The sequence below is a fragment of the Candidatus Kuenenia sp. genome (genome assembly GCF_027493735.1).
In the GTDB taxonomy this organism is placed as follows: domain Bacteria; phylum Planctomycetota; class Brocadiia; order Brocadiales; family Brocadiaceae; genus Kuenenia; species Kuenenia stuttgartiensis_A.
This window is the reverse complement of the sequence record NZ_JAOSKF010000006.1, coordinates 1-57671: the sequence shown is the minus strand read 5'-3', so window position 1 is coordinate 57671 and position 57671 is coordinate 1. Positions and strand designations below refer to the sequence as shown.

Annotated in this window: 53 protein-coding genes (1 of these 53 running past the window's edge); 25 read left to right on the top strand and 28 right to left on the bottom strand. The window is 40.2% G+C overall.

Annotation, left to right across the window (positions count from 1 at the left end; translation table 11 throughout):
• Window positions 1–775, bottom strand: partial view of a ParB/RepB/Spo0J family partition protein gene (locus M5U24_RS04640; protein ID WP_169703195.1) — the 5' portion only. 92 nt of this gene lie to the left of the window's left edge; 775 of the gene's 867 nt are visible here — the first part of the coding sequence; the start codon lies at window positions 773–775; its stop codon lies off the left edge, out of view.
• A 147-nt stretch (window positions 776–922) separates the two neighbouring features.
• On the opposite strand from M5U24_RS04640, the gene M5U24_RS04635 reads away from it, so the two are divergent.
• Entirely contained in the window at window positions 923–1726 is an 804-nt protein-coding gene (locus M5U24_RS04635; RefSeq protein ID WP_099324865.1) for an ABC transporter permease subunit, read from the top strand.
• A 134-nt stretch (window positions 1727–1860) separates the two neighbouring features.
• On the opposite strand, the gene serA is transcribed toward M5U24_RS04635, so the two are convergent.
• Entirely contained in the window at window positions 1861–3441 is a 1581-nt protein-coding gene (serA, locus tag M5U24_RS04630) for a phosphoglycerate dehydrogenase (RefSeq protein WP_099324864.1), read from the bottom strand.
• Window positions 3442–3730: 289 nt separating this feature from the next.
• On the opposite strand from serA, the gene M5U24_RS04625 reads away from it, so the two are divergent.
• Together M5U24_RS04625 and M5U24_RS04620 are read left to right on the top strand one after the other, a co-directional pair.
• On the top strand, window positions 3731–4804 hold the full coding sequence (locus M5U24_RS04625; RefSeq protein ID WP_099324863.1) for a hypothetical protein: 1074 nt from the start codon (window positions 3731–3733) through the stop codon (window positions 4802–4804).
• Window position 4805: 1 nt separating this feature from the next.
• Window positions 4806–5597: a formylglycine-generating enzyme family protein gene (locus tag M5U24_RS04620; protein WP_099324862.1), complete on the top strand. Its 792-nt coding sequence runs from the start codon at window positions 4806–4808 to the stop codon at window positions 5595–5597.
• 414 nt (window positions 5598–6011) lie between these two features.
• Here M5U24_RS04620 and M5U24_RS04615 read toward each other — a convergent pair whose 3' ends face one another.
• Together M5U24_RS04615 and M5U24_RS04610 are read right to left on the bottom strand one after the other, a co-directional pair.
• The gene (locus M5U24_RS04615; protein ID WP_099324861.1) at window positions 6012–7247 is read right to left on the bottom strand and encodes an SPFH domain-containing protein; all 1236 of its coding nucleotides are present in this window, start codon (window positions 7245–7247) and stop codon (window positions 6012–6014) included.
• An 85-nt stretch (window positions 7248–7332) separates the two neighbouring features.
• Complete coding sequence (locus M5U24_RS04610) at window positions 7333–8517, bottom strand: SPFH domain-containing protein (protein WP_099324860.1); 1185 nt, start codon at window positions 8515–8517, stop codon at window positions 7333–7335.
• Window positions 8518–9533: 1016 nt separating this feature from the next.
• Here M5U24_RS04610 and M5U24_RS04605 point away from each other — a divergent pair.
• The 4 genes from M5U24_RS04605 (at window position 9534) to M5U24_RS04590 (ending at window position 14048) form a co-directional block, all read left to right on the top strand.
• The gene (locus M5U24_RS04605; RefSeq protein WP_099324859.1) at window positions 9534–11204 is read left to right on the top strand and encodes an alginate export family protein; all 1671 of its coding nucleotides are present in this window, start codon (window positions 9534–9536) and stop codon (window positions 11202–11204) included.
• A gap of 184 nt (window positions 11205–11388) precedes the next feature.
• Window positions 11389–12285: a DUF3782 domain-containing protein gene (locus M5U24_RS04600; protein ID WP_298201717.1), complete on the top strand. Its 897-nt coding sequence runs from the start codon at window positions 11389–11391 to the stop codon at window positions 12283–12285.
• Between the two features lie 16 nt (window positions 12286–12301).
• Window positions 12302–13789 (top strand): anthranilate synthase component I, encoded by a 1488-nt coding sequence (trpE, locus tag M5U24_RS04595; protein ID WP_099324857.1) that lies wholly within the window; start codon window positions 12302–12304, stop codon window positions 13787–13789.
• A 100-nt stretch (window positions 13790–13889) separates the two neighbouring features.
• Window positions 13890–14048 carry a hypothetical protein gene (locus tag M5U24_RS04590; protein WP_157820469.1) on the top strand — a complete coding sequence of 53 codons (159 nt, stop codon included), beginning with the start codon at window positions 13890–13892 and terminating at the stop codon, window positions 14046–14048.
• Window positions 14049–14236: 188 nt separating this feature from the next.
• Here M5U24_RS04590 and M5U24_RS04585 read toward each other — a convergent pair whose 3' ends face one another.
• The 6 genes from M5U24_RS04585 to M5U24_RS04560 form a co-directional block, all read right to left on the bottom strand.
• The gene (locus M5U24_RS04585) at window positions 14237–14752 is read right to left on the bottom strand and encodes an adenine phosphoribosyltransferase (protein ID WP_099324856.1); all 516 of its coding nucleotides are present in this window, start codon (window positions 14750–14752) and stop codon (window positions 14237–14239) included.
• Window positions 14752–15588: a sigma-70 family RNA polymerase sigma factor gene (locus M5U24_RS04580; RefSeq protein ID WP_261341096.1), complete on the bottom strand. Its 837-nt coding sequence runs from the start codon at window positions 15586–15588 to the stop codon at window positions 14752–14754. Before M5U24_RS04580 ends, M5U24_RS04585 begins: the two co-directional genes overlap by 1 nt.
• The gene (locus M5U24_RS04575; protein ID WP_099324854.1) at window positions 15589–17343 is read right to left on the bottom strand and encodes a 30S ribosomal protein S1; all 1755 of its coding nucleotides are present in this window, start codon (window positions 17341–17343) and stop codon (window positions 15589–15591) included.
• Window positions 17344–17399: 56 nt separating this feature from the next.
• Complete coding sequence (gene cmk, locus M5U24_RS04570; protein ID WP_099324853.1) at window positions 17400–18071, bottom strand: (d)CMP kinase; 672 nt, start codon at window positions 18069–18071, stop codon at window positions 17400–17402.
• Window positions 18072–18462: 391 nt separating this feature from the next.
• Window positions 18463–19458, bottom strand: coding sequence for an ABC transporter substrate binding protein (locus M5U24_RS04565; protein WP_157820468.1), 996 nt, complete (start codon window positions 19456–19458; stop codon window positions 18463–18465).
• Entirely contained in the window at window positions 19455–20330 is an 876-nt protein-coding gene (locus M5U24_RS04560; protein WP_157820467.1) for a PhnD/SsuA/transferrin family substrate-binding protein, read from the bottom strand. Before M5U24_RS04560 ends, M5U24_RS04565 begins: the two co-directional genes overlap by 4 nt.
• 327 nt (window positions 20331–20657) lie before the next feature.
• Here M5U24_RS04560 and M5U24_RS04555 point away from each other — a divergent pair, with 327 nt between their 5' ends.
• From M5U24_RS04555 to M5U24_RS04515, 9 genes are all read left to right on the top strand, one after another.
• Window positions 20658–22802: a TonB-dependent receptor gene (locus M5U24_RS04555; protein ID WP_169703196.1), complete on the top strand. Its 2145-nt coding sequence runs from the start codon at window positions 20658–20660 to the stop codon at window positions 22800–22802.
• 437 nt (window positions 22803–23239) lie between these two features.
• Window positions 23240–23671: a hypothetical protein gene (locus M5U24_RS04550; RefSeq protein WP_099324848.1), complete on the top strand. Its 432-nt coding sequence runs from the start codon at window positions 23240–23242 to the stop codon at window positions 23669–23671.
• Window positions 23672–23792: 121 nt separating this feature from the next.
• Complete coding sequence (locus M5U24_RS04545) at window positions 23793–24197, top strand: hypothetical protein (RefSeq protein ID WP_099324847.1); 405 nt, start codon at window positions 23793–23795, stop codon at window positions 24195–24197.
• A gap of 109 nt (window positions 24198–24306) precedes the next feature.
• Window positions 24307–24537: a hypothetical protein gene (locus M5U24_RS04540; RefSeq protein WP_099324846.1), complete on the top strand. Its 231-nt coding sequence runs from the start codon at window positions 24307–24309 to the stop codon at window positions 24535–24537.
• Window positions 24527–24829 carry a hypothetical protein gene (locus M5U24_RS04535; protein ID WP_298201712.1) on the top strand — a complete coding sequence of 101 codons (303 nt, stop codon included), beginning with the start codon at window positions 24527–24529 and terminating at the stop codon, window positions 24827–24829. Before M5U24_RS04540 ends, M5U24_RS04535 begins: the two co-directional genes overlap by 11 nt.
• A 280-nt stretch (window positions 24830–25109) precedes the next feature.
• Window positions 25110–26012 (top strand): restriction endonuclease, encoded by a 903-nt coding sequence (locus tag M5U24_RS04530; protein WP_298201710.1) that lies wholly within the window; start codon window positions 25110–25112, stop codon window positions 26010–26012.
• An 83-nt stretch (window positions 26013–26095) separates the two neighbouring features.
• Window positions 26096–26599, top strand: coding sequence for a hypothetical protein (locus tag M5U24_RS04525; RefSeq protein ID WP_099324844.1), 504 nt, complete (start codon window positions 26096–26098; stop codon window positions 26597–26599).
• A gap of 305 nt (window positions 26600–26904) precedes the next feature.
• Window positions 26905–27153 (top strand): DUF433 domain-containing protein, encoded by a 249-nt coding sequence (locus M5U24_RS04520; protein WP_197705380.1) that lies wholly within the window; start codon window positions 26905–26907, stop codon window positions 27151–27153.
• Complete coding sequence (locus tag M5U24_RS04515; protein ID WP_099324843.1) at window positions 27153–27509, top strand: DUF5615 family PIN-like protein; 357 nt, start codon at window positions 27153–27155, stop codon at window positions 27507–27509. The genes M5U24_RS04520 and M5U24_RS04515 overlap by 1 nt, the downstream gene beginning before the upstream one ends.
• 203 nt (window positions 27510–27712) lie before the next feature.
• Here the strand turns inward: M5U24_RS04515 and tyrS are convergent, their stop codons facing one another.
• From tyrS to M5U24_RS04480, 7 genes are all read right to left on the bottom strand, one after another.
• Window positions 27713–28831, bottom strand: coding sequence for a tyrosine--tRNA ligase (gene tyrS / locus M5U24_RS04510; protein ID WP_298201708.1), 1119 nt, complete (start codon window positions 28829–28831; stop codon window positions 27713–27715).
• A 180-nt stretch (window positions 28832–29011) separates the two neighbouring features.
• Complete coding sequence (locus M5U24_RS04505) at window positions 29012–29791, bottom strand: CPBP family intramembrane glutamic endopeptidase (protein WP_157820465.1); 780 nt, start codon at window positions 29789–29791, stop codon at window positions 29012–29014.
• A complete protein-coding gene (locus M5U24_RS04500; protein ID WP_099324840.1) occupies window positions 29784–30182 on the bottom strand; it encodes a secondary thiamine-phosphate synthase enzyme YjbQ in 399 nt (132 codons plus the stop codon). Before M5U24_RS04500 ends, M5U24_RS04505 begins: the two co-directional genes overlap by 8 nt.
• Window positions 30183–30501: 319 nt before the next feature.
• On the bottom strand, window positions 30502–31641 hold the full coding sequence (locus M5U24_RS04495) for a sigma-54 dependent transcriptional regulator (RefSeq protein WP_298201705.1): 1140 nt from the start codon (window positions 31639–31641) through the stop codon (window positions 30502–30504).
• Window positions 31628–31849, bottom strand: coding sequence for a response regulator (locus M5U24_RS04490; RefSeq protein ID WP_298201703.1), 222 nt, complete (start codon window positions 31847–31849; stop codon window positions 31628–31630). The genes M5U24_RS04495 and M5U24_RS04490 overlap by 14 nt, the downstream gene beginning before the upstream one ends.
• A 42-nt stretch (window positions 31850–31891) precedes the next feature.
• Window positions 31892–33430: a histidine kinase dimerization/phospho-acceptor domain-containing protein gene (locus M5U24_RS04485; RefSeq protein ID WP_298201702.1), complete on the bottom strand. Its 1539-nt coding sequence runs from the start codon at window positions 33428–33430 to the stop codon at window positions 31892–31894.
• 183 nt (window positions 33431–33613) lie between these two features.
• Complete coding sequence (locus tag M5U24_RS04480) at window positions 33614–34756, bottom strand: porin (protein ID WP_164994473.1); 1143 nt, start codon at window positions 34754–34756, stop codon at window positions 33614–33616.
• 532 nt (window positions 34757–35288) lie between these two features.
• On the opposite strand from M5U24_RS04480, the gene mazG reads away from it, so the two are divergent.
• The 4 genes from mazG to M5U24_RS04460 all read left to right on the top strand — a co-directional run bounded on the left by mazG (window position 35289) and on the right by M5U24_RS04460 (window position 37732).
• Window positions 35289–36098, top strand: coding sequence for a nucleoside triphosphate pyrophosphohydrolase (mazG, locus tag M5U24_RS04475; protein WP_099327014.1), 810 nt, complete (start codon window positions 35289–35291; stop codon window positions 36096–36098).
• Window positions 36079–36534, top strand: coding sequence for a hypothetical protein (locus M5U24_RS04470; protein WP_197705379.1), 456 nt, complete (start codon window positions 36079–36081; stop codon window positions 36532–36534). The genes mazG and M5U24_RS04470 overlap by 20 nt, the downstream gene beginning before the upstream one ends.
• Before the next feature lie 49 nt (window positions 36535–36583).
• A complete protein-coding gene (locus M5U24_RS04465) occupies window positions 36584–36934 on the top strand; it encodes a solute carrier family 23 protein (protein ID WP_261341095.1) in 351 nt (116 codons plus the stop codon).
• Window positions 36935–37117: 183 nt separating this feature from the next.
• Complete coding sequence (locus M5U24_RS04460; RefSeq protein WP_099324835.1) at window positions 37118–37732, top strand: 3'-5' exonuclease; 615 nt, start codon at window positions 37118–37120, stop codon at window positions 37730–37732.
• Between the two features lie 177 nt (window positions 37733–37909).
• On the opposite strand, the gene M5U24_RS04455 is transcribed toward M5U24_RS04460, so the two are convergent.
• Complete coding sequence (locus tag M5U24_RS04455) at window positions 37910–39046, bottom strand: sodium:proton antiporter (RefSeq protein WP_099324834.1); 1137 nt, start codon at window positions 39044–39046, stop codon at window positions 37910–37912.
• A 40-nt stretch (window positions 39047–39086) separates the two neighbouring features.
• Window positions 39087–39647: an isochorismatase family cysteine hydrolase gene (locus M5U24_RS04450; RefSeq protein ID WP_099324833.1), complete on the bottom strand. Its 561-nt coding sequence runs from the start codon at window positions 39645–39647 to the stop codon at window positions 39087–39089.
• A gap of 209 nt (window positions 39648–39856) precedes the next feature.
• On the opposite strand from M5U24_RS04450, the gene miaB reads away from it, so the two are divergent.
• The gene (gene miaB, locus M5U24_RS04445) at window positions 39857–41200 is read left to right on the top strand and encodes a tRNA (N6-isopentenyl adenosine(37)-C2)-methylthiotransferase MiaB (protein ID WP_099324832.1); all 1344 of its coding nucleotides are present in this window, start codon (window positions 39857–39859) and stop codon (window positions 41198–41200) included.
• Between the two features lie 475 nt (window positions 41201–41675).
• On the opposite strand, the gene argJ is transcribed toward miaB, so the two are convergent.
• From argJ to trpD, 3 genes are all read right to left on the bottom strand, one after another.
• Window positions 41676–42911, bottom strand: a complete 1236-nt coding sequence (argJ, locus tag M5U24_RS04440) for a bifunctional glutamate N-acetyltransferase/amino-acid acetyltransferase ArgJ (protein WP_099324830.1) — start codon at window positions 42909–42911, stop codon at window positions 41676–41678.
• A gap of 69 nt (window positions 42912–42980) precedes the next feature.
• Window positions 42981–43523, bottom strand: a complete 543-nt coding sequence (locus M5U24_RS04435) for an arginine decarboxylase, pyruvoyl-dependent (protein WP_169703198.1) — start codon at window positions 43521–43523, stop codon at window positions 42981–42983.
• Between the two features lie 184 nt (window positions 43524–43707).
• A complete protein-coding gene (gene trpD, locus M5U24_RS04430) occupies window positions 43708–44724 on the bottom strand; it encodes an anthranilate phosphoribosyltransferase (RefSeq protein WP_099327012.1) in 1017 nt (338 codons plus the stop codon).
• 291 nt (window positions 44725–45015) lie between these two features.
• Between trpD and rpsU the strand changes: the two genes are divergently transcribed.
• Window positions 45016–45264 carry a 30S ribosomal protein S21 gene (gene rpsU / locus M5U24_RS04425; protein ID WP_099324829.1) on the top strand — a complete coding sequence of 83 codons (249 nt, stop codon included), beginning with the start codon at window positions 45016–45018 and terminating at the stop codon, window positions 45262–45264.
• A 12-nt stretch (window positions 45265–45276) separates the two neighbouring features.
• Here rpsU and rsfS read toward each other — a convergent pair whose 3' ends face one another.
• The 6 genes from rsfS to M5U24_RS04395 all read right to left on the bottom strand — a co-directional run bounded on the left by rsfS (window position 45277) and on the right by M5U24_RS04395 (window position 51843).
• The gene (rsfS, locus tag M5U24_RS04420; protein WP_197705413.1) at window positions 45277–45591 is read right to left on the bottom strand and encodes a ribosome silencing factor; all 315 of its coding nucleotides are present in this window, start codon (window positions 45589–45591) and stop codon (window positions 45277–45279) included.
• 77 nt (window positions 45592–45668) lie between these two features.
• Window positions 45669–45911 (bottom strand): zinc ribbon domain-containing protein, encoded by a 243-nt coding sequence (locus M5U24_RS04415; protein ID WP_099324827.1) that lies wholly within the window; start codon window positions 45909–45911, stop codon window positions 45669–45671.
• A 446-nt stretch (window positions 45912–46357) separates the two neighbouring features.
• Window positions 46358–48760 (bottom strand): sodium-translocating pyrophosphatase, encoded by a 2403-nt coding sequence (locus tag M5U24_RS04410; RefSeq protein ID WP_197705377.1) that lies wholly within the window; start codon window positions 48758–48760, stop codon window positions 46358–46360.
• 88 nt (window positions 48761–48848) lie between these two features.
• A complete protein-coding gene (locus M5U24_RS04405) occupies window positions 48849–49583 on the bottom strand; it encodes a hypothetical protein (RefSeq protein WP_157820464.1) in 735 nt (244 codons plus the stop codon).
• A 109-nt stretch (window positions 49584–49692) separates the two neighbouring features.
• Entirely contained in the window at window positions 49693–50973 is a 1281-nt protein-coding gene (locus M5U24_RS04400; protein WP_099324825.1) for a hypothetical protein, read from the bottom strand.
• Between the two features lie 21 nt (window positions 50974–50994).
• Window positions 50995–51843 carry an ABC transporter ATP-binding protein gene (locus M5U24_RS04395; protein ID WP_099324824.1) on the bottom strand — a complete coding sequence of 283 codons (849 nt, stop codon included), beginning with the start codon at window positions 51841–51843 and terminating at the stop codon, window positions 50995–50997.
• A 374-nt stretch (window positions 51844–52217) separates the two neighbouring features.
• Here M5U24_RS04395 and M5U24_RS04390 point away from each other — a divergent pair, with 374 nt between their 5' ends.
• From M5U24_RS04390 to M5U24_RS04380, 3 genes are all read left to right on the top strand, one after another.
• Entirely contained in the window at window positions 52218–52988 is a 771-nt protein-coding gene (locus M5U24_RS04390; protein ID WP_099324823.1) for a DUF4159 domain-containing protein, read from the top strand.
• A gap of 254 nt (window positions 52989–53242) precedes the next feature.
• Complete coding sequence (locus tag M5U24_RS04385) at window positions 53243–57253, top strand: PA14 domain-containing protein (RefSeq protein WP_298201695.1); 4011 nt, start codon at window positions 53243–53245, stop codon at window positions 57251–57253.
• A 216-nt stretch (window positions 57254–57469) separates the two neighbouring features.
• The coding region (locus M5U24_RS04380; RefSeq protein ID WP_298201693.1) for a hypothetical protein at window positions 57470–57671 on the top strand (202 nt) is incomplete at its 3' end.

The following is a 57671-nucleotide window of genomic DNA, read 5'->3' as shown; positions in this document are numbered from 1 at the left end:
GTATCTTTACTTTTGCCCCAAAATGCTTTCGAAAGCGATCCTCAATGTCGGCAATATGCGGCGTGGGTAATTTTCTCTCGGGTCGTTTCTCTGGCTTGCGAAGATTTTTTTCTCCGGCAACCATGGATTCAACATCCCTTACGGAGAGACCTTCCTTAATGATGATGGTGCAGTATTTTATCTGCATTTCTTTTTCATGAAGAGAAAGCAACGCCCGGGCATGCCCCATGGAGATTGTTCCACGTGAAACATGTCCCTGGATTTCATCGGGAAGTTCGAGAAGCCGGAGATAATTTGCTACTGAACTGCGGTCTTTTCCCATTGCATGGGCGACTTGTTCCTGCGTGAATCCGAATTTTTTTACCAACTCACGGAACCCAAGGGCCTTTTCGATCGGATTAAGGTCTTCTCTTTGGATGTTTTCTATTAAAGCGATTTCGAGGAGGCTTTCATCATCAGTCTTGCGTACAATTGCGGGTACTTTTTTCATGCCGAGTTCCTTTGCCGCCCTCCAACGCCGTTCCCCTGCAATAAGCATATAGCCGTGGGCAGTGGGTGTCACGATGATAGGCTGCAAAATACCGTGTTTTTTGATAGATGCCATAAGATCATGCATTTCTGCTTCCTTAAAAAGGTTGCGGGGTTGCATGCTATTCGGTTTTATGTCGTTGGGATTCAATTGTATGATTACGCCCTCTTCCTGTTGGGATTCTATACCAATGACGCCTCCCAGGAGAGATTGCAGCCCTTTGCTAAGTCCTTCGTTTTTGGCCATGGGTTTCGTCCTTTTTTTTGAATGTTTTTCCATTGAAATATTTTTCTGTAGGTGTTGGGATCCGGCCGATTGTCCGTCCTGAAATGTTTCACGTGAAACATTTTTAATAGAGTCTATGGGTTTTCTGGTTAAATTCAAGGGTTTTTTATGAATGGCGCTCTGTTTTGTCTCGCAATTAATACATCAAGGGATGTTTTTCGGCAGCCCTTATTTTATGTAATTACCGGCGTTGGCATGTTTTTAACGTTTTTGTCCCTTTTTTTTACTCTGTTTGCCTTTGGTGAAGAGATCCGGCTGATGAAAGACATGGGCATTTCTACCATTACGGTGTGTTGTCTCGTATTGGTTTCCATGTCTGCGGCAAATGCTCTATCAAAAGAGAGAGAAAGTGGCACTATTTTGACGCTGTTGGCAAAACCAGTGCGTAGTCGTGATGTTGTCCTCGGAAAGTTTTTTGGTATATTGATAGTGGCGACCGTGGAATATTTAATATTAGGGGCTTTTTTAGTTGCTTCCCTGTCTTTGAAAAATCTGATAGATCTTGGCGTGGCACTTTTCCCCTCCATTATACACTTCGTGAGCACTACCTTTCTCCCGCTTTTCTATACATTTTTACAGATAGAAATAATGTGTGCAATAGCAATCGCGGGGTCTGTTTATTTGTCAGTGTCGGCTAATTTGAGTTGTTGTGTGTTTGTCTATATTGTTGGAAACCTGCTAGGTCTTGTTCAAAACCTTTTCAATGCGAATGAGCGCCATTTCTTGTGGCTGTTTGCATTTTTGTACACAATTTTCCCGAATCTGGAAGGGGTGAGTGCTATAAGCATGGGTTATCCTTCGGAAGGGATTGACGTTCGTTATATTTTGCTTATGGTCGTTTATGCCATTGCGTATACAACGCTTATTATTCACATAGCATTTGAAATGTTTGAAAGAAAAGAATGTTGCTGATCTGCATGAAATGATGCATCTTTAACAAGAAAGAAATGTGCCGCTGCCGAAATTTTTCTCCCTCGTAGAGTTGGTGACACGTACAAGCAGGCTTTGTCCGTGTCACCCTTATTATTCATTTTTCTAAAACTTTTTTAGAGTTGTACCAAAAATGCCGCATCAATGTGGTTTAGTTGTTTAATTTCATTTAGACAATCTTGCGGCGGCACCGCATCTATATTTAGAATACTGATGGTGTTTCCCCCTACTTCTTTCCTGCCGAAGGTCATATGTGCGATGTTTATGTTTTTGTTGCCAAGAAGAGAGCCGACCTGTCCAATGAAACCCGGCTTATCCCTGCCAAACAGAACGAGTATCTGTTCATTGAGAATGGCCTCAACTCCATAACCATTAATGTCTACCAGCCTTGGTTCGTTTTTGCCAAATACGGTTCCGGAAATACAGGTTTCTCCGTTTGAAGTAGTAATTTTTGCGGCAACAAGACTGCTAAAATCACAGGCATTGCTGCTGGTCGTGACATTTACCTTGATGCCACGTTCTGCGAGCAAGGTCGGAGCGCTTACAAGATTTACGCCTTCTTCAAGGCTCGGCTTGAGCAACCCTACTATAAGGCTATCGGTAACGATTCGAATATTTTTATGAGAAATCTCTCCCGTATAAACAATATCTAATGTCTGAATGCCCGCATTATTTATTTGTGTTAAAAAAGATCCCATTTTTTCTGCAAGGGCAAGATAGGACTTCAGGCTGGCATACTCTTCCGGACTATAGGGAGAAAGGTTCACGGCGTTTTTATATCCTTTTCCGGTAAGGGCTGCGGCCATCTGTTCCGCTGCCTCAATCGCAACCGCATATTGCGCTTCTTCGGTGGATGCTCCTAAATGTGGCGTCGCAATGACCTCTTCCAGTTGTAGTAACTTATTATCCTTTGGAGGTTCTTCTTCAAATACGTCCAGGGCCGCGCCGGCAACCTGTCCTGTTTTAATGGCGTTATAAAGATCTTCTTCGCAAATAACGCCGCCTCTTGCGCAATTTATTATTTGGACGCCTTTCTTCATGAGTGAAAATTCTTTGCTTGTTATAAGGTTCTTCGTTTCTTTGTTAAGCGTAACGTGAATCGTGATATAGTCTGCCTGTGCCAAAAGATCTCTAAGGTTTTTTACAATATGTATGTTATACTGTGATGAAATTTCAGTGGTTATAAAAGGATCATAGCCAATTACTTTCATCTCTAAGGCAGCCGCCCGTTTTGCCACTTGTCTGCCCACCCTGCCTAGTCCTATGATGCCAAATGTTTTTCCGGTGAGCTGCTGACCTGTAAATTTCTTTTTCTCCCACTTCCCTTCCTTCACCGACGCACATGCCTGGGGAACGAAACGCGAGAGAGAACAAAGCAAGGCAATGGTATGTTCTGCCGTTGAAATGATATTGCCTGCGGGGGTATTCATGACGACAATGCCTTTTTTTGTAGCGGCAGGAACATCTATATTGTCGACGCCCACGCCCGCACGGCAAATGGCTTTCAGCTTTTCACTTTTTTCGAGCACAGGAGCGGTGAGTTTTGTATTGCTTCTCACGATAACGCCATCGCACATTTTTATAACAGCATCTAATTCAGGCGGTTTTAAACCGGTTTTCTTTAAAACTTCAACCCCGGCATTTTGTAGTATTTCGTTACATACGTCAGGAAGATCGTCTGCGATTAAGACTAACATGACACTGCCTTTCCAAAAAAATAACAATGTTTTTGCGAATATGTAAATATAAGACGTTACGTTGTGTTTTATCAGGGCAAATGCAATAATAACGGGAATATGATAACCTTTTAATCCTATGAAATCAAATTTAAACTTTCATGCATAGAAAAATGCAATAGTTTAAAAATAAGACCCGCATTCGCACCATTTAGTAGTAAAGGGGATAATATTTGCGGTAAGACGGGGTTTTTGTTAAACTCTACACGGTGTTTTTATTCAGAAATCAATTCAAGTTGGAGTACGATTCATGAAGCACTGGGTTTATATTGCTGTTTTGCTGGTATTTATATATTTACCTGTGGTTTTATTTGTGCAAAAAAGTGCTATAGGACAAACAAGCGGACAGGAAGTTTTTGATAAGCTGACGGATTTTCAAAAATCACTGAGGGACTGGATGCGCAATATTGATAACCTTAGCGCACAGTTCTCTGAACTGAATAAAGACGTAAAGGAGACCATCGCTCCCCTGAAAGAATCCAGCAAAATCATAAAAGATCTTGAAGGAAAAATGAATAAAATTGTTTCAAGACTGGAAAAGGTGGAACAAGTGACCTCTATTGAAGATGTGAAAAATACACTTGATTCTTTTGGCAAAACATTTGATGTCTTTAAAAAACTGTTTTCTGATTTAAAGAAAAGAGTTGAAGACCAGGAGGTGAAAACAACTGTTCTTGAAAAAAAATATCAAGAAGCCGAAACACCATTAGCCCCTTTTAAAAAGGCGCTTGAAGACATAAATAAACTGGTTACCGATAAATTTGCAGAGCAGGAAAAAATCCTTGCCGCCGCAGAGGTAAATATAAAAACACGTACAGAGGCGCTGGATCAACAAATAAAAATTTTTGAAGAGTTTGACCGAAGGGTGAAAAATTTGGAGAGACGGGGAGTTGTTTCTTCTGGTACTGCTACGGCGGCGGTCGTGGTGGCATCTCCGGAAGTCAAGGTGACGCCGGTGGCTGAAGCCGTAGGTACGGAAACGGTTGTGGCCGCAAAGGAAGAACCGGTTGCGCGCGAGCCGTCTCCCGAAGAAGAAGGTTTTAATGAGGCAGGAGAGGGGTTTTATGTGAGGAATGTAAAACTGCTTCCTTTTGGATCTTCCGCACAAATCGAGGGGGAGATAAAAAATTTGTCCGGAAAAGATCAAAGTATTGCTAATTTTGAAATAAAGGTATACGACAAAAAGGATTTGGTTTTGTTCATGCAGGATTTTTCAATAAGATCTTTTAAGAATGAAGCTATCAGAAAGTTTAACGAAATTATTACCGGTTATTCGCCGGTAGATATTGCAAGGTACGAGGTGTTGGCGAAGAGGAGATACTGATATGTGGATTGTCAAAAGATGGATTGTTTTGTTCGCTTTTGTTATGGTATTTTTTTTAAAAGGATTACTTGCTGCGGAAGAAGGCGAACAGTATCCGGGTATGGTTTATGTCCCTGCGGGTGAGTTCTATATGGGGGAAGATAAATATTACGATTGGACGTTTATGTTGGCATTTAACATATATGATGGGCCGGAGCATATTGTGTATCTGGACAGCTATTACATTGATAAATATGAGGTAACAAACGAACAGTATGCAAAATTTATAGAAGAAACAGGGCATCGTATTCCGTACTGCTGGTTTGATGAAAGGTTTAATACTCCGGACAAGCCTGTTGTTGGCGTCAGATGGGAGGATGCGGTTGCTTACGCAGAGTGGGCCGGCAAACGTTTGCCTACAGAGGCAGAGTGGGAAAAAGCAGCGCGTGGCAGTGACAGGCGTTTGTGGCCTTGGGGGAATGAGATATTTGATGCGGAAAGATGCAATGTTTGGGAAACAAAGAAAATGCAGACATCTCCTGTCGGAAGTTATAAACAGGGCAAAAGCCCCTACGGTTGCTATGATATGTCGGGTAATGTCTGGGAATGGTGTACTGATTGGTATGATCAAAATTACTATTATTCTTTTCCTCGTGAAAACCCAAAGGGTCCGGAATCTGGGCAACAAAAAGTTATTCGTGGAGGTAGCTGGCATTATTTCGGACACTTCGCCCGATGTGCAGCAAGGTATCGTGTCCTTCCCCATGCAGAAACACCACAGATTGGTTTTCGCTGCGCAAAATCCGTAGAGTAATTACAAAAACTTGAACTATTATATAGTAGATCGCAAAGCGTAACGGTTCACAGTATTTAAGTTATTGCTAAATTGGTACTTAATAAATTATAAATTTATTACAAAAAAATTTGAATTGCTAAAGTACTTATTTTCAGCGTATTAAATAATAGTGGGAAAATACCCGCAAAAAATTTGTATTAATCATACTTATACGATAAAAGTAAATGCATTACGCATATATTTATTATCAAACAAATAAGGTTTTTCGAAAAATTTATACACCCTCGGCTTTTATAGGGGAGATTAGAAATCCCCTCTATCAAGAGGAGATTTAGGAGTTGTTTGATAGTATGCTTAGTCAAATAAATCTATTTTTCAGAAAGTCATTTTATCGCCAAATTTCTAAAATCAGATTTGATTGGCTATATTAAGCTAATTTCCAAACTTTAGAGTCGCATTTTCTCTACTTTTTTCAAAGTCTTTCAACCATTGCTCACTCTTTGGGTCTAACTTGCCCACACCTTCTTTTGTCATTTTCAACAGTTGCTTTATTTCTTCAAATGTTGTCGTGTCTACTTGAATTTTGCCCCTTTCATCTGAAACTCCAAGCCGTGTTGCCATCTCATCAACATTTAGCAAATTCAGATCCATGGTAGAAACATTTATATCTGCAAGATTGAAATTTCTTGCTGCCTCCATTGCAACTATAATGTCACCGCCAAATCCTTTAATGGCCTCTCGTCTCAATTTTTCCCCTTCAGCCCTAGCCAATTTAATCAACAATTCCCCCTCCGCTTTTCGCTGCTGTTTGTATTTGTCCCCCTCTGCCCTTTTTTCAATAAGATATTTGTCCGCCTCTGCAAGATATTCAATTACCATTTTTGTAGTCTCAGCATCCAAAACGGTAACCTCTCGTTCTTTATCGGCGGAGATTTTCTGTGCTACGGCTTCCGTGTCAGCCTCGATTGTTTGAGTAATACCTCTTTGTTCCGCGGCCAATGCTTTTGACTGATTCAATACGTAGTCTAATTCCGCAACCTTGATATTCTTAATTTTGCGGTCTAGCTGCTGGTCAAACCGGAATTCTAAAATCAAAACATCTATAATTTCTATGTATCGTGACTCTAAGCGCTCCCTGAGTCTTGTTCTGCATTCTTCCGCTCTTTTGCGTTTTTCTTCAGGGTTGTATAAATCTCTTTCCACCATTTTTCCAAAGACACTACGTGCAACGTCTCTTGTTTCATTCTCGACGATTATCTTGTACCTCTCCCCGACACCAAGATCTTGTCGGAGTTTCCAGGCAGAACCTCTTTTTATTTGGTATTTAATAACCAAATCAACCTCCACATCGTAGTCATCTGCGGTTCTTATCGCAACGTGCTTTCTCTCATCGTGCCCTAATCCCGAATTTTCCTTTGCCATTTCCAGTGTTTGCACTGTGATATCATAGAGGTCCCACTGGTCTATTGTCGAAATCGCCCTGTGCCAGCCAGGTCCATAATCCTTTTGCACAATACCCCTGCTTACACCCCAAACACGGGTTCTCACTCCCACCTGATCAGCGCCAACCTTTATGACGAAGAATTTAATACTGACGATAGAGATCGCAATAACCGCAAGTACCGCAATAGGAATGATATATTTTGCCGTCAATTTTCCCAGGTGCATTTTTGCCTCTACATTCTAAAAATGAGTCGTTAAATTATGATATCAATACGCAGTAAAAAGTGTCTATTGACCGTTACAGCGGCCATTAATCTGATTTTTGAGGACCTGGTTGCATCGGGCTAACCATCGGCGCGTCTGGAGGTTCCGGGCGTGAGTAATCAATCTTGGGAGCGTCTTCGATATACTTGAAACGTTGTATCGATTGCGGTACTTCGATCCCGCTTCTGACAATCGGAACACCGCGTACAATGGCATTTTTCAGACGTTTTGCATATTCAAGTCTGACCAGATTGCGGCTTCCGTTTCCTTCAAAAGCGTCCCTTAACGCGGCAAGTCCTTCGGCCTCTGACTTCACCGTTACAAGTACGGCATGCGCTTCCTGTGACAAGCGCTCAAAATCGGCTTCTGCCTCAAATGTTGCTTTTATTAAATAAGCTTCCGCCTCTTGTTTCTTGGCCTCTGCAGTACCTCTTGCATCCATGATTCTTTTATCACAATCACCCCTGAATCTGGCCACACGCACCTCTTTCTTTTTTGTCTCTTCGACGATTACCCTCCTCTGGTTTTCCATTGCCGCCTTTGCCCTGGTTTTTTGTTCTTCCACTTCTTTGTCAGCCAATCGTCTCTCTTGTATTTTTTCGGCGTATTCTCTATAGTAGCGATAATCTGTGAGGTTTATCGAAGTAAGAAAAAAACCATGCGGCTCTAAAAAAGTATTAATTTCGAGTCGTGCTTTGTCTGCTTTTGCATCGCGTTTTGAAGCGCTTGGGAATTCATCTATACCTAGCTCTCCGTAACAGTAATAACAAATGGTGCGTGCATAATCATAAACCCATTTTTGTTTGTAAACATCGCCAATGCCGGTGTTTTGAATTATGTGTGAAGCGTACTCCGGATTCAGGATATATTGTATCTGTAAATCCAACACAACTTCACCACCGTCAATAGTTTTTATTATAAGAGGGTTTCCCTGTGGTTGCTTTTCATTGATCTCAGCGGCCGTCATCTTCAATACCAGCTCACGCTTGTCTAATATATAAATATCCTGAATAAAAGGGTAATAAACAATCGCACCTGCACGATTAATTTGCTTTATGCTGCCAGTTAAATTGTTTACGATTACGGCTACTTCGTCTGGCGCAAGTTCTTTCCAGCTTAGCTCTTTGCCGCCGTAAATACCTCCAGCGATAAAAGCCAGAACAAGTACCGATACAAAAGTCTTCCTGTAGAGGTGGAATTTTTTACTTTTTGGTTTGAAGTCTTTGTCCATAGTAAAGAGTACCTTTTTAACGAAAAGCTATTTAATTTATTGTTGTTAAGCTATTTAAGCGAATGTTGCATTGATTTGCTGCAAAGTGTATAATTATAAGGGCAGGTCTTTGGGAGTCAACAAAAAATTTAAAAAAAAGGACTTTCTGAAAAGCGCGTTAAGTGGTTCTTTGGTTAAGAGTAAAATCGTAATTCGGAAAGTGTATTTCACTTTGCAACGGCTTATTTAGGTTTGAAAAGACCATCTCCGCTTGTACAAGTATTCAATAAATTGCTTTGTAGTGATGGGCATGTTGCCCTATCGCCTGTCTCTTTAATATTACAGTGTATTATAAAGGCGTTTTTCGTAAAATGTAACATTTGGCTTGCGATTTGTGACGTATAATGAATCTTTGGATTTTTGATGTACTGACAAATTCTGGCGTCCCGATTGAACTAAGCAAATTAAGAGGCTGTCATCCAAAAACGGGTCGAACGTTAAAGGGGTTATGTTCGGATATGTGGCTTCAAATGTTCTCTCTTGCTTGCTATATACAAGTCGTTTGATTTTGATGTGAGGTATTCCCTTTTTATTATAAGCATTAAAGTATTTGTGGTAAGAAATGGTCTGCGCTTGTTATTGTAATCGGTAAGATTGAGGTATCTTATGTGTCCTTTACTTCACCAGAAATAGCAACCGGAGGGGATGTGTAATGCTTTATTACTGCCAAATGTAATTGCAGTTTCATGAATGGTCCGCCAGTATTCAGGTGCGATATGTATACTATGTGCAAAAAATTGTTTGACAATTTGAGAATTGAGGCTACAATGGTTTCCGTCAAGGTTATCTTTATCGCTTAGCCATGTAGCTGTTTGTTCGGCTAAATTTTTTAGAGAGTATAACAAATCTAGGAGGAGGAGAAAGGAGGCGTTATATTATAAGGTTACGTTAACATACGGGTTTTAAATTTTGTTTGTGTATTTAGTTGTGATTCTGTTTTAGTTTGAGGTCTGTTTATTAATGATTGGGAGGTGTATATGAGAAATAAATTTTTGAAGACGTGTTTTAGTGGCGTAGCTGCTGCTGTCTTCTGTTTTGCGGCTGCTCCCTTTGCGCATGGGGCTGGTTCTTCCTCGCTGGAAGACATGGAAAGAGAATTGAATGCCTTGAGGGCCTCTGTTTCTAACTTGACGGAACAAATAGAAACAGTAAGGGGTGGCCAAGCTGTTTCGTCTGCTCCTTTGGGCGAAAGCGAAAAAGGAGAATTAGAGGCGTTAAGGAGCGAAGTAAACTTCTTAAAAGGAGAGTTTCAGACCGCAGCACAGGCAGAAGAGCTAAAAGCGGAGGATATTGCAGGAAATGTTTATTCAGAATTTGCAAAGAAGGTAACACTGGGTGGGTCGATCAGGACCAGGGCGGAATATGCTAATGGTTACTACAGTTTTCCAGGGGATGTGACATTACCTGGTTTTAACCCTCCTACCATACCAGTTGGTGGTGCTGCTACAGGGACAAGACCCAAATCGTCTATAGATGATGATTACGTGTTAAACCAGACTAGGCTATGGGCAGATGCGGATGTAAACGAGCATCTCAGGATATTTATCCAGCTTCAGGATTCCAGGGCTTTTGGTGTGGAAGGTACGACTGTTGGATTTGCCACTGATGGGGCAAATAACCGTATCGATATCCACCAGGGTTATTTTGACCTAAAGAATCTTTTCGACCTTCCGTTAACGGTAAGAGTGGGACGCCAGGAAATTATCTGGGGCGATCACAGGGTTATCGGTAACTTAGTCTGGTCTAATCAGGGGCGTGTATTTGATGGCGGCAGGGTTATGTGGGATACGGATGCTATCCATGCAGAAGCCTTCGCAATGAGAGTAGATGAGGATGGTTACCTTTCCTACGCCGTGGATGGCAGCGGGAATTCTGATGAAAATGTATATGCTGGTATGTTATCGTTTAAAAAGCTCTTGCCGGGTGCTTTGATTGAGCTTATGTATATACAAAAGAATAATCAGGACGAAACCGCTGCTGTTAGTGCTCATACAGGGGCTGGGAAGGGAAACACCATTATTCATGATTTCGGCGTAAGGATTGACGGTAAATTGCCAAACATGGATGCCGTAGATTATACATTGGAATCCCACGGTCAGACCGGTGATGTCGGTGATCTTGACCATGAGGCATGGGCATTTGCAGGCAGGGTTGGATATACCTTTAAGGATGTGGCATGGACTCCTCGCATAGGGTTTGAATATGCCTTTGCTTCGGGTGACGATGATCCAACAGATGGGGATCACGAGACCTTTGATAATCTCTATCCCACAAACCACATGCAGGGCAACTACGGTTTTATCGATTTGGTTTCATGGCAGAATATGCATGACTTCAGGCCTAGTTTAAAGGTTAACCCAACCGATAAATTAATGATGCAGGTGGATTATCACTACTTCCTGCTGGCCGAGGAAGAAGATGGTTGGTATAACGCAGCTGCCGGTCTTGTTGCTGCACGTCCAGCCGGCGGTTATTCTAACGATGACAATCTGGCGCAGGAGGTTGATTTTACGGTAAGCTATCAATTGTATAAAAATGTAGGTATCCTTGCTGGATATTCATGGTTCGGCGCTGAGGACTGGATCGAGAAGAACGCCGGTGATTTTGATACACATTGGGGCTATTTACAAACAACTGTTACATTCTAATACTGTAGTGTTTGCTTGAATATTTGTATTGATGAAATAGGTTGGAAATGGGTGTTGCTGAGGCAACACCCATTTTTTTTGCATGGAAAAAGGTCAAAAATCCGTTAAACTTTTATTTAACCGTTACTACAACTTTAAATTTTCTGTAAGTCAAATGAGTTAACTAATATTTTGAGTATTTATTATGAAAACCAAAGAAATCCGCGAGATAATCCTCAAAGAACTGCCGGATATTATTAAACATGACAAAGAGATACAAGATTTTATCTTGCATATTTCTAAAGAATGTTTTGCTGGCAAAGATACGACAGAAGACCGGTTTGACAAGATACTGAGAGAGCTTGCAGAAGACAGAGAGACACAAAACAGGAAATGGTTGGAGGATACCAATCGGTGGTGGGAGCAGGCTGAGAAGTGGGAAGAGCAAGATAAACGCTGGCAGGAACAGACTGAGCAGCGGAAGGAACAAGATAAACGCTGGTGGGAGCAGGCTGAGAAGTGGGAAGAGCAAGATAAGCGCTGGCAGGAACAGATAGAGAAGTGGAAAAAACAAGATCAGCGCTGGCAGGAGCAGGCTGAACGGTGGGACAAACAGGAAAGTAAATGGGAAGAAAACCAGAAGGTTATTCGCGATATCATGGAATCTATCAAAAAGATGGACCGGAAATATGACAGCACTATCGGCGCATTAGGCGCCCGGTGGGGATTAAGGACTGAACAATCATTCAGGAATGCCTTGAAGGGAATATTGAGAGAGGTTTCCGGATTAGATGTAATTAATGTCATTGAATATGATGAGGAAGGGATAATTTTTGGACGTCCTGAACAGATAGAATTAGATTTAGTGATAAAAAACGGGCATTTTATGATATGTGAGATAAAGTCATCTATTAGCAAATCAGATATGTATATATTTCAGAAAAAAGTAGATTTCTATCAGAAAAAACATAACAGAAAGGCCCGGAAGCTTATTGTGATCTCGCCAATGGTAGATAAAAAGGCTATGGAATTTGCAAAAGACTCAGGTATATTAGTTTACAGTTATGTTGAAGATATAGAGTCGGAGATTTTTTCTGTTTAACTAGAATTTTTAATACATGAATAATTACTATCCTTCCCTGGAAGAGTTTAAACAACTTGCCTCGGCCAACAATATTGTGCCGGTATACAGACAACTGTTTGCGGACGCACTTACCCCTGTTTCTGCATTTCAAAAATTATCAGATTCTAAACATGCCTTTTTACTTGAAAGTGCTGCCGGCGGAGAAAAAATTTCGAGATATTCCATCCTTGGGTCTGACCCATTTCTTGAATTTACTTCGATGGGTACGAATGTAGAAATTTTGAGGAAAAATGGAAATAATGAAAAAATTCAAACAACAGACCCCCTGGCTATTCTTGAAGGAGAGATGAGTAGGTTACGTCCTGTAAAAATAAAAGAACTTCCTGATTTCTTTTGCTGTGCAGTGGGATACATCGGTTACGATGTGATTCGTTATTATGAAACCTTGCCCGATATGCCTAAAGATGATCTTTTTCTGGCAGATATCAGGATTTTATTTTATGACACAATTATTGTTTTTGACCATTTGACAAAAACAATAAAGATTGTCTGTTCTGCATATGTAGATAATAACGAGTTGGAAGATTTGTATAAAGAATCTATCAAGAGAATTGATTGTGTTATTGAAAAGCTGAGAACGCCTGTCATGTCGTTAAGCGATGATATAACGACTGATAAAGAAACGAGCCGGTCTTTTTGTTCAAATTTTGAAAGAAAAGATTTTTTATCTGTAGTTGACCGATGCAAAGAATACATTCGTGCAGGAGATATTTTTCAAGTGGTAATTTCACAGAGATTTAAGACTGAGACCGAGGCGGAACCTTTTAATATTTACAGGGTGTTGCGGGTAATCAATCCTTCTCCATATATGTTTTATTTTAAAATGGATGATTTATATTTTATAGGGTCTTCTCCCGAAGTAATGGTAAAGGTAGATGGTAAAAAAGTTATCGTACGGCCTATTGCAGGTACCAGAAAAAGAGGACTGTCTGATGATGAAGATGAGAAGCTTGCTGGTGAATTAATTGAAGATCCCAAAGAAAGAGCGGAGCATATAATGCTTCTTGATTTAGGAAGGAATGATGTTGGGAGAGTTTCCCGTTACAATACTGTTCGCATCGAAGAAAAAATGGTCATCGAGAAATATTCACATGTAATGCACATTACCTCGAGTATTTGCGGCGAACTAGACGATAGTAAAAGTGCATTTGATGCTTTAAGGACATGCTTGCCGGCGGGGACACTTTCCGGCGCTCCGAAGATTAGGGCAATGCAGATTATCGACGAACTGGAACCTACTAAAAGAGGGCCGTATGGTGGCGCTGTAGGGTATTTTGATTTCTTCGGTAATATAAATACATGCATTACAATCCGAACGATAGTGTTAAAGAATAAACATGCGTATATTCAGGCTGGAGCAGGAATCGTTGCAGATTCAATACCGGAAAAGGAGTTTGATGAAACGGTAAATAAGGCAAAGGGGATGATGCTGGCGATTGAAATAGCGGAAAATATGAAGTAAGGCGTGGTGTGCTTAATAAAAAACATTTGTTCATTTCGTGGAGGTATTGCAGGTAATAGTTTAGATGTGTTTGGTGACACTTAGCACGGAGACCGTTAGAATGGATTTTTCAAGGATTTTGCAGATAGCAGGAATTATTGTGGCATTACATGCACTTTATTTTGGAATAGTAAAAGATTCTATGAAAATGGAAATGATTATGCTGTTTATCGGGGTCGTAATGTTTTATTTTGGCAGGTTGTCGGGAAGCAAGCGCTAACTGTTATAGTCACTGCATTTGATTTTAGAAATATAAATTTGTATATAAGTTTTAAATTATAACTTATTGCAAGGCTTTTCCGGCAATGCAATTCTTTGCCGGTAATTTTCACGTACACTGGCATGAAACTATTTTACTGTTAAATTACGTCGGGTTGCGGCTTTGTACGCAAATCAATTGTAATGATATCAGTATTTTATTAATGAAAACAGGTCATATTTACTCAAGATATCCCTTCCGTTCAAAAAACCTAATTCAATTAAAAAAGCACAACCAACAATATTGCCGCCAAGCGACTCAACCAGCTTGCAACATGCATTCATTGTGCCACCAGTAGCCAAAAGATCATCTACCATGAGAACCTGTTGTCCCTTTTTAATACCATCTTTGTGTATTTCCAGTGTATCTGTCCCGTATTCAAGGTTGTACGTCATGCTTGCTTTTTCATAGGGAAGCTTCCCTGGTTTTCTGATGGGAACAAAACCTGTACCGATTGAAAAAGCAACCGTTGTCGCTAGTATGAAGCCTCTCGCCTCCGCGCCGACAACAATATCTATTTTTTTGTTTTCAACGTAGCTGGCAATACACGCTATCGAATCTTTCAAACCCTTTGCGTCTTGAAGAAGAGGCGTTATGTCTTTAAATAGTACTCCCACTTTCGGGAAATCCGGTACATCGCGAATTAATTTTTTTAAATATTCCATTATGAATCTTCCTCTTTTGTTATGAGATAGTGTAATTTTTGAATCGTTTCTTTTTCGATCTGCCGTACACGCTCCCGGCTTATTTTAAGTATTTTGCTTATGTCTTCCAGTGTTCTTGACTCTCCGTCAACCAGTCCGTAGCGCATTGTTATGACCGTTGCCGCACGTTTATCAAGGGTATCCAAAAGTTTTTTAAGTGTTTCTTTTTCATACGTCTCCTCCAGTCCTTCTTCCGGAGGAAGCGTTTTCCCGTTTGGGGTAATATCGCTTAACGCCCAGATAATGTCAGCGCCGGAAACGAGTGGAGCATCGAGAGAAGTCATCGACTGGAGGGAAAGTTCGATGTTTTTCACATTTTGCGCAGTGATGTCAATTTCCGCTGCTATTTCTTGCTCGCTTGGCGATCTTTCGTGTTTTTTCAGCAAACCGGAAGAGGCATGTTTCATCTGTGAAATTCTTTGCAGCATATAAGAGGGAATGCGTATTATACGTGCCTTGTTTGCAATAGCTCGTCGAATTGCCTGTTTAATCCACCAAGTAGCGTAAGTGCTGAACCTATTGCCAGTTGTTATATCAAAATCCTCAACGGCGCGTATAAGTCCCAGATTGCCTTCTTCTATGAGGTCAAGAAAGGAAAACCCGCGATTCACAAATTCCTTTGCAATGCTTACCACCAGCCGTAAGTTTGCCTTTATTAGTTTTTCCCGCGCTTCTGCATCGCCCTTTGCTACTTTCCTGGCAATTTCCAGTTCCTCTTCAAAAGTAAGCAAAGGGATATTCTGTATTTCTTTTAAGTAGGCTTGTAATGCAGAGTCCGTAGTGCCATCTCCTTGTATTTAAATGGATTCAACGACACTGGAAGGTTCCGCCTTTTCTTCTTGAACTACTTTTTCTGATGAAGAGTTATCGGAAGAGTTATTTTTTTCCTCAGGATGCGCCGCTATTTTCTTCAAACTAAGACCGATTTTTCTTGCTTCAGGCTCAATGCGAATTACTTTCACCTCTAGTTCGTCTCCTACATTTACCGCATCGGCAGGGTTGCTGATTTTTTTATCTGAAAATTCGGAAACATGTAATAATCCTTCAATTCCTTGTCCTAGTTCTAAAAAGGCTCCAAAATTTGCGAGTTTCGTTACGTGTCCTTTCACAATATCGCCAACCTTATATTTTTCAGGAATTTCTTTCTCCCACGGATCGTCTTGCAGTTGCTTTAATCCAAGCGCAACACGTTTCTTTTCCCTGTCGACAGAGAGAACAACCGCCTCTATTTTGTCGCCCTTTTTAACAATTTCTGAAGGATGTGCCACCTTTTTAGCCCAAGACATATCGGAAATGTGCAATAAACCGTCAACGCCTTCTTCAATTTCTATAAATGCCCCATAGTTTGTCAGATTACGTACCCGCCCTTTAATCTTCGTTCCTGCCGGGTATTTTTCCTCGATTATTGTCCATGGATTGACCTCTGTTTGTTTAATGCTTAAAGATATTTCTTCTTTTTCTCTATCGATTTTAAGCACTACTACCTCTACCATGTCCCCGATGGCAACAATCTCAGAAGGATGGTTGATACGACGTGTCCACGACATTTCTGAAATATGTACAAGACCTTCTATTCCAGTCTCCAATTTAACAAATGCCCCATAGGACATGATATTAACTACCTGGCCTTTTACCCTGGAACCAACTGGATATTTTTCCTCTATGTTAAACCATGGATTATCGGTTTTTTGTTTTAGCCCTAAAGCCACTTTTTCCTTTTCTTTGTCAACATCGAGTATTTTTACCTCAACTTCATCGTCAATCGCAAGCATTTCTGATGGATGGCTTATCCTGCCCCAGCTCATGTCCGTAATATGTAGCAGTCCATCCATGCCACCCAAATCGATAAAAGCGCCGAAATCGGCAATGTTCTTCACAACGCCCTTTCTTGTCTGTCCTGCTTCTATTTCCATTAATAATAGTTTTTTCTTTTTCTCCCGCTCTTCTTCAATCAGTTTCCTTCGTGAAACAACGATATTTTGCCGTTCTTCGTCAATTTTAAGAATTCTGCAGGTAAGTTCCTGTCCAACATATTGTGCTATATCTCCCGGTGGTTTTACGTCAATTTGCGAGGCAGGCAGGAAAATAGGTACCCCAATATCTACAAGCAGCCCTCCTTTTATCTTACGAATAATACGCCCGGTAATAATGTCCCCTTCTTTATATTTTGCAATAACTGTTTCCCAGCCACGAATGCGGTCGGCCTTGCGTTTTGATAATTTTATGAGTCCGGAATCGTCTTCAACTGCTTCTAATAAAACTTCAATTTCTTCGCCAATTCTTATTTCGGAAGGGTCGTCGAACTCGTATTTGGGCACCATGCCCTCGGATTTATAACCGCAATCTATGATTACGTTATCGCCGATAGAACTGATGATGCGGCCTTTTAGAATCGAGTTGACCTCAAAATGCAGGACAGAATCATAATAAGCGGACTGTACGTTCTCCATGGCATCTTCTGTTGCCATTACTGATTCCACGTCATTTTCTATATCTGCTACATTAACATTATATTCCTTTAAATAATCACGTTTTAAAGTTTCAAGACCCATAATTTAATAACTTCTCCGAAATAAAAATGAAAAAGGGACAAAAGAAATAAAATAAATCACACTTTATTTTTTATAAGGGGATTCACTTCTTTTATAATTCTGTGAATCACCTCGTTTAACGTTAAATTTGTCGTATCAATGTAAATTGAATCGTCGCTGATTTTTAAAGGAGAATCCTTTCTTGTTGTGTCACGCTGGTCGCGTAATGCTATTTCTCTTATTACACTATCGAGCGAGTTTTCGTTGTCCGGCGTTTCTCTCTCGCGAAAACGTCTTTTGGCCCGTATTTCTATTCTGGCGTCAAGAAAAAACTTTTTTTCCGCTTGAGGAAATACAACCGTTCCGATGTCTCTTCCCTCCGCAACGGTATTTCCTTTTGAGGCAATTTTTCTCTGCAGATTTACCAGCATCGCCCTAACGCCAGGTTTGCCTGATATATGATGCGTGTTGTTTGTAACCGATGGTGAGCGAATTTCTTTGGTTACATTTCTGCCATCTACAAATACCTGTAACCCTTTTTCTTCACTCTCAAAATAAATCTGTGTCTGTTCCATAATCCTGCATAAAGCATTTTCATCATCGAGGTTTACATTATGTTGCATAGCCTTCCATGTTAATGCCCGATACATGGCGCCCGTGTCAAGATAACGAATACCCAGGTGTTTTGCCAATGTCTTTGCAACCGTACTTTTGCCGGATCCGGCAGGCCCGTCAATCGCTATTATCAAGCGAACCTCCCCGGTATATTCACTGAAATCTCCATGTCGATTCTCATAAGGTGAGAAATTTCAAATATACTAAACTATGAATTTTATTGCAAGTGTTTTATTGTGGTATCAGGTAACGCTGAAGACGTATTAAAAGCGGATCACCATGCATAAGAAAATACGATTTTTAGTAACATTTTAGTCTTTTTAAAAAAATTTCAATTTTTATGATTAGAACACACATTCCTGATCCTGCGCCGGGAACACGTTTCACATCCATTATACAGACCCATAGCCGTGTGTCTCTGATTTAGTTCGGAGACATTCGTAAAAAACCGACGTCAGCGTGAGGTTAACGCATGGATGGATTTTTTAAAAACAAAGGGGTTGCATTCACCGCAAAATCCCTGTTTTATTGAATAATCTGATTCACTGAATCTAATGCATCTGCGTTTAAAATCAATTTATTTTCTGCAACTTTTTTTAAGTTGATGCTTATGTGTGAACCGGCAGGGGTGTTAACCTTTTCGATCTTTTCTTGCCGGGAGAGCAGGTCGAGCGTCAACCTTGCGGCTTGTTTGCCGGTAGTGGGAATGTCAGCAGAAATAACCAGAGTCGCTCCCGCATCAATAAATGCCTCGCTGTATGTAAACACAGGAATATTTGCCGCATTGCATTGCTGGAATATATTGCTGACGGCATCTGTTTTTGATAGCACAACCGGGTCTGAAGTTAGCCAAATGGCGTCGACATTTTTAAGAAGTTTTTTCAGGGCAGATGTTATGTTTGTCCTTTTGTTTATGGATATTCCAACAAGGCAGATTCCAATATCTTTGGCGTCTTCCCTTGCCTGCTGCATCCATTCTTCATTATATTCCTTACTATAAAGAACGCCGATTTTGTTTGTTTTCGGGAAGAGGTAACGGTACATCGTCAATTGCATACTCGGAAGCAGTTCGGAGGATATGCCATAGGTGTTTTCTTTTATGGTGAGACGTCTCCAATTTATGATTGAAGAAAATATTACAGTGGCATCGTTCGTCACTTCCTGTGCGAAGAGATATGCCTTAATTCCAATGCAATATATGATAGCCGGACCAGATTCCCGAATAATTTTCTCTGTTTCGGACCTCTCTTTCCATTTATTGCCAAGGTTTATTTCGCCTTTCGGGTGTGGAATGACGGATTTGAATCCCGTATGCGCCAGGGAGTAGTTTTTGATGGATATGTCTGAATTTATAATGAGTACATTTTCAGTGGTATCCGGGTATGACGTATTTGTGTAGCCTGACAGAAAGGAAAATAGTATTAAAAAGAATGCCATGAATGTACGATTTCTGCCTTGTTCGCGCATGATAGCGGCAAGCATCGGGATGTTATTTATTAGATTGTTTTTGTATTTAATCATTGTTTTTCCAGGTATTCCTTTTCCGATGCGTTGAGTATTTTCCATCCGTCAAACCCAAGCATACTGAGTTTGTTTTTCCCTTCCACGGCGGCTTCCATATCTTTAATTATTTTTGCCAGTTTTTTGTGATTTTCGTCCTGGGGTTTTGGTACCGCTACAATAGGAAGCAATGTTTCGTTGCTGATCAATAATTGCTTTAATGTGTCGTACAGTTTCCTGTTTATTACGGAAAGCTTTGCAAGGCTGCTATCTGTGGTAACAGCAGCGTCTGCCATTCCAAAACCTACGGACATCAATGCGTCTATTTCTTTCGGAACAGAGAGTATTTTTATAGAGGAAGCAACAGCACCTTTGTTTTCCCCGAACATTTGAATAAGGACGTTTTTCGTGTAATCTTCACTGCTGGCGGAAGCTACGTTCATGCCACTTAACATGCTTATGTCGTTAATAATCCTGCTTGTTGAAAAAATTCTCCTGCACGTAGATTTATTTTTGGATACGGCAACCAGGATTGGTTCGATAGAAATATTTTCTTTTAGTTGTTTATAATGCCAGCTTGAAATAATGAAGATACCGTCTTTTTTCTCGGAGATAAGTTTTTCAAATATTTCGCGTTCACTAAACGGTTGAAATTGATACCCGCCAAATCTGGCAAGGTAGAGATCGAACTCCTTTTTGAGTGAGGCAAAATTGTTGATATTGGTTTCCGGATTATAGAAATAGATGGTGTATTTATATTCAGCGCATGGCGCCAGGCTATTCGTGAATAAAAAGAGGCAGAGAAAGGCGGGAAACCATATTGCATGCGTGCATCTTTTGTAAAAAACTGATTTATAAAAATACGGAATTGTATGGTTAAAGGTATGCGACAAGATACATTTTATTTTTCTGTATATCCCCATACACATTATAAAGAAAGAGACGAGAAGGTTGTCGCAAATAAATTACAAATAAACAATATGCACGAAAAATATATATGAATATCTGTGCGTGTCAAGCATTTTTATGAACGAATAAGGTTTATGGAGTTGCTTTGAGAAAATCTTATTTGTATAATCCCGGAAATTTTCACGTTGAGAATAAAAACCTGCCCGGCTCATAAAGATGAGACAATGTGCCTTGCATTTTTTCTGCGCAATTTTTTTTATCCTTAATAGCAAATGCTTAATAGCCATTCTCTGGCAAATTCAGGCGTTAAAATGAAAAGATTGATTATTACAGCATTTTTCGCAATTTACACAAGTTTCACCATGATGCCTGTCCTGGCGGAAGATTTCCCCTACCAAGAAAATACGGAACCTGTTGAAATTACCAATGCAATTCATGAGGAGATCAGATGGTTGCTGGCGGAAACCGAAGTTGCTATATCGACCAGGCATGGGGTGCGCATAAGCAAGGCGCCGGGCATAGTAACGGTATTAAATGGTGAGGAGATTTCCCATTCCGGATATCGTACCTTCTCTGAATTATTGCGGACTGTGCCGGGCTATGAAATACTAAAATCGGGGAATTTTGGCGGAATATTTCCTGCGGTGAGGGGTCTTGACGGCGCAAACAGGGTGCGGGTAATGATTGATGGCCACTTTGTGAATAATCCCTTAGACGGCAGCGCTTTTGGCAATTTTGACGATTTCCCGTTAAAAAATATTAAGAAAATAGAGATTATACGCGGACCGGGTTCCGCATTGTACGGAGAAAATGCCTTTTTGTCGGTGATTAATATTATTACAAAAAACGGGGCAGATATAGACGGCATACTGGTGGACAGCGGTTTTGGAAGCTATGACACGTTGGAGGAAAACATTGTGTTTGGCAAGCGATATGGAAACATTGAAGTTTCCGGCATGATGCATTACAGAGATACGAATGGTTATGACGGCATTGTAGAAAGCGACAGCCAGTCTGTGCTGGATAAATCGTTGTCCCCTTATGGATTTCCCGCCGTATCGCAAGCCCCTGGAGAGGTAGAGGACTGGAGAAGGGAGTATAGTCTGCATTTAAAAATGGCGTATAAGGATGTTTATCTGCTGGGATGGTATAACAATAAAAACCGGGGGCCTTTTATCGGCCCTCAGCACGCACTGGCCGATGAATCAGATATTGAGAGCAATTATGTATTTGCCGAGGTTGGATACAAAAAAACATTTGAAGATATCTTTACCGTAAAACCGAGGGTTTATTACGATCAATTCGACGACGATTCCTACGTTGAATCTTTTCCGGAAGGCGCAACCCTGTCCTTTGACACAAACAACGACGGCGTCTATGATACTTTTAAAACATATCCCGACGGCTTTGTTGGCGACGGGAAAGTGATACAGAGAATTATTGGCGCAGAGATGCCTTTCGACTATGAACTATTTGACGGCAATATCATTACAGTGGGTTTTGAATATCGGCGTATTCAGCAAACAGACGTCAGGTATTCGGCAAATTTCGACCCGTTAACCATGGACCCGCTGGAATCGATGAAAGATTTTACGGATACCTATCCTTTTCTGAAAGAAACGACGAGGAATATCTGGTCTGTTTATATACAGGATACCTGGGATATTACCGAGGATATAAGCCTTACTTTAGGCGCCAGACATGATGAATATAATGATTTTGGCAATGCGACGAGTCCCCGCTCCGGTTTGACCTGGAAGTTTATGGAGAACGCTACGTTGAAGTTTTTATATGGCGAAGCATTTCGCGCACCAAGCTTTCTTGAGATGTTTACCGTGAATCAGCCTGCAAGATTGGGGAATGAGGATTTGGACCCGGAGATTATCCGCACAATGGAAATGGGATTGATGTATACCTTCAACAAACATGTCACGAGCAGTATTAATTACTTTAACAATAATATCAAAAATCTTATAATGCTCCGCGCCCTGGATTCTGCCAGTGAGACCTGGCAGTATGATAATTTCGGTGATGCGCGTGTTCAGGGATTTGAGGTAGAGACGAAGATAAATGTATCACCTGGCAATTATGTGTTTTTTAATTATACGTTTCAGGATCCGGAGGATGATCACGGAAATGAGCTGCCCTTTGTGGCGAAGCATAAAGGCAACATTGGGATCAATGTGCAGCCATGCAGATACATAAACACAAATGCAAGCGCCTTTTTTAGCGGGAAACGATACCGGGAGGAGGATGACGGCAGGGACGATATGCCCTCATATGCATTGGTAAATCTTTCTGTTACCGGGAGAAATTTTTTTGGCACAATGAACGTGCAGGGCACGATATTTAATGTGTTTGATAAAGACTATAAAGACCCCGGGCCTGTTTCCATAGCAGAGGATTTGCCAAGGCCGGGGAGGACGTATTTTGTAGGATTAAGTTATCAGTTTTAACACAAAGGAAACATCAACGGGCATTTGGTCGCAACGGGGATGAAAATAAATAATCCGGTGATTTAGGGGACACCATACTTAATTTGGAACATTTCCATTCTTTTTTTGCAACCCCTTCATGTCCCTGAGCAGGTTCAGATTCGCAATATGAAATAGTAAAAATTCTAAAGTCCTTGATATTGTACCGATTTCCTGTTTTGCCTTTAATATAAAGGGTTTGTAAGCGTTATATCAATTTTATTCATTACGATTAATTCTATCCTTTTGGGTTGATTTTAGTACAAAATTGGTACAGTTGTTATTTTTGCATTTTTTTAATCAAAATATAGCGTGAATCTTGAAGAAGGAGAGGAAAAGGAGATTGAGATTGTGTTGAAAGAAAAGTGATTATTATAAAGGCCATTTAACATTATTCTAAAAATTGTGGAGGGATTGATATGAAAAAAATAATGATATTTTTAATATTGATGGTAATAGTTGCAATTCCTATAACTATTGTTTTTGCAGATGATATTGAGGTGTTTGATAGAATTACAGAAGATTTAGAATTGGGAAGCGTCCTCGTTAAGGCTGGTGAGGGCATAACAGAACGTTATGATATTGAAACACTTGGAAACAAAATTCCACATCAAATATTGGCAAATGTAGAATCTGGAAGCTGGATATTTAATCTTCCTACCACTGCAATTGTTTATTTAGAACCCGATGATAAAGCAGATAATATTATTGAATATTGGGACGTGGCATTTGCGAATACGAAAAAGGGGAAAATTGTTTTCTATCGTACCATTGTTAATAATGATGTTATAGACAGAGATTCTTACGCATGGAATTTAAAAATTAAATGTAAATTAATACGTTATAAATAGAGGTTAGCATAAAATTGATTGAACAACATTTTTTTAAATTTCTATGATAGTACCTTGCTTAATTCATTTAATTAAAATTTAATATGATGTCACTTTAATTGCCAAAGAAGGAGAATGAAAAATGTATAAAATATTTATTTGTTTAACAGTACTTTTTGTTAGCACAACAACTCTTTTTGCAGATAGGGTTAAAATTAATGATAAAGGTATTGTAGATGTTGAGTTTGAGTCGATTGAGGTTGGAGCAGGTAGTTTTGACTCACAAATATTTATAATTGGTAACATAGAATCTGAAATTAGAGGTGTTATGGGATTTGCAGATATTGGTGGTGATTATGGTAGTTATGAAAGGCAATTGCCTATTACATCTACGTATGATAACCCAGCACATTATTTTACTGTTTCTTTGGCATACTCAGAATCAGACAAAGCAGTTATATGCATCCGGGAATGCTGGAATAATTCAGATGAGGATTATGAATTTCCAGAACTGTATTTTGAATTAAGGTGGCTGATATTAAAATAGAAAAGATTTGATATGGAAAAACGTGGTTAGCGACTATTACCTTTAAAATCCGAAAATAGGAAAATAACCGTTTATTATACTCCATTATTGAAATGAAGGAATATTAAGTATGGCAAGAAATTATGATGTGATGATCAGAAATGTATTGAGAAGCATGGAATCAAGGAGCCAAACGAGAGGTTCGAGTAGCGGAGCTACTATGTGGAAAGCAGAAATCAGACATGAAGGTTTAAATAAATACCGCGTTATTCGTGGGCGTGACAGGGATGTAGTGGAACAAATGGCTGAGACTAAGATTGTCGCATGGAATGAAATGTGGAAAGTTGAAAATGGAAAATAGACAGTTAAAAACTAAATTGGCAATTGAACAAACCAAAGAAGCAACAGAAGCTATAAAAGAAATAGAGGTCATTCTAAAGCATGCGCTGAATAAAAACTATACAATTGAGTGGGAAGCGTTGAAGAATGAATCTAAATTCCTTAAGCAAAAACCTCAACTACCAGAACTATTAGAAATTTCTAAGCTGCCGAAGAGAACTAATCAATATTACCAGCCAAAATTTGAATTTTTGGACAAAATATTCCCTTCGCGTAAACAAGAAAAAAATAGACCGTGCGGAACGTTTATTTAAAATTAATTATAATGAGTGGCTAGAAGCTAAAGAAGAAATTACCAAAAAAATGAAGAACTTCAGAAACTATATCAAGACAAACTAAAACTATGGGAAAAAGAGGAACGAGAATTTCTTGAAAAACAAAAAGAAATATTGAAATATATAGAATAAAAGAACAATATTTTGAGAAACAACCTCATGCTTTAATTAAATATTGTAAGTATGTTTTATCAACCTCAGATTATCCATATTATTTCCCCAGGAATTTGACCTGGATTATAACCCCGAAACAAAAATAATGATTGTAGATTACTCATTACCTCCCATTGATGCACTCCCAAGATTAAAGGAAGTAAAATATATCAAAACGAGGGATGAGTTTTCAGAAAGTTTTCTTGCAGATTCAACAGTTAATAACCTTTATGATGATCTTATTTATCAAATCACACTAAGAACAATTCATGAACTATACGAATCTGATGTTGTAAATGCCATTGACTCAATCATTTTTAATGGCATTGTGGAGTCAATAGATAAAGCCACAGGACAAACAATAACTGCCTGCATAGTATCTGTTCAAGCAAATAAACAGGAATTTTTGTCAATTAATTTAGAACATGTAGACCCAAAGGCTTGTTTTAAGAAACTAAAAGGCATTGGCAGTTCAAAACTTCACAGTCTAACACCAATTGCACCAATATTACAGATTAGTCGTGAAGACAAAAGATTTGTATCTTCCTACCAAGTTGTTGACGAATTAGGCGACACTTACAATCTCGCCGCAATGGATTGGGAAGATTTTGAACATTTGATCAGAGAGCTTTTTGAAAAGGAATTTTCTCAATCTGGAGGAGAGGTTAAAGTTACCCGATCCAGCAGAGATGCAGGGGTTGATGCAGTAGCTTTTGATCCCGATCCAATCAGAGGAGGCAAAATAGTAATTCAAGCCAAACGTTATACAAATACTGTCGGTGTTTCTGCCGTTCGTGATCTTTTTGGAACTGTCATGAATGAGGGTGCAACAAAAGGGATATTAGTGTCTACTGCCGACTATGGTCCTGATGCATATGAATTTGCCAAAGGAAAACCACTTACATTGCTAAACGGCAGCAATCTTTTACATTTACTTGAGAAACACGGTCATAAAGCAAAGATAGATTTAAAAGAAGCAAAGCAAATATTGGCAGAACAAGAGAAGTAGAAAAACAATTCTAATCCTAAATAATACAGCAAGATTGAATAAAAAATAGAGAAAAAATGTTACAGTGCCCATCATGCAAATTAATGAGTCCTGATGATGCAGAATCTTGTGAATGCGGATATCGCTTTCCACCATCAGAAAATAGAAAATATTTCTTGAATCCAGAGAATAAAGGAAAAAAATCAACTCAAACTATTTGGATTGTTGTTTTATTGGCAATAATATCAATTCTCGTAATAGGGTGGGTTATATTCTCGTATGTTTCAATAGAAAAAAAATACGGATCAATATTTAATCAGGGAGACAAAAGGAATAAAAAGTTAGAAGGAATTATAAAACTGTCTGCTAATCAAAAAGAACAATATGTTACCCTGGATGGTTATGATGCAGGCACTAATCCACCAATTACTATACATAATATAAATCTTTGGAATGATTATAAAAACCGTTCAAAGGGAATCTCTGTAACCGCTAAACATGGCGATAGAGTAAAGCTTATAAGGCGTGAAGGCAATGGTGTACTGGTAGAAACTTTAAATGGCAAACGTGGGTGGGTAACATATTATTTGATAAAGGAGTTGAAGTAAGTCTTGTTTTTATCTGTTTTACCGAGGAGTAAAAGGGTCACATCTTAAATATTAAGTAAGAAGCCGAAGGGGTCGAATCTTTCAAATTGACAAATTACATTCTAATAGACACGATTAGCGACGTGTTTTTTGTTTTGCTATCACTAAAGACTTGGATTACTTGTAAAACCTTGATAAATAAGCCAAAGTCCGCAATTTGAAAAAAATACGTCAATTTCATTAGATGTTTATTATCTAACGGGGTAGGGTTGACCAACTGGGGAAAAGCAGGGTCAACTATTTTTGGATTAAAAAGGGGGGTTAAAATGCCTGAGATTAATTGGAGAAATTTTATACATTCAGATCCGGAAATTTTGCTTGGTAAGCCAGTGGTAAAAGGAACGAGATTATCCGTGGAATTCATTCTGGGTCTTTTTGCAAACGGCTGGACAGAGCGGCAAATAATTGAAAACTATCCAACATTAACAAAGGAAAGTTTGCGTGCTGTATTTGCCTTTTCAGCCGAGTGCATGCGCGAAGAAGCATTATATACAATTCCTTCAGGGACAAATTGATGGATTTTTTGGCAAATGAAAATTTTCCGGGCGTCAGTATTCGAATCTTACGTGGTAACGGTCATAATGTAGCATCTGTAATTGAAGATACGCCTGGACTCAAAGATTTCAATGTTTTAAAGCGTGCTTATGAGGAAAATCGGATAATTTTGACGTTTGACAAAGATTATGGAGAATTGATCTATAAGTATAGATCAGTAACTCCTGTTGGCGTTGTATATTTCCGTTTAGATCCTTTTACACCTGAAGAGCCTGCTCAAATTTTATTAGATATCCTTAGGAGTGGCCGTTTACAAATATTGCATAAGTTTACAGTTGTAGAAAGAAGGTGTATCCGCCAAAGAACATTACATTAGGAAGATGAGTGGAATCACCCATTATGGAGTAAAATAGGGTCGGCTACTATTTTTGTATAATACTTGTATTGTTTTTGTTTAAGCGAACCCTTCTTTAGTAAGATTGATAGAAAATAATATAACCTATAACCTCTGTCTCTCATTCAATCCTCTGCGTTTAATGTTTTTACCGAAAAACGGGGGGAATGCACCCTGCGCAATTACTATTGCAACACTATTTTTGCAAATCTGCGTTTTCCCACTTTAAGGGTCATACCCGGCGTAATTTCTATATTTAGCGTGGGGTCATTAATGGTTTCACTGTTTACAGATACACCGCCTTGTTGGATCAACCGGCGCGCCTCGCCGTTTGTAGCGGCAAATTTACAGCTTACTATGAGTTTCGTGATCCATATTTTGCCGTTTTCAAGTTCGCCGTCAGGTATGGAGATAATGGGTATTTCGTCCGGAAGTGCGCCTTCTTTAAAAACACGGTCAAATTCTTCCGCGGCGGCTTCCGCTGCCTGGAGGTTGTGGTAGCGAGTTACTATGGCCTTTGCAAGCGCAACCTTTGCTGTGCGTGGATGGGTTTTTTCGTCAAGCAACTGCTGTATATCTTCAATGCTTACATCCGTCGCAAGCTCAAAGTATTTGCGCATTAAATTATCGGGGATGGACATTACCTTGCCGAACATTTCCCGCGGCGGTTCGGTGATGCCGATGTAGTTGTTTAGGCTTTTACTCATCTTCTTATTGCCATCGATTCCTTCCAGGAGCGAGGTGGTAAGTACTACCTGCGGTTCCATGCCGGCGTCCTTCTGTAAATCCCTTCCCACAAGCAGACTGAATAATTGATCGGTACCCCCAAGTTCAACGTCGTTCTTTACCATAATGGAGTCGTATCCCTGCATCAGCGGATAGATAAATTCATGCAGACTGATGGGAGAACCTGCCTTATAACGCTTCGAAAAGTCGTCCCGTTCCATCATTCGCGCAACGGTCATTTTTGAGACGAGTTGGATGACGTCGTTAAAGGTCATTGATTTGAACCATTTGCTGTTATAAACGACCTCTGTCTTATCCATATCGAGTATTTTCCCCGCCTGGGTAAGGTACGTTTTCGCGTTTTCCAGAACCTTATCGTGCGTTATCATTGGTCGTGTCTTGTTTACTCCTGAAGGGTCGCCCACGACGGCCGTATAGTCGCCGATGATGAGAATGGCCGTGTGCCCCAGCGACTGGAATGCCCGTAATTTGTGAATTGGGATGGCATTCCCTATATGGATATCCGGCGCAGTGGGGTCGAGTCCCAGTTTTACGCGAAGCGGCCTTTTTTCTTGCATTGAGCGTTCTATTTTTTTATCAGTTCGCCTTTGGAAACAATATCTACTGTTCCGCGCAGCAAGATTTCCATTTGTTCATTTACGTCTTTCAGCATAGGCGGTGCGTCTCCTATTGGAAAATATACTGCCGTTTTTTGCAGGCAGTATAATTAAGCGATAAAATTAATTTGTTATAATTTTTTAAAACACCGGTACTTTGCTGTCCATAAAGAACTTAAAGTACATCAAAAGAGCCAGTGTTAAGGAATTATGTAAAATATGTACCACTATGGAGGCGGCAAGGGATTGTGTTTTCTCATATAAATATCCCAAAAGAACTCCAAGGATAAATATTTGCAAAAACGCAAACATATCCATGTGTACCGCGGCAAAAACGGCAGCGCTTATAAAAATGGCGTATCGTATTCCAAAGTAACTTTTCAGCGCAGGGACTAAAAATCCACGGAATATGATTTCTTCCATAATTGGTGCGACAATAATGCCAAAAAATATGAGACATGCCAAAACGATGGCCGAATCCTCGGCCAATACCCACTGTACCACGTCCTGTATCTCCGGCATTATACCATAATAACTAAACACCGCGTTTATGATAAAACCGGCCAGCATTATTACAGGTATTGTGACAAGGTATCTTTTCAACCCTATTTTAATATTGTCGGCGATATTGACAAGCGTTAGCCCTAAATTGACAATAGATTGTCCATACTCAAAACGAACGATATAGCATATATAGAGACATATTAACAGGTTGGCAAGGAAAGAGACAAACAAGATCATCGTGCGAAATGAAGGGGAAGCGGTTTGTATCTCGAAACCAAAAACGGTTTGAATAAAGCTGATGAGTATCGGCATCCCGGCGAACGTAAAGACCATGTAGGTTGTGAGTACCTTAATAGCATCCTTTATGTTCCAGCGGTATTCCAGGGGGATTATTTGTTTTGTTTGTATATTACTCACTTTTAACCGTTTGTACCAATACCTCTCTGTTCCTTGGGCCATCAAATTCACAGAAGTAAATCCCCTGCCATGTCCCAAGCGCTAACCTTCCCTGAGAAATAGGGATGGCGGAAGCTGCACCGAAAACGGATGCCTTGATATGTGAGGCTGAATTCCCTTCCAAATGGGCGTAGTGATCATTCCATGGTACTATTTTATTTATCTCATCAACAATATCTTTTCTTACGGAGGGGTCGGCGTTTTCATTGATGGTAACAGCGGCGGTAGTGTGCGGCACGTAAACAAAACACATTCCTTCCATAATGCCCGTTTTATGCACAATGGCATGAACTTCACCGGTGATATCGATAAACTCTGTTTTTGCCCGCGTTTTTACTGATAGTGTATTCATTTGTATTTATAGTGCTGTCCGGTAAAAAATCTATTTCGCAAGTTTTTCCCATCACTCTTTTTACTGAGTGCGAAGGAGAAATCGGAAAAGGCATGCCGTTTTAAAGGAACAATATATCCTAATAGCTGAGAAATATTTTGTCAAATCTAAATAATCTGTAACACTTTAGTTTTTGAAAAAGGGGCGAAGTATTTGCCCGTTTGGGTGTGAACGCATTTATGACAATTTACAGCGAATGCTTCGCTCACTACACGGTGTGGCAAAACATCGTTTTTATTGGAATTTTTCAAAAAACTAAAGTGTAGCTTAAAAAGGGGATTTATAAATCAATATTATACATTTTCATTTTATTATATAAGGTTTTCAGGGAGATGCCCAGCGTTTTTGCCGCAAGGGGTTTGTGCCAGTTTTTTTCTTTCAATACTTGTATAATATGATTCTTTTCCACTTCAGAAAGCGCGATTTCCCCATTTTTACCATAGTGTTCATATGTCCTCCCGCGGATATTGTCAGGCAATTCCTCTATGCTGATAATATTTCCGTCTGCTAGTACAACAGTGCGTTCAATAGTATTTTCCAGTTCCCGAATGTTTCCCGGCCAGTCGTAGAGCGTCATAGCGTGTAACGCTTCCGGGTGCATATCCATGGTTCGTTCCCCTTTGCAAAATTTTTGGAGAAAATGCTGAATTAAAGCCGTTAAGTCATCTTTCCTTTCGCGTAAAGAAGGCAGGCGCAAGGTGATAACGTTTAAACGAAAATACAAGTCTTCTCTGAATCTGCCTTCCTTAACCTCTAGGGGCAGATTTTTATGCGTAGCAGCAATAATCCTTGCATCCACGGTGATAACACGATTATCACCAACACGCCGTATTTCACCCGATTGTATTACACGAAGCAGTTTTGCCTGCGTGTTAACGGTTAATTCGCCGATTTCATCAAGGAAGAGTGTGCCCCCTTCTGCAATTTCGAATAATCCAACCCTGGATTCCGCTGCACCGGTAAAAGCGCCTTTCACGTGCCCGAAGAGTTCGCTTTCCAATAAGGATTCCTGTAGGGTGGCGCAATTTACTATTACAAACGGTTTGTCCGCTCTTTTGCTGTATTGGTGTATCATTTTTGCGGCAAGCTCTTTTCCCGTGCCGCTTTCTCCTTGGATCAGCACGGTAACGTCAGATGGCGCAGTTTTATCGATCATTTTAAATACCGCTTTTATTGCCGGGCTGTTTCCTATCATAGAAGAAGGTTTTTGTACGTCATGTACCAGTGTCTTGAGATGAAAATTTTCCCTGCTGAGTTTTCTTTTTTCCAATGCCCTTTGCAATAATAAATCAAGCTCTTTGAGCTGGCATGGTTTTGTCAGGTAGTCATATGCGCCCAGCTTTATAGCCTGAACGGCATTCTCAATAGAACCTTGTCCTGTCAGTATTATTACTTCGGTGGTGGGTTCAATGGTTTTCACTTTTTTTTAAGGTCTCAATGCCGTTCATGACAGGCATATTCATATCGAGTATCGCCACATCGTAATCCCGTTCCTGCATATTCTTTATCGTTTCCTGTCCACTGGCGCAACACGTCACATTATATCCCATCCGGTCGAGTTCCTTGGACATAATGTTTCTAAAGGTGCCTTCATCGTCGGTAAATAAAATAGTAGGTTTTTTACTCATAGGGCAATTATCCTGTCCTTTCTGCATTGTCTTGCTTTCCCGCTAATGGAAAGGTGATTTCAAAGACGGCGCCTCTTCCCTCACCTTCGCTGAACACATCAATTCTTCCGTTATGCATATCGACGATACCATAACATATGGATAATCCGATTCCTGTGCCTTTTTCCGTTGGTTTGGTGGTAAAAAAGGGTCGAATATCCTGTTCAAATATTCGGGCTTAATGCCAACACCGGTATCCCTGAAGAGTATCTGTACGGTTGTTTCTTTCTGTAGGGTTGCAATAATAATTTCACCGCCGGCTTCTGTTGCATGGAAGGAGTTTGTGATTAAGTTTATAAAAACCTGTTTTATTTGTTGGGGATCTCCGATTATTTCGCAAGGCATTTCCGACAGATTGACCTGGATTTTCTGTTTTGCCTTGTTTTCAGGTTGGTGATACTGAAGGGAGTCGATTGTGTTTTTGATAATACTGTTTATATCTATTCGCTCAAAATGAGGTTCCGATTGTCTGGAAAAATTTAGTAAGTTTGAGATTATCGATTTGCAACGGTATGTTTCATTCGATATTATTTTTAAATATTCAGAGAAAATTTCCAGTTCTTCTTTTTCAGTATATTTTCCCGGACGGTTTAGTATTGAGATAAGTCTTTCGTTCAGTCCTTCCGCACAACCCGCAACGGAAGCAAGCGGATTATTTATTTCATGGGCAAGTCCTGTGGCAAGAGTTCCGATGCTTGCCAATTTTTCAGATTGTACTAACCTGCGCTGCGTATGCTGCAATTTTTTATATGCCTCTCTTATTTCAAGGGTTCGTTCTTCAACGTTCTGTTCCAGGGTATTGCGTGCCTCTGTTAACTGCCGTGTTCTGGCATCAATAATTCTCGATGCCTTCAGAACTATCAGATAGAGGGCTATGAACAACCCTCCCATTGCGGAACCTGTCATGAGGGTGGCCTTTTGATGTGCCTTTGCGATTTGCTTTTTTAACGCGGACATGTCCTGGTAGATTTCCAATACCCCAACCTGCGCCTTTTTCGTTCCCTCCGCATCCATTTCATAAAAGGGGTAATAACTTTCAAGCAAGGTTTCCGGAACGTAGGCGCCTTTTGAATCCACGGTGCCCGAGAGACGCAGCGCGGAAGCCGGAATGCCGTTAATGGCAGAATCTAATTTTTTATTTTCACCCCGGTTTATAGCAAACCCGATATGTTCCGATAGGGTGCTATAAATAATATTTCCTTCAAGGTCGTACAAATACAGTTTTTTTATATTTAAGCCGTACAAATTCTCTTTTACGGTATTGTCTAATTTTCTCAATTGCCTTCGATTATTTTCCAAATCGATTTTCCCCGATTTTTTCAGGGTGGGAATAAGAAAGTCTTTATAAAGTTCATAATTTATGTGTGTGATAAAATTATGTGCGTACTTTTCGCTTCGCTTAACCAATTCCTGGGATTCAAGTCTGGCAAATACTTTTCCGATAACAAAACTCAATATGACAATGATTACAAAGCTTGTGAGGGTGTAGTATAAAATTAAATTAAATTTCTCAGGATGTAATATTTTTTTAAATTTTGGCATAATTTATTTTATGTGGTGGAAAAAGGTAAAGCAAGGACGAACAGGCGACCAGAAAATAGCGCGGGGTCATTATCGTTAATCAGGTAAGGTTCTCGAAGGATGAATAATAAGGGTTTATACATTTTAAATAAAATTCATTGCAAGGTTGCTGTTTCAAAAATCTGACCTCTGATTAACCAGTCCTTACCATTTAACTATTGCCTGAACAAAAGATTTGCCATGAATACCTTCTCCCGCCTCATTTTCAACTTCATATTCAAACTTAAATATTACCTGTTTTATGGGTGAATAGTTTATTCCAAATGCAATCCGGTCGGCTTCGTTTCCGTCTGTAATATCTTTGTTTGGATCCACTGAATCGAAACGCAAAACCCCTTCAAGATATTTTAAATAATCCAGATCGAAGGGATACCGGTAAGTAGTTTGAACGTAATAGCCGTTTCTGTGATAATTCCCCCCATCTTCTGCCTTTTGTTCTACCCTGCTTGTAATATATTCCCCCCGGATTTCCAGATTTCCCCTTTTCAACTGAAAATCAGCGCCTAAAAAATCTATATCCCGTTTGTTGTTTTCATCATATTTTCCCCTTGAATATGAGCCGCCCACTTCAAATCCCGGAAAACACTCGAAGGCGATTCTTCCCCCCAGGGTCTTGCTGCTATTATTATCCCATAATTTCTGCACATCATTTGGTTCCGGGCCCTTGAGTCCATTTGTTATCGCGAATTCATATTTAAACCGTGTATTTAAAAATAAAGGAAGTGTTCCAAAAAACATTCCCCCATTGTCTGAATATGTTCCGGGAATAATCCTGATAGAAGGCAAAGGGCGGTCCACAAGTTTGTTAAAAGGGCCTTCTTCCGCAAACCGCTCAATACCAAACGGATACAAAAACCTGCCTGCGCGTATTTGCAGTACATCGCTTACTATTTCATAATTAAAGTGAAATGTTTCCAATTCAAATTGATTGAATCCCTCTTCAATCTCAAGTTCTGATACAAAAGAGAGTTTTTTTGTTATACGTTTGCCAAGCCAGAGAACGAGTTCATTCCCCTCCAAAAACTTTGAAGAAGGCTGCTGGGAATCATCATCTCTTCCTTTTACTGGGGTGGTGATTGCAAAAAAACCATGAAACTCAAATTTCTTCTCGTCATCTTTTTCCGGGAGAATGGCGTCAACGTCAAAATAAAAATCCTGCGGGAAAAAGCTACGTCTTTCTTTCTGGAGACTCAATGGCGCGGACGGCATAACTTCCTTTTCATCCCTTTCCGCATAGACTATACAGGCAAAGAAAATGAAGGAATGAACTATGAAAAATTTAGTCAAATAAAATTTCATAGAAAAGGGGCATCTAAAAAATTGGAATATTCAAAGATTAAGTATGGTATCCACGAGGATTCTGCAAAGATACCATATTTTATGCTGTTCTCAACCCTTATTTCTCAAGCTTTTTGGGTGATATTTGTCTGGTTTTCACTATATTTAATTGACAAATTAGCTCTTTATCTAAAAAAATACACAACATATGTGTTATTTATTAAAAGTTTAAATAAAAAGCCCGTTTCTTGTAAAAGGCAATAGAACAATGTAAAGCTGTTTCCATATGACAAGCAATGTTTCAAATAAACATTAACTTTGAAGAACATGAGTGATTAAATACCCTATCTTGGCTAAAGCGCCTGTTACGGAAGCCCTTATAGATATTCGCATATAAGGGTAAGGGGCAAATACTTCGTCCCTACTATTCATTTTTCTAAAAACTAAAATGTAACGATTTGTTTGACTATCCATTAATTAAAAGGTTATTATAACCACCTTGAAAAATGGAGTTTTTGCAAATATTTCCGGAAGGGATGAAATGAGAGTGAAAAAGGATACCTCTATTTCTTTATTCTATGACATGGTGGAACTGATGGAAAGGTTACGCGGCAAGGACGGCTGCCCGTGGGATAAAGAACAAAACCATGTAACCTTAAAACCCTATTTGGTGGAAGAGACATACGAAGTAATCGATGCAATAGATTCAGGCATACCGGACAAACTTAAAGAGGAACTGGCGGACCTGTTTCTGCAAATTATCTTCCACTGTCAAATTGCAAGGGAAAAAAAAGAGTTTGATATCAACGATGTAATGAAATTATGTCTGGACAAAATGATGCGCCGCCATCCCCATGTTTTTGGCGATTCGACAGCATCTACTTCAGAAGAAGTGGTTCAGCAGTGGGAGGCGATTAAAAAACAGGAGAAGGGATACGAAGAACGAAAATCTGCTGTTGATGGACTGCCAAAGCATCTTCCCGCGCTTCAAAAAGCGCAAAAAGTACAGAAGAAGGCGGCAAAAGTGGGATTTGACTGGAAAGATATAAACGATGTCATAGCAAAAGTGGAAGAAGAAATGGAGGAAGTTAAAGAGGCTATCGCAAAGAAAGAAACAAAAGACATGGAGGAAGAAATCGGAGATCTTTTGTTTTCCGTGGTGAATCTTTCCCGTTTTTTACAGTTTGACACAGAAAATATACTTCATAAAACCATATATAAATTTGTAGACCGCTTTAAAAAAATAGAAAAAGAACTTGCTTCCTGCGGAAAAGATATTGAACAGTGTTCGATAGAAGAATTGGATGCTCTCTGGAACAAGGTAAAAATGAATGCCCGGAAAAATATTTAAACTCCGGCAAAACGGCACGAACACCAGCACGGAGACGGTTGCAGGCTCGACTACGTTTTTGACAATGTCATACATCATATTCGTCCAGCCTGCGGTACTTTCCGGTTGCGGGATGGATTTTGGTGCTGTCATGACGGCGACGTGCATTTCCAGTGCATTTGCGTGCATACTCATGGCACTTCTTGCCAATTATCCCATACCGCCGGCGTTTTATTACTTATTACTTATTCTGTCGTTTTTCGGATTGCGTGAACTGGTAATATTTATCATACCCGATTCGTTAAAAAGCGCCATTGCCGTTGGAATCGGATTGTTGATTGCGCTGGTAGGGTTTGATATGGCGGAATTATTGTGGATAAACCTGGCGTCCTTGTTGGACTCGGCGACCCTAAATCGCCGGAAATGTGGTTACCGCTGTTTGGCGTCATTGCAATAGGAACAATGGTGGCCCTTAAAATCCGGGGAGCAATCTTGTATGGACATTCATAGGGGTCCCCCTCGGGTTGGTACATTATCAGGGTATTGTCAGCATGCCACCCTCAATAGAACCGACATTATTAAAATGCGACCCCGTTAAAATACTGACTCACCCAGGGCTTATTTCCATCGTTTTTGTTTTTTTCTTTTTAGACCTTTTTGATACCGTAGGAACGGTAGTCGGAGTTGGGGAACAAGGGGGATTCTATAAAAACGGAAAAATCCCACGGATAAAACGAGTGTTTCTATCGGACGCAATGGGAACAATAAGCGGCGCAATACCAGGCACTTCAACAGTCACCAGCTATATTGAAAGCGCGGCTGGAATTCAATTGGTTTTATTTCATATTCCATTTTAAAACTCATTACTGAAAAAGCACGCAATACCCACTGGGCAATCCATTTGGTGTCCGCTACATTTATTACCAGATACTTTTTTTTAAGAACGTAATAGATTTTTGATTCTGTTGTGTGTTATGATTTTATCTTTTATAAAAACCGTTTGAAGGATACAGTGCTATTTTTGCTTCTTTAGAAAACAAATGAAATGTGTTGCGATAGATTTTGAGACGGCAAATGCAAAGCGTTCCAGTGTTTGTTCTTTGGGATTGGCGATAATTGAAGAACAAACGATTGTAAAAAGGACGTCATGGCTTATCAGGCCACCGGAGCTTTACTTTGATCCGTTTAGTACATATATCCACGGGATCTCAGCAAAAGATGTAGAAGACAAACCGGAATTTTATCAATTGTGGGACGAAATATTTCCGTTCCTGGAAGGCAGTTATCTCGTCGCCCATAATGCAAGTTTTGATATGAGTGTATTGTGCTGCATTCTCGATGTGTACAAAATACCTTACCCGCCTCTCAATTATTTTTGCACCCTTGCAATAGCCAAACGTGTTTGGCCGGGGCTTCTTGGATACGCACTTAATAAAATTTCCCGATATCTTGAAATTGAGTTCAAACACCATGACGCAGAAGAAGACGCCGTGGCATGTGCAAAAATCCTGCTCCATGCATACAATGAACTCGGCGTGAATAATCTTGAAGAATTGGCAAAAAAAATAAAATTGCCCGAAAAATACCTCCTCCCGGACAATTTTACACCAACACTTAATCCACAGGTAAGTATTTCGAGTGTTAAGAAAGAGTAACAAATATTCGCAACTATCTTTCACCGTCCGCAATTTGCAGTTTGCCGACTGTAGATTGCCGATTGCCGACTGTACAGTATTCCCCATTAATAAAGGAGACCAGGGGGGCTGTTTACCTCAACTTACTGGGAAGGCACGAACATTTCCGACGGTTCTACACATCCGACATTTTAAAAATTACTCCGTAGTTTTCAGGGAAGATACATAATGCCCGATGGTTAACCCCTGGGCTACTATTGAAAACACGACGATTATGTAAGTTATTGTCAATAAGACCTCCCTCGATTCCCCTGCAGGAAGCGACAGGGCAAGCGCTACGGAGATACCGCCGCGCAATCCGCCCCATGTGAGGATTTTTATGGCATTCGGACTGAATTCTTTCAGAAAACGCATGAGCGTCACCGGCACACCCACACTTATAAAACGGGCTATCAACACGATAGGAATCATTATAAGCCCGGCAATCAGGTAATTTATTTTTATGGTAACCACCAGCACTTCCATCCCGATCATGAGGAAAAGAACCGCGTTTAATACTTCATCGATCAACTCCCAAAAAGAGTCCAGGTGGCCGCGTGTTTTCTCGCTCATCGCAAGGGTAACAAGTATCTCTACCTGATAGTTATCAACTGCCTTAAGCATAAAAAAAGCGATCATGCCAGTCACAAACCCAAAAACGATTCCTCCGACCGCTTCCTCGATAAAGAGAAAGGAGATGTGCTGAAAGGTCACTTCGTGCCCACCGGTTGCAATTTCCAAAAGGATTAAAAATACAACTACCGCAACTCCGTCATTGAAAAGGCTCTCGCCTGTGATTTTTGTTTCAAGGCTCTTGGAAACCCCCGCTTTCTTCAGTATGCCAATAACTGCGATAGGGTCTGTCGGGGCGATGAGCGCTCCAAACAAAAGGCAGTAAATGTAGGATAACTTGATATTCACCAGCGCAAATACCAGCCATGCCAGACTGCCCACAATAAAAGTATTTGCTATAATTCCAAATGTCGCCAGAATAATAATGATATACTTATGTTTTGAGAGGTCTTCCAGGTTGACATGTAACGCCCCCGCAAAAAGGAGAAAACTGAGCATGCCGTTCATAAGCGTTTTATTAAAGTCAATCCGGTTCAAAGCATATGCCGCTTTCACATGGATTTCTCCCAACCCGAACAGCCCCAATATTACAATGACCAAAGAAGTGAGAATTGTTATCAGCAAAATACCGATAGTGGTGGGAAGCTTTATGAGGCGAAAGTTTATGTAGCTGAAAATAGCTGCAAGGCTAATCAGGATTGCGATAAGGCTAAACATTCCCATAGTGTTAGTTTTTATGCAATTAATTTACAAGTGTTACACATTATCGTATCTTCGCGTTAAAAATACGCTTCATTTGTTGCAGTGCATATACATGATCTTTTTTAGTAAGCGCAGCTACACAATTTTGCGGAATAGTCACCGCGTAGCCCCTCATATATGCATCACAAACTGTGTACAATACGCAAATATTAGTAACCACCCCTGTAATTATCAAATGCGTTGCACCAAACTGTTTTAATACTTTTTGCAATGATGTTTTGTAAAAACATGAGTAGCGCTTCTTGGTAACGAGAAAATCATCTTTCCCCGGCGCCAGTTCCTTAACTATACACGCCCCTTCTGTTCCTTCAACGGCATGTTCCGGCCATAAGGAAAACTCCGGATCATTTTTTATGTGAGCGTCACAACAATAAATAACCGGAATGCCTGATTTTCTCGCCGACAGTATTTCCTTTTTTATTCCGGGAATAATGTCCCTTGCTGCCGGCACTTCCAGCGAAGCGCCTTTTTTAACGAAATCATTGAGCATATCACAAATAAGCAGCGCAGTATTAGCACTGTTAAGATTTTTTGTTTTAACCAATATCTTTTCCTGTTCCATTATTTGGCCTGATTATCGCCAATGAAAGAATAAAAGTCAAACAGAATGAATGAAATGGGGGAAATCTGTTTGGATTCCTTTTTAAAGTTAGTTAAAATTGAATCGCAACTTTTGTTTTTGCCGACGTAGGGGCGTATTGCAATACACCCCTACAAGAATGGTTTGAAATTTTTATACGTTTAATCAATTTTGCACACTATTTATCTGTCATGATTAACCTGGTCGATTATAAAAACGAACGGCAGTATAAAACTGTTTTCTTTGAAACATTTGGATGCCAGATGAACAAACTCGATGCGGAATTGTCATTGGGGCTTTTACAGGAAGACGGTTACAGCATTGTTGACAAGGTCGAAGAGGCGGACGTCATTTTATACAATACATGCAGTGTGCGCCAGCACGCTGAGGACAAGGTATATTCACATCTTGGCGCATTGAGAACCCTCAAGAAAAAACATCCCGATGTAATCATAGGCGTACTTGGCTGCATGGCGCAAAAGGACGCACAATCTATTTTCAAACGCATGCCCCACGTTGATCTGGTCTGCGGTACCAGGATGTTTACCCGGCTGCCTGAATTACTTTTGAAGATCAGGAACCATGGCAACCACGTTCTTGCTGTAGATGAGGATGAAATTGTTGATGTAAAAAGAATTGCCGCATACCGGCCAAACGTCTATCAGGCATTCGTCACCGTTATGAGAGGATGCGATAATTACTGTTCCTACTGTATTGTTCCCTATGTACGGGGTAGGGAGGTCAGCAGGACAATTGCTGACGTTGAGCGAGAAGTGTTGGAGCTTGTTTCAAACGGTTGCAGGGAAATTACCCTACTCGGGCAAAACATAAATTCATACGGAAAGAGTTTGCCGGGGAACATCACCCTTGGAGACCTCCTTATTGAATTGAATGGCATCGAAAAACTCGAACGGCTACGATTTGTAACTTCACACCCAAAAGACATGTCCCGCGACCTTATCCGCACCATGAGCCAACTTGATAAAGCCTGTGAATATTTACACATGCCTGCACAGTCCGGATCAGACCGGATACTAAAAAAAATGCATCGTGGTTATACGGCAGGTTATTACCGAGAACTCATACAATACGCGAGGGACCTCATGCCCACTATTAAAGTGGCAGGCGATTTCATTGTAGGTTTTCCGGGAGAAACGGAAGAAGATTTTCAGGAAACCGTGTGTTTAATGGAAGACATTCGCTTTCAAAACAGCTTCATATTCAAGTATTCAACCCGCACAGGCACTAAGGCTGCAGAACTGACAGACGACGTGCCTGATGAAATAAAGAAAAAAAGAAATACAACGCTACTGGATTTGCAAAAGAAAATCAGCCTTGAAGAAAATAAAAAACTGATTGGCAGGAAGCTGCAGGTGCTTGTCGAAGGCGCAAGCAAATCAGACCCCAACAAACTCTCCGGCAGGACGCGGCAGAACAATATTGTTGTGTTCAAGGGACAACCAGCGCTGGTGGGCACACTTGTGGATATAACAATAAATGAAGCAACAGACCTTACACTTTTTGGCACAATATAGCATTTCCCCTAACTATCTAACCCACGTAAAACCGGTAATCAGATTTTACATGTAGGGGCGAATTAGTTGCTATAAATTGATATACTCAATCAGACTGAAACCAGTGGTTTCAGTCTGATTGAGTATATAACAACTGAGCAGGGTAATGTTTACAAGAAACAAAAAATTCCATATTCAGATAATGTGATATTTTGTACTAAATAAACGGAGACGTAGCAGCTTTGTAGCAAATGCTTTGCCTCTATACTTTACAATTTTTTTAATCTGTACTACTATCCAGCAACTTCTTGTTTTTAATGCTCGTTTTTCAAAAGGCATAACCGTGAAGCATTGATTGGATGAGGCTTGCGTAAAGTTTGGAGCATTGAGGTTTTTGTCATTTGAATTTGTTGCGGCCAAAGGCTGCGCAAAGTAACTTGTAGTTCTACTTTCGTATTTGGCGTTTTGTGTTTGTCTGGCTGTTGGCGTGTTCAGGTTAGGTGTGATAATCGGCATTGATAGAGACGTATTCTTTTGATAAATCACACGTCCGGATTGTATCCGAGTAATCTCCGGTTCCTATTTGCAGTTTGATAAAAATATCACGCGCTTGCATAGAAGTTTTTAGGGTGGCATGATCAAAAGAGGCGGGCATTCCCTTTTCATACACAAGCACATCATTGATATGAAGCGTGGTATTTGCTTCGTCAAGCTCAACCCCGGCATATCCGGCGGCAGAAACGATACGCCCCCAGTTTGGGTCGCTTCCGTGCATTGCTGTTTTTACGAGAGGTGAATCTCCGATGGTTCTGGCGGTTTTGGTAGCGTCATTGAGGGATTTTGCACCCGTTACAAAGATTTGAATGAATTTTGTTGCCCCTTCCCCGTCCAGAATAATGGCTTTTGCCAGCCATCCGGCAACGTAGTCGAGCCCTTTCTGAAACAGTGATAATTCGGCCCCTTCAGACGTCACCTCAACGCCGGAAGCCCCGTTTGCAATAATGGCGGCGGTGTCGTTTGTACTCATGTGCCCGTCAATCGTGATACGGTTAAAAGATTGCTCTGCTGAATGTACAAGGCACGTATGCAAAAGGTCTGCTGAAATTTTAGCATCGGTCGTTAAGAAACAGAGCATTGTGGCAAGGTTTGGGGAGATCATTCCTGCCCCCTTGCAGATTCCTCCAATGAACACTTCTTTTCCTTGTGTTTTTATTTTAATCGCAATGCTTTTGGGTCTTGTATCCGTGGTCATAATCGCCTGCGCGATTGATCTTCCATGCGCAGGGGTATTGCCTAAAGAGGCGGATGCCTGCTGAATCCCCGCGGAAATTTTATCCATTGGCAAGTGTTTGCCTATGATGCCTGTGGAAGATACCAAAATTTCTTCCGGAGGAATTGCGAGGAGTTTTGACGTTATCAATGCCATCTCTTCAGCATCTTTGTAACCACGCTCCCCTGTGCATGCATTAGCATTGCCGCTGTTTACCACTACTGCACGAAGTTTTCCGCCCCGGGTGTTTTTTCTCCCCAGCAGTACAGGCGCAGCACATATCTTGTTTGTTGTGAAAAGAGCCGCTCCCGTTGCAGAGGTTTTTGAGAAAATTATGCCCAGGTCAAGACTCTCTTTTGCTGTTTTTATTCCACAATAAGTTCCTGAAGCCTGAAACTCTTTTGGAGTGACTATGCCCCCTGAAGGAAGTTCTTGTAAGTATTCGGGTACGTGTTCTTTCATGTATTAGGGGAACGTTTTATTGCCTGAAGTTTGAAGTATATTTTCAACGTAATAAACGGGAAAAATTCCTTATAAAACAAACACTGCGGCAGCTACAACGGTTGTCCATAAACCGTGCTTATCTCCTCTTGCCGCCTGAGTAATATTCCTTGTCTTTACAATCTTCCCGCTCATCCGGTAAATTTCTTTGCGTTCATCGTAGTTTTTCTCAGGGTCAAATTCGATACCCAGGGTGCTTGCTAACATGCTAGCCGCAAGGTCTTCAGCATAATCGCCGGATTTTTCCTCAGTTTCTCCGAAGGCATGGTGCTCGCTCAGATATCCATAACCCACGGTTGAAGGTATGGCCATACCGACGGAAGCGGTTATCATCCTGTTTGGTTCGCAAGTAGAATTTTCGCTCATTACACAGAAAACGACCTGCCCGGCCTTTAGCATGGGAACTCCCTGTGGCTTGGAGATTATCTTGCAATTTGGCGGACATATACTGGATACGCGTACCAAATTACATTTTTCTATACCAGCTTTTCTTAAGGCAAGTTCAAAGGATTGCAATTTGTCTTTATGTTTCCCAACGCCTTTTGTAAAGAAAACCATCTTTGGTATCATCATAATTATAATTCCTTCGAGAATGGTTGATTGTGTAAGATTTATAAAATGAAAAGAATTCTGGCGAGAATGGTTGATTGTGTAAAGTTTATAAAATGAAAAGAATTCGGGTAGTGAAACAAATTTCAGTATGAAAAGCAACATAATTATCACAAATAAAACAGGTGGTTTTTTTGTGGCGTAACTTCTAGCGCTGCCAGCTTATATCGATTAATTTCCGGAGCGATTCTTTCGCCCTTCCTTCATCGATAGACCGACCGGCGACGTCTATTCCCTCTCCGAAGGTTTTTGCCTTTCCTCCGGTGATGATTGCGGCCGCGGCATTCATAAGGACAATATCTCTTTTAGGGCTACGGACGCCGTTGAATACCTCTTTCATTGCCAGCGCACTCTCTTCCGGTGAATTTACCATAAGATCTGAAAGGCTGGATTTTTTTATTCCAAAATCCTGAGGTTCTATATAGTAGCTTTTTATTGCGCCGTCAGCAAGTTCGCAGATTTTTGTTTTTCCTGTGACGGTGATTTCGTCCAGACCGTCAAGTCCGTGTACAACAAAAGCATGTTTATCGCCTAACCGCTTTAGGGTTTCCGCAATGATAAAGGTCAGGTGTTCATTATATACCCCCAGAATACGGTGGACAGCGCCTGCAGGATTTGCGAGAGGCCCGATAAGATTAAATATTGTCCGTATCCCTATTTCCTTTCTTGGTTTGCCCGCATGTTTCATTGCCTGGTGTAAAAGAGGTGCAAAGAGAAATCCAACATTCGCAGCCTCAATACACTTCTCTACTGTTTTTACATCTGCCGCGATATTAACACCCAACCGCTGCAAAACATCCGCACTGCCACAATTACCCGAAACCGCTTTGTTCCCGTGTTTTGCGACTTTTATGCCCACTCCCGCTATAACAAATGCAGCCGCGGTAGAAATATTGAATGTGTTTTTTGCGTCACCGCCTGTTCCGCAGGTGTCAACAATTATCCCTGTACCGGCGTTTATCTGTAAGGCTTTTTGTCGTATCGCCAGCGCACACCCTGTTATTTCATCAACGGTTTCACCTTTCATACATAAGGCAGTTAAAAACGAGGCAATTTGAGACTCTGTCGCATACCCTTCCATAATTTGTGTCATAGCGGCAAAGCTTTCTTCCTGGCTCAAATTCCTTCTGTTTGTTAGTTTGTAAATTATTTCCTTGTTAAACATGGCGTTAAACATTCAAAGAGTAAAGGGTTGTTTTTTCCTCTTTCAAGAAACAGACAGATTAGATGTACGATTTACGATTTTAAATCGCACTTCGTAAACCGTACCTTGTAACATCCCAACTTCCGGCAGGCAGTGCCTGCCCTACATGGCTTCTTTTCCGAAGCAGACATAGATTTTGATACATATTTACCGTTCAGGTCAATTTTTTACTTGACGGATAATGACATAAGTTTTACAATTATCCTTTAATTTTTACAGACCAAATATTATAGAAAGGCTTTAAGGAGATTTATGGCAAAAATATTGATTACATCCGATGAAAACATAAGAGATGCTCTTCGAAGGTTCAAGAAAATGTGTGATAAAGAAGGTATTATTAACCAGTCAAAACGCATTGCGTATTTTGAAAAACCTTCGGAGAAAAAACGTCGTGAAGAAAGCCGTCGTATAAAAAATATTAAAAGGGCTCAAAAGCTGGGCATTTCAGGACAAACAGTGGTTGCACGCACAAGCTTTACCCGTTCTGGCAGAAATAATTAACGGACGCCTCGTTTACAGAGGTGTTCTCCATGGTATTTTTGGTGCGTCGCCCCATAAAAGCTCGAGGTCATAAAAATGACGCATTTCCTGGCAAAAAAGGTGAAGCACCACATCTCCATAATCGATTAGTATCCATTTCGCCTCCGCATATCCCTCTATGCCGCTACGATAAATCCCATACTCTTTCATTTTTAGTTCAACTTCATCTGCAATACCCTGCAACTGACGGCTGTTCAATCCACTGCAAATAACGAAGAAATCGGCAATAAAGGATACCTCTTTTACCTCCAATATTACTATTTCTTCCGCTTTTTTATCGTCTGCAATTCTGGCAAATATAATTGCCTTTTCTTTAGAATCTAACGTTTTTTCTCTCCTTAAAACATAAAGTTTTTTTATTGAGTTTACAAAGCATCTTCGAAACCCGGATTATAGTGTGCTGAGGATTCGACATCCGCAATGTTGCTCCCGCAATAGAAACAAAACTTTGCGTATTTGGGATTTACGGATGCACAATCATCGCACCTGTAATACAAAAGCGTTCCGCATAAAATACAAAAATTTGCGCCTTTTGCATGATGATCAAACTGGCAATGAGAATTAGGGCATATTTTGCACTCTGCTTCCGCGTGGCTATTATTCGCCATAATTTTACCTCCTCTCTTTAAACGACCGCAATTTTGTAAAGGACTGTTGCAGTTAAAAAATACTACTACCTGCCACGGTTAAACAGGTTTATTGTAGCACTTTAGTTTTTTGAAAAATTCCAGCAATGTAGTGCGACGAGGTTCGTCGCACCAAAAAAAACAGTGCGATAAGGAATAGGGTCTACTCAAAACAATGCGACGAACCTCGTCGCACTACAAATCATTATTTCCAGTTTCAAAAGACTAAAGTGTACTATTTGTTTGACTATACCTTACGAGTGCACAAATTACGAAATGTAGAGCGAAGTACCACTTTGCTGATACCAATATATAGAGTAAGCGAAGAGACTCTTCGCTCTACAATTGAAAGCACAATTTGTGCACTCGTAAGGTATATATAAGCATGGCGCTGAATGTTTCAATTCAACGCCATGCTTTAGTTACCGCTAATTAAGGTGTAAAAAAGCGCTGATTTGTTCCGAATATTTAAGAGTGATTCCTGCAAAGACGACTGATACTACTGACATCAGCTTTAATAAAATATTTAACGACGGGCCAGAAGTATCTTTGAACGGATCCCCTACCGTATCTCCCACTACGGCTGCTTTATGCGCATCAGAGCCTTTTCCGCCAAATGCACCGCCTTCGATATATTTTTTTGCGTTATCCCATGCGCCGCCGGCGTTTGCCATGAAAACGGCCAGCAGAAATCCGGTCGTTAAGCTTCCCGCCAGGAGACCCACAATGCCAGGCACCCCCAGTATTAAACCGGTTGCAATTGGGGTCAGAAGCGCAAGTACAGATGGAAGTATCATTTCTCTCTGAGCGCCCTTAGTGCTTATGGAGACGCATGCGGCGTAATCCGGCGGGTTTTTCCCCTCCATAATACCAGGAATTTCGCGGAATTGCCTTCTTACCTCCTCTACCATACTACCCGCGGCACGCCCTACAGCCTTCATTGTCAATGCGCAAAAGACAAAGGAGATTAACCCCCCAATAAATAAACCGACCAACACCTTTGGATTAATTAAGGTAATATTCATAGAGGCCATAAGGTCGGCTAAGGTTGCTTTTGCTATGTCAATGTTTATGCCGGCAACCTGTATGACATGTGTTCCTGCACGCTCCAATCCTATTTTTACCTGCTCTACAAATGACGCAATCAATGCCATTGCGGTTAAAGCGGCCGACCCAATCGCAAACCCTTTCCCTGTGGCAGCCGTTGTGTTTCCTAAGGCATCCAGTGCATCTGTTCTTTCCCTGACGTACGGCTCAAGCCCGCTCATCTCCGCGTTACCGCCTGCATTGTCCGCAATTGGCCCATAGGCATCGGTAGCAAGAGTAATGCCTAGCGTGGAAAGCATGCTTACTGCGGCAATGGCAATGCCATACAGGCCGAGTGAAGTATTTGCGAAACCACCGGCAAAGCCAAAGCTTAATAAAATTGCAACCGAAATTGTTACCACAGGGATAATAGTAGATTTCATGCCCGTTGCAATGCCATCGATGATAACCGTCGCAGGGCCTGTTTTCGCATGCCCCGCTATGCCTTTTGTTGGTGAATAATTTGAGGAGGTATAATATTCTGTACCTTTGCCAATAATTATACCGGCAATTAATCCGGTAAATATGGAACCCCAAACACCGAAGTTTTGGGGCAGCATAAATTTAATAACGATTGCCGATGTTATCAGTATCAGAATCGAACTTATGTTAACTCCTTTCCCCAAGGCTTTCAAAAGTTCTTTTTGCGTCGCCTCTTCTTTTGTCTTCACCGTATATATGCCTATAATGGAGAGAATAATACCTACTCCCGCCAATATCATGGGCACAACCATTCCGGCGATGCCTAAACCTGCGGTTATTGCCAATGCAGCGCATGCCAGCATTGAATTGTAATAGGATTCATACAAATCAGCTCCCATGCCTGCCACGTCGCCAACATTGTCGCCGACGTTATCCGCAATGGTCGCAGGATTTCTCGGGTCATCTTCAGGAATGCCCGCCTCTATTTTTCCTACCAGGTCGGCCCCGACATCTGCGGCTTTGGTGAATATTCCACCGCCAACCCTGGCAAATAGTGCCTGAGAGCTTGCGCCTATGCCAAAACACGGTAACATCATCGCCATATCCAGCAAGGTAAAATTGGTAAATTTGCGAAACACAAAAAACCACAAGGAAATATCCAGAAGCCCCATTCCCACAACTACAAGCCCCATCACCGCGCCGCTTCTAAAAGCAATCTGTAATCCCTGGTTTAACGATTTCCTTGCGCCTTCTGCGGTTCTTGCACTTGCATTTGTTGCTGTTTTCATCCCCAAAAATCCGGCAAATCCCGATAAAAAAGCGCTGGACAGGAACGCGAAAGGCACTACTGTCGATTGGAGTTTTAATCCGTAGGAGATGAAAAGAAGTACGAGAAATGCACCGACAATAAAGATGCCGATTACCTTATATTGTTGTTTTAGATATGCATAAGCGCCTTTCCGTACGTGCATTGCAATGGAAATCATCTTTTCATTGCCCTCCGGAAATTTCATAACGCCTCTGTAAAATTTCATTGCGAAGAAAAGACCGCATATTGCTCCAAACGGGGCAATCCACCAAAGTATAGGTATTGAGCGAGAACTATCTTCTGCTGTGCCTTTAGTTGACATTAGGGGGTGCCCGATGTCAAACGCAGGCATCTCCGTGCTTATCTTTGCGGCTGTTTGAGCCTGGGCATTGTGAGAAAAAATATCTGACTTTACCGCCCCAAAGATAAAAATGGTCAACATCAAAAGTATCATTATGATACTCACACGGTTGACTTTAAATATAAGATTAAAAATACGTAAAAAATTATTCATCGACGTACATTATTCTCCTTTCTGCCAATCATTTCTTTAATTTAAAAATATAACGAAGCAAAGTAATACAACACATTCACTAAAAGATTTATTTCTCCCAGTCTTGCAAGACGGAATTGTCGGCTTTATTTATTGTATCGCACAAAACCATTTTTTTCTCTTCCAGCTTTTTGATAAACGTTTTTACCTCTACCAGCGTATCTTCAGGGTATTTTTCGCCATATTCTTTCCATTCCTTTATTGCAGTTTCAACATAATCAAGGGCACTTCCAAAATTCCCCTCTTCTTCTGCACATAGCGCCGCTTTCCACAAGGTATGGCAAATGGTTCTTTCTATCGCAGCGATATTTCTCAGCTTTGGCGCGTTTACAACAGATTTTCCCATCCAGAAAAGGGCGGCTTCGTAATTGTCTTCCCCATCTTCTTTTTTCAATTGTTCCCTGTTAAATGTTGCATATTTAAAGTACCGTTGATCAAACAAATGCGCATACATAAACCCTAATTCAAAAAAAAGATCACCGCTCCCGGGATTTTTCAACGCCCCTTTCTTTGCGAAATGCAATCCAGCGCTGACCCATTTCCATTTGTTTTGCGGCGAATCCCATTCATGGGCGATATTATATGCCATATTCCATGCCTGAAAGATCCAAACCGCAGGAAAATCAGGCTGTAATTTAGATATGAGATTGTTAATAGTCAACAATTCATAATATTTTTTCTCCTCGTGCCTGGCAAGCGCCCTTACCCACAGAAGGTCAACGACAATGCCACGAAGCCCGCCGGACAAAAGCAAAGGAATTGTTTCGGCAGGAGAATAATTCACTGGCGTTGCTGTTGAATTATTCCGGTAAGAAATTACACCTATATTGACAAAAAAGATGATACATAGCAGTGCATATAAAAATAAGCGCCTTTTTCGCAGCATTCCGTACTTAAAAGAATTCTCTCTTTTTTAATAGTATGCAAGAAATAAGAGTACAAATTAGTACGTATATTACCGTATATTGCACAGAGAATCCAATGGTTTCTAAAGGGATATTTATACCCTTTAAAAGATATGCCAGGCTGTCAAATCTTTTAAAATCAGGCAAAATAAACGAAACCCATTCTAAGGGTTTTTTAGAGAAATACTCCATATATATCATAAAGATATTTGGGTTTTTTATCATCCCATGTAATGCGTGTTCATGTGTGCCGGAATGATGCAATAATAATGAAAAGTCTTTTACGAAATCCAGTAAATGTCCGCATAGGAAGACAGTAAATGCCAATAAAATGCTGACCGGCGCGGAGAGATATGCAGAACCCATTACGGCAACCGCGATTATCAGTAAAAATTTCAAAAAGGTTACGGCTATTGCCTTCGCATAGTTGAATACAAATCCTCTTTGCAGGGAGAAGACCTTCACACTGTTTTGTGTAGCGCCAATATAATCAGTAACAAGAACCGGAAAAGCGGTTATTTTAATATCGTTGTGTGTTTTTATGATTCCCGGGTTTATGCTGACCGTTAATATTTCGTCTGCCTTTGCAGAAAAAACCTCTGTCTTGTTTTCTTCCGGGTGAATGCCTTCGATTCCAATTGCAAGGGGGATCGTATCTGCGATATCCCTGCTGCTATCCAATTTAAGATGAAGTTCCACTTCAAAGGGAAAGGTTTTTTCGGCTTTTTCGTGCAAATTGGGAAAGTTCCATACGGCGACACCTTCTCCCCCACCCATGATCCAGCGAATCCTTTCTTTTTCACGATGCACATTCCCCTGAATATGAAAATGCTGAGCATTGAATTCTTTACGGGCCTTGAACAATCCTTTTTGTTCCGATAGCCGGTGAGAGGAGGCACAAAAAACAAACACAATATTGACAAAACCCAATACGGCCAGGATAAAAGCCGCTAACAATGAAAAACCAAGTGTTTTGCCGGCAACAAATTTAAAAGGAGAAACAGGTTTTGAAAGAACACTAAAAATGGTTTTTTTTTCAATATCGTACGGTAACGAAATTGCGGAGTAGATGATTATTCCGGTTATGCAAAAAACCGTCACTACCTGAAAAAACAATATCAGCATTATTTTTGGCAGTGCGTCGGGTTCATTTGCCGATGAAATTAACGGCGATATTGCCAAAATAATGGCGCCGGAGCCAATTAATATGTGAGGTATTTTTTTTCTAATAGCCTCTCGTAATGTATGAGTGGCAAGAGTTAGTACCATCAGTCCGAATGAGAAAATACTCTAATTGTGCTGCTGTATGATGTTAACAAACAGTTCCTCCAATGTTGAACGATGAGGATGCATAGAAAGTACTTCGCCGTTTTTCTCCGCTATAAATTTTTTTACCAATTCTAAATCGCCGTCAGATAGGTTTTTGACCAGAAACTCCATTACTTCGTTTCGGCAAAGCAATTCCTTCACGTTGCCTGACACTTGCAAAACACCTTTATTAAGAATCGCGATTCTGCTGCAAATACTTTGCACGTCTGCCAACAGATGAGAACAGAGCAATACGGTTTTGCCCTGTTTGTTAAATTCACTTATCAGCTCTTTTATTTCCCGGCGGCCTATTGGGTCAAGCCCGCTGGTAGGCTCGTCCAGTATAATCAAATCCGGGTCATTTATTATCGCCTGTGCAATGCCGATTCTCCTCAGCATCCCTTTTGAGTATTTACTCAAAAGGCGCTTTCGGTAAGGGTTCAACCCTACAAGGTAGATTAATTTATCGATCCTTTCCTTTCTTTCTTTTCGGGAAAGATTGAAAAGTTTTCCATAAAAATCCAGGATCTCTTCCGCATTCAAAAATGTATATAAATAGGATTCTTCTGGTAAAAAACCGATCTTATTTTTGGTTTGTATATGGCCGGAAGGTTTTCCCAATAACCAGGACCTGCCGCTGGTGGGGTGAAGAAATCCAAGGAGTAATTTAACAGTAGTAGTCTTTCCCGATCCGTTGGGACCTAAAAGCCCAAATATTTCTCCCTGTTTGATTTCAAGATTCAGATTTGTCAGGGCGGGAACACTTTTCCGTTTCCAAAAATCTTTGTAAACCTTAGTAAGGCCTTCTATTTTAACGGCAAAACTATCCACGCAGTTTTAATTTTTCCACACAATACCAGGCGTTATACATAATATAAGGGAATTACGGCGGTAATGGCCTGGAAGCGTAGATACTCTAATCAAATTCATTTAATTAGTCAAACAATATTTAAGGCAATAATTTATGAGGGAAAAACACGATTTAACTATTCATTGGATTGGACGCGAAAACAGTCGGCAGTCTACAGTCGGCAATCTGCAATCTGCAATCTGCAATCTGCTGACGGTAGACTGTATACTGTATACTGCCGATTGCTTTAAAATTTGTCACTTGGAAAATCGCTGCGAAACAGATATAGTATTTTATAATTATTGCAATATATTCTTGTTTTACAATCTTTTGGTCTAAAAATACTCCCGGTAAAATGAAGCATAATCATTTCAATTTATCTATCTCCTTTTCATTTATTTTGTTCGTAGCCACTATTTTATCCCCTTCCCTCAACACGCTTTTTGCAATGGGTGACGCCTCAAAGTTTACCTTTGTACAGATTGAGTATTCCAACGGCAATTGGAACCCACGGCCAAATACCGGCAACCGGCTCATGTGGGAGCTGATGAAGAGAACCAGCGTGGAAGCAAGCATTGGGACCAGATCCGTCATGCCCGGCGATAAAGAGTTATTTGAATATCCCTTTGCCTACATGTCGGGAGACCGTGAATTTCCCCCTTTTAGTGATAGCGAAATTAGTAATCTTAAGTTGTACCTTGAGTTCGGAGGAACCTTGCTCATTGACGACTGCATTGGAAAGGACAATTTCGGTTTCGATAAATCCATACAACGGGAAATTAAGCGGATATTCCCAAACAAATCGTTAGAGCCTCTTTCATTAGAACATACCATCTTTAAATCCTTTTATCTGCTGAACAGGGCATATGGCCGGATTATGGAAAAGACGTTTCTGGAAGGGATAACACTTGGGAATCGTACCGTAATAATTTATTCACACAATGACCTCGGCGGCGCATGGGCGAAAGACCCTCTGGGTACGTGGGAATACGAAGTGATTCCCGGAGGGGAGAGGCAGCGGGAAATGGCCTTTCGCCTCGGGATAAATATCATTATATATGCCCTGACGGGGGATTACAAACAAGACCAGGTACACCTTCCCTTCATCATGAAAAGAAGGATGTGAAAACTATCAGGAACAATGAGCAGCCGCCATTTCTGAAAAACATGTCTGATTTTTTATGCGGTAATTGCCGGGGTATTTCAAACCGCCGGTAAAAACCGCAACACACACATTCTTTTAAACATGTCCTGTAAAAGTCAAACAACAAGCTTTTTAGCGGAACGCGCGAAAATCCACCCAGCCAGGCATTGGTTTCGTCGCTAGTTTGCCTGTTTTGATACCTCGTAACATTTTGGCAGGGGAAAACATCCGATAAAATGAAAATTTATATACAATTTAAATTTTTTAAAAAAATATTTCATATTCAAAAGATCAGTGATACGGTGCTGTTGTTTTGTGCAATCTTCTTTATTTATGGGATATTTGTCAACAGCAATGATCAAAATTCATACACCTTGCAACAAGCAGGAATAGAGGCTATTGCTGAAAGAGGAACCCTGTATGTTGATGGTAGCCCGACCCCGAAACTCAAAAGGCCTGGAGATGTGTTTAATCATGAAGGACATCTTTACGCAGCCAAACAGCCAGGGCAATTCTTTATAGGCACAATAATCTATTTCATATTGTATATTATTGGCATAACCTATGAAAATAGTTACTTGCTAACATCCTCGCTGGTCACTTGGTTTACTTCGGGCGCAATGACTTCATTAATAGTCGTTATGCTCTTTAAAATAGGTGTTTTCCTAACCAAAAACAAAAAATTTAGCTTCCTGGTCGCAATATTTTATGGGTTAGGCACCATATCATTCCCATACTGCGGGGTTACTCATCATGATATCTATGGTACTTTCTTAATATTTGCTTCATTTTATTTTCTTTTTTTAAGCTTCCACTCCTCCCAGGTAAATAAAACCTTCTGCACGGTAGTCTCCGGTATAACGGCAGGTGTATCTATTTTCACATCAGCCCTTCCTGTATTTATTTTATTAGGATTACTATTATACATTTTAACTTTTAAAAAATGGAAGCACCTGTTTTTGTTTTTAATTGTATTTACTTTTTCGGTTTCCCCCTTATTCCTTTACAATTACTATGCTTTTGGGAGTCCTTTCCTGCCTGCAAATATTGCTGGTAATTTTAACGATACATACCCTGCTTTTTCTCTCAACAACATTCTGGGAAAAATACATTTTTATTTTCTCTCACCAAAGACAAGTATTTATGCCTTTTCACCAATAATTGTCCTGTCGTTTTTCGGTATTTTTTTTATCCGCAAGGAATTTTTCAGAGAGAAACTTTTTTTAATACTACAATTTGTATTTTTAATTTCATATTTAATCAATATGAGCACCGTTGGTCATTGTCAATATGGACCAAGATATTTACTTCCCACCCTGCCGTTCCTGATCTTAGGTTTATGCCCCTACTGGACGGATTTGAACTCAGGTTTGTTAAGAAAGACCTTGAATACAGAATTCTTTAAAAGAGTCGTCATTATATCGGGATGTGTTTCTATAATTATTTGCTCCATAGGAGCCTTGCATGGCACTATGTATTGTTCTCTTAATATTTGGGCTTTTAAATATTATATAGGAAAAACTATTACAGGAAACCTGCCTGAATTCCCTTTAATGGGAATATCAGTTCTCCTTCTGGCAATTACATTAATCATTTGGGCAATTAAGTATAATGAAAATATATGGAAATATTATGCCCCTGATATCGCCTCATTAAAAAAAGAACTATTGCGCATCAACCGTTTATGGCTAACGAGTAATGCTTACCTGTTATTCATCATTTTTCTTGCAATATTTTTAAGACTGATTAATTTACATGAAAATCCTAATGGTTTTTATTCGGACGAAGCATCCATTGGCTATAATGCTTATTCTGTTTTACAAACGGGTAAAGATGAACATGGGACACTGTTGCCACTCTATTTTAAGGCCTTTGGTGAATATAAAAATCCTGTCTATATCTATGCCGTTATCCCATTCATAAAAATATTTGGTTTGAATGTATTTGCTGTCAGATTCACTGCCGCTATGTTTGGAATGCTGACAGTGTTTTTTACCTATCTTTTGGCCAAAGAGATATTTAATAAACGTGTTGGTTTGTGGGCAGCCTTTTTCCTCGCTGTTACCCCCTGGCATATTCAATTTAGCAGGATAGCCTTTGAGGCGATTTCACTTCCCTGTCTTTTTACAATTGGTTACTATTTCTTACTAAAAGGCCTGAAAAATGGTAAATATCTACTTTTCAGTGCGGCAATCTTTGCTTTAACACTTTACACGTATGCTCCTGCCAAGCTTTTCGTGCCGCTTTTTCTATTAGTCTTCCTCATTATAAATTACAGGCGGCTTTTCCAGCATAAAACGGAGCTATTCTTGTCTCTCTTAATAGGTTTTTTCTTTTTGCTCCCTCTTTTGAATTTCACCTTCAACGGTCCTGGCCAAACGAGATATAATATTATATCCATTTTTACGAAACATTCATTAAATGCAACTAAGAACGGTATCTTGAATGATAGATATTGGTCTCTGCCTTTCTTTAAAGACCTGGTTGACTATAAATCTTTTCTGATTCCGTATTCATTCCTGAGGAATTATTCACTTCATATGTCCCCAAATTTTTTATTTTTCAGAGGTGATGGAAATTCAAGGCATAACATAGGGGCTATGGGTCAACTTTTTCAATTTGAAGGCATTCTCATTGTTTTAGGTATTATATTTCTTGTATTGTGCATAAGGAAGAAAAAGGGGAATGCAGTTTTGTTATGGTGGTTTTTGCTGTTTCCGGTATCTGCAAGCTTAACTTATGAAAGTATCCCTCATGCAATCAGATCGATTTACGGATTACCTGTTTTTCAAATAATAGCCGCCGTTGGCTTGGTATCTACTATTGCTTACGTAAGAAGCGTTGGTATAAAACACCAGCAGTTTAAAAAATATATCAACTACCCGCTTATAGTGTTAACGGGGTCCTTTATAATTTTTAGTATTTGTAATGTAAGTAATTACTTTTGGAGATACTATAAGATATACCCTGAAACCAAGTTCGGAGCCTGGTCTTATGGCATAAAAGAGGCGATTCAGATAACTGATAAATTGAAAAATACCGATACTGTTAGTTTTATGAATATGGGTAATAAATACATTTACATTTTATTTCATACAAAGTACGACCCGCAAAAATGGCAAAAAAGTAAAATATTTGACAAATATAAGTACAATACTATTAACAGGTTAGTCGGCAGGAAACAGGTCTTAATTGTTAACGCGGGAGAATATGCCTCATTCAGGACTATTCAAACAATATACTTTCCCGACGGAAAGGCTGGTATTGAAATAAAGGAAGTCGGAGAAAGAAAATTTAAGGAGATTCCATTGTCTGATGTCAGGCCGGAATTAATAGGAGGATTAAAGGGCAGCTATTTCAACGGCAAGAATTTTGAGAAATTCGTGCTTTCAAGAACGGACAATAAGATAAATTTTAATTGGAAACGCAATTCACCGTGCCAGGGAATAAATAAGGATAATTTTTCTGTACAGTGGAATGGATTAATCAGAATCGATGAAAGTGGTGATTATACATTTTACACCGTGAGTGATGATGGTGTCAGGTTAAAGATTGATGGAGATATGCTTATTGATAATTGGACCAGCCATACATCAAAAGAGAATAAAGCAAAGAGATATCTTAGAAAAGGGTGGCACAGGATTTTTATAGAATACAACGACACAGGTTATGATGCTAAAATAAGACTATTATGGAGTTCTTCTTCGCTGAATAAATCATTAGTACCATCAACTAATCTTAGCTGGTCTAAAGATGGCTATGAAATTGAAGAACTGGATGGGGAAAAAATTGATGTAATTCCTTTTTCTGAAGTAAAACCAGAGTTTACAGGAGGATTGAAGGGAAGCTATTTCAATGGCAAGAATTTTGAGAAATTCGTGCTTTCAAGAACGGACAGGAAGATAGATTTTAATTGGGGACTGAATTCACCGTGCCAGAGAATAAATGAAGATAATTTTTCTGTGCGATGGGATGGATTAATCAGAATCGATGAAAGTGGTGATTACACATTCTACACAGTGAGCGACGATGGTGTCAGGTTAAAAATTGATGGATATATTGTCATTGATAATTGGACTAAACATAGTGCAACAGAGGACAAATCTGAGATTAGTATGAAAAAAGGATGGCACAAGATATCTATAGAATATAACGATGTAGGCAAATCTGCGAGGATAAAATTATTATGGAGTTCTTCTTCAATAAATAAATCTTTAGTTCCATCAACACATCTCAGTTTTCTTTAAGGAGAGAGATAATGCAATTGACCTGTCTAAGGATCAGGGGTTCTGAAATTATGGATACGAAAATTTTTTGGGGAATTGGCAAAAATCCCCTATTTCAAGGAATAAACCTCTCTCCCAAAATCCATGGCGCTGTCAAAGTTTTCCATAAGCACATAATATACAAAGATATGTAAAAAAACGTGGACATTCCCCCTAAAATATTTTATATTATAGGGCATGAACCAGCATACAACACCAATCGATAACACACACAACGAACTACTTCATTCAATTACCGTTCGTCCTGTTTCACAAAACGACCAGGCAAATTGGGACACACTGATGCGCCAGCATCATTACCTTGGATTTCGTTCTCTCGTAGGAGAATCAATTCGCTACGTAGCGGAATCACAGGGACAATGGCTTGCCTTGATCGGCT

Bases quoted from the DNA above. Each gene is read 5' to 3' on its own strand.
- M5U24_RS04635 (WP_099324865.1), top strand. From the start codon at position 923: ATGAATGGCGCTCTGTTTTGTCTCGCAATTAATACATCAAGGGATGTT.
- serA (WP_099324864.1), bottom strand. From the start codon at position 3,441: ATGTTAGTCTTAATCGCAGACGATCTTCCTGACGTATGTAACGAAATA.
- M5U24_RS04625 (WP_099324863.1), top strand. From the start codon at position 3,731: ATGAAGCACTGGGTTTATATTGCTGTTTTGCTGGTATTTATATATTTA.
- M5U24_RS04620 (WP_099324862.1), top strand. From the start codon at position 4,806: ATGTGGATTGTCAAAAGATGGATTGTTTTGTTCGCTTTTGTTATGGTA.
- M5U24_RS04615 (WP_099324861.1), bottom strand. From the start codon at position 7,247: ATGCACCTGGGAAAATTGACGGCAAAATATATCATTCCTATTGCGGTA.
- M5U24_RS04610 (WP_099324860.1), bottom strand. From the start codon at position 8,517: ATGGACAAAGACTTCAAACCAAAAAGTAAAAAATTCCACCTCTACAGG.
- M5U24_RS04605 (WP_099324859.1), top strand. From the start codon at position 9,534: ATGAGAAATAAATTTTTGAAGACGTGTTTTAGTGGCGTAGCTGCTGCT.
- M5U24_RS04600 (WP_298201717.1), top strand. From the start codon at position 11,389: ATGAAAACCAAAGAAATCCGCGAGATAATCCTCAAAGAACTGCCGGAT.
- trpE (WP_099324857.1), top strand. From the start codon at position 12,302: ATGAATAATTACTATCCTTCCCTGGAAGAGTTTAAACAACTTGCCTCG.
- M5U24_RS04590 (WP_157820469.1), top strand. From the start codon at position 13,890: ATGGATTTTTCAAGGATTTTGCAGATAGCAGGAATTATTGTGGCATTA.
- M5U24_RS04585 (WP_099324856.1), bottom strand. From the start codon at position 14,752: ATGGAATATTTAAAAAAATTAATTCGCGATGTACCGGATTTCCCGAAA.
- M5U24_RS04575 (WP_099324854.1), bottom strand. From the start codon at position 17,343: ATGGGTCTTGAAACTTTAAAACGTGATTATTTAAAGGAATATAATGTT.
- M5U24_RS04565 (WP_157820468.1), bottom strand. From the start codon at position 19,458: ATGATTAAATACAAAAACAATCTAATAAATAACATCCCGATGCTTGCC.
- M5U24_RS04555 (WP_169703196.1), top strand. From the start codon at position 20,658: ATGAAAAGATTGATTATTACAGCATTTTTCGCAATTTACACAAGTTTC.
- M5U24_RS04550 (WP_099324848.1), top strand. From the start codon at position 23,240: ATGAAAAAAATAATGATATTTTTAATATTGATGGTAATAGTTGCAATT.
- M5U24_RS04545 (WP_099324847.1), top strand. From the start codon at position 23,793: ATGTATAAAATATTTATTTGTTTAACAGTACTTTTTGTTAGCACAACA.
- M5U24_RS04540 (WP_099324846.1), top strand. From the start codon at position 24,307: ATGGCAAGAAATTATGATGTGATGATCAGAAATGTATTGAGAAGCATG.
- M5U24_RS04535 (WP_298201712.1), top strand. From the start codon at position 24,527: ATGGAAAATAGACAGTTAAAAACTAAATTGGCAATTGAACAAACCAAA.
- M5U24_RS04530 (WP_298201710.1), top strand. From the start codon at position 25,110: ATGATTGTAGATTACTCATTACCTCCCATTGATGCACTCCCAAGATTA.
- M5U24_RS04525 (WP_099324844.1), top strand. From the start codon at position 26,096: ATGAGTCCTGATGATGCAGAATCTTGTGAATGCGGATATCGCTTTCCA.
- M5U24_RS04520 (WP_197705380.1), top strand. From the start codon at position 26,905: ATGCCTGAGATTAATTGGAGAAATTTTATACATTCAGATCCGGAAATT.
- M5U24_RS04515 (WP_099324843.1), top strand. From the start codon at position 27,153: ATGGATTTTTTGGCAAATGAAAATTTTCCGGGCGTCAGTATTCGAATC.
- tyrS (WP_298201708.1), bottom strand. From the start codon at position 28,831: ATGCAAGAAAAAAGGCCGCTTCGCGTAAAACTGGGACTCGACCCCACT.
- M5U24_RS04500 (WP_099324840.1), bottom strand. From the start codon at position 30,182: ATGAATACACTATCAGTAAAAACGCGGGCAAAAACAGAGTTTATCGAT.
- M5U24_RS04490 (WP_298201703.1), bottom strand. From the start codon at position 31,849: ATGAGTAAAAAACCTACTATTTTATTTACCGACGATGAAGGCACCTTT.
- M5U24_RS04485 (WP_298201702.1), bottom strand. From the start codon at position 33,430: ATGCCAAAATTTAAAAAAATATTACATCCTGAGAAATTTAATTTAATT.
- mazG (WP_099327014.1), top strand. From the start codon at position 35,289: ATGAGAGTGAAAAAGGATACCTCTATTTCTTTATTCTATGACATGGTG.
- M5U24_RS04470 (WP_197705379.1), top strand. From the start codon at position 36,079: ATGCCCGGAAAAATATTTAAACTCCGGCAAAACGGCACGAACACCAGC.
- M5U24_RS04460 (WP_099324835.1), top strand. From the start codon at position 37,118: ATGAAATGTGTTGCGATAGATTTTGAGACGGCAAATGCAAAGCGTTCC.
- M5U24_RS04455 (WP_099324834.1), bottom strand. From the start codon at position 39,046: ATGGGAATGTTTAGCCTTATCGCAATCCTGATTAGCCTTGCAGCTATT.
- M5U24_RS04450 (WP_099324833.1), bottom strand. From the start codon at position 39,647: ATGGAACAGGAAAAGATATTGGTTAAAACAAAAAATCTTAACAGTGCT.
- miaB (WP_099324832.1), top strand. From the start codon at position 39,857: ATGATTAACCTGGTCGATTATAAAAACGAACGGCAGTATAAAACTGTT.
- argJ (WP_099324830.1), bottom strand. From the start codon at position 42,911: ATGAAAGAACACGTACCCGAATACTTACAAGAACTTCCTTCAGGGGGC.
- M5U24_RS04435 (WP_169703198.1), bottom strand. From the start codon at position 43,523: ATGATGATACCAAAGATGGTTTTCTTTACAAAAGGCGTTGGGAAACAT.
- trpD (WP_099327012.1), bottom strand. From the start codon at position 44,724: ATGTTTAACAAGGAAATAATTTACAAACTAACAAACAGAAGGAATTTG.
- rpsU (WP_099324829.1), top strand. From the start codon at position 45,016: ATGGCAAAAATATTGATTACATCCGATGAAAACATAAGAGATGCTCTT.
- M5U24_RS04415 (WP_099324827.1), bottom strand. From the start codon at position 45,911: ATGGCGAATAATAGCCACGCGGAAGCAGAGTGCAAAATATGCCCTAAT.
- M5U24_RS04410 (WP_197705377.1), bottom strand. From the start codon at position 48,760: ATGAATAATTTTTTACGTATTTTTAATCTTATATTTAAAGTCAACCGT.
- M5U24_RS04400 (WP_099324825.1), bottom strand. From the start codon at position 50,973: ATGGTACTAACTCTTGCCACTCATACATTACGAGAGGCTATTAGAAAA.
- M5U24_RS04390 (WP_099324823.1), top strand. From the start codon at position 52,218: ATGAAGCATAATCATTTCAATTTATCTATCTCCTTTTCATTTATTTTG.
- M5U24_RS04385 (WP_298201695.1), top strand. From the start codon at position 53,243: ATGAAAATTTATATACAATTTAAATTTTTTAAAAAAATATTTCATATT.